54 protein-coding genes and 1 tRNA gene (1 of these 55 running past the window's edge) are annotated in these 57,671 nt (G+C 44.8%); 19 read left to right on the top strand and 36 right to left on the bottom strand.

The features are described 5' to 3' along the window. Positions 1–569: 569 nt before the first annotated feature. Positions 570–1,235: a DNA-binding response regulator gene (locus CVV54_07625; GenBank protein PKL03968.1), complete on the top strand. Its 666-nt coding sequence runs from the start codon at positions 570–572 to the stop codon at positions 1,233–1,235. Continuing rightward, a complete protein-coding gene (locus CVV54_07630; GenBank protein ID PKL03969.1) occupies positions 1,228–2,382 on the top strand; it encodes a hypothetical protein in 1,155 nt (384 codons plus the stop codon). Before CVV54_07625 ends, CVV54_07630 begins: the two co-directional genes overlap by 8 nt. A gap of 396 nt (positions 2,383–2,778) precedes the next feature. Here CVV54_07630 and CVV54_07635 read toward each other — a convergent pair whose 3' ends face one another. The 3 genes from CVV54_07635 to CVV54_07645 form a co-directional block, all read right to left on the bottom strand. Beyond that, a complete protein-coding gene (locus tag CVV54_07635) occupies positions 2,779–3,123 on the bottom strand; it encodes a hypothetical protein (GenBank protein PKL03970.1) in 345 nt (114 codons plus the stop codon). A gap of 137 nt (positions 3,124–3,260) precedes the next feature. Further along, on the bottom strand, positions 3,261–3,560 hold the full coding sequence (locus CVV54_07640; GenBank protein PKL03971.1) for a ferredoxin: 300 nt from the start codon (positions 3,558–3,560) through the stop codon (positions 3,261–3,263). 21 nt (positions 3,561–3,581) lie between these two features. Next, positions 3,582–4,568 carry an acetyl-CoA synthase subunit gamma gene (locus CVV54_07645; GenBank protein ID PKL03972.1) on the bottom strand — a complete coding sequence of 329 codons (987 nt, stop codon included), beginning with the start codon at positions 4,566–4,568 and terminating at the stop codon, positions 3,582–3,584. Between the two features lie 219 nt (positions 4,569–4,787). Here CVV54_07645 and CVV54_07650 point away from each other — a divergent pair, with 219 nt between their 5' ends. Then, a complete protein-coding gene (locus CVV54_07650; GenBank protein PKL04060.1) occupies positions 4,788–5,201 on the top strand; it encodes a low molecular weight phosphatase family protein in 414 nt (137 codons plus the stop codon). Positions 5,202–5,238: 37 nt separating this feature from the next. Here CVV54_07650 and CVV54_07655 read toward each other — a convergent pair whose 3' ends face one another. The 9 genes from CVV54_07655 to CVV54_07695 all read right to left on the bottom strand — a co-directional run bounded on the left by CVV54_07655 (position 5,239) and on the right by CVV54_07695 (position 10,800). Further along, positions 5,239–5,577, bottom strand: a complete 339-nt coding sequence (locus CVV54_07655) for a transcriptional regulator (GenBank protein ID PKL03973.1) — start codon at positions 5,575–5,577, stop codon at positions 5,239–5,241. A 112-nt stretch (positions 5,578–5,689) separates the two neighbouring features. Next, positions 5,690–6,226: a permease gene (locus tag CVV54_07660; protein PKL04061.1), complete on the bottom strand. Its 537-nt coding sequence runs from the start codon at positions 6,224–6,226 to the stop codon at positions 5,690–5,692. 10 nt (positions 6,227–6,236) lie between these two features. Continuing rightward, positions 6,237–6,716 carry a permease gene (locus CVV54_07665; protein ID PKL03974.1) on the bottom strand — a complete coding sequence of 160 codons (480 nt, stop codon included), beginning with the start codon at positions 6,714–6,716 and terminating at the stop codon, positions 6,237–6,239. Between the two features lie 135 nt (positions 6,717–6,851). Continuing rightward, entirely contained in the window at positions 6,852–7,394 is a 543-nt protein-coding gene (locus tag CVV54_07670) for a thioredoxin (GenBank protein ID PKL03975.1), read from the bottom strand. A gap of 180 nt (positions 7,395–7,574) precedes the next feature. Then, a complete protein-coding gene (locus CVV54_07675; protein PKL03976.1) occupies positions 7,575–7,790 on the bottom strand; it encodes a hypothetical protein in 216 nt (71 codons plus the stop codon). A 149-nt stretch (positions 7,791–7,939) separates the two neighbouring features. After that, positions 7,940–8,806: a hypothetical protein gene (locus CVV54_07680; GenBank protein ID PKL03977.1), complete on the bottom strand. Its 867-nt coding sequence runs from the start codon at positions 8,804–8,806 to the stop codon at positions 7,940–7,942. A gap of 42 nt (positions 8,807–8,848) precedes the next feature. Then, positions 8,849–10,015 carry a hypothetical protein gene (locus tag CVV54_07685; GenBank protein ID PKL03978.1) on the bottom strand — a complete coding sequence of 389 codons (1,167 nt, stop codon included), beginning with the start codon at positions 10,013–10,015 and terminating at the stop codon, positions 8,849–8,851. Between the two features lie 148 nt (positions 10,016–10,163). Beyond that, positions 10,164–10,448: a thioredoxin family protein gene (locus tag CVV54_07690; protein PKL03979.1), complete on the bottom strand. Its 285-nt coding sequence runs from the start codon at positions 10,446–10,448 to the stop codon at positions 10,164–10,166. A 22-nt stretch (positions 10,449–10,470) separates the two neighbouring features. Continuing rightward, complete coding sequence (locus CVV54_07695) at positions 10,471–10,800, bottom strand: ArsR family transcriptional regulator (protein ID PKL03980.1); 330 nt, start codon at positions 10,798–10,800, stop codon at positions 10,471–10,473. Between the two features lie 178 nt (positions 10,801–10,978). Between CVV54_07695 and CVV54_07700 the strand changes: the two genes are divergently transcribed. Further along, positions 10,979–11,875, top strand: a complete 897-nt coding sequence (locus CVV54_07700; protein ID PKL03981.1) for a hypothetical protein — start codon at positions 10,979–10,981, stop codon at positions 11,873–11,875. Positions 11,876–12,112: 237 nt separating this feature from the next. Here CVV54_07700 and CVV54_07705 read toward each other — a convergent pair whose 3' ends face one another. Further along, a complete protein-coding gene (locus CVV54_07705; protein ID PKL03982.1) occupies positions 12,113–12,802 on the bottom strand; it encodes a cytochrome C biogenesis protein in 690 nt (229 codons plus the stop codon). A gap of 45 nt (positions 12,803–12,847) precedes the next feature. Then, positions 12,848–13,399, bottom strand: a complete 552-nt coding sequence (locus CVV54_07710) for a ferredoxin (GenBank protein ID PKL03983.1) — start codon at positions 13,397–13,399, stop codon at positions 12,848–12,850. 223 nt (positions 13,400–13,622) lie between these two features. Here CVV54_07710 and CVV54_07715 point away from each other — a divergent pair, with 223 nt between their 5' ends. Then, positions 13,623–14,072, top strand: a complete 450-nt coding sequence (locus CVV54_07715; protein ID PKL03984.1) for a heat-shock protein Hsp20 — start codon at positions 13,623–13,625, stop codon at positions 14,070–14,072. A 74-nt stretch (positions 14,073–14,146) separates the two neighbouring features. Here the strand turns inward: CVV54_07715 and CVV54_07720 are convergent, their stop codons facing one another. From CVV54_07720 to CVV54_07750, 7 genes are all read right to left on the bottom strand, one after another. Next, positions 14,147–16,663, bottom strand: coding sequence for a hypothetical protein (locus tag CVV54_07720; protein ID PKL03985.1), 2,517 nt, complete (start codon positions 16,661–16,663; stop codon positions 14,147–14,149). Positions 16,664–16,691: 28 nt separating this feature from the next. Beyond that, entirely contained in the window at positions 16,692–22,730 is a 6,039-nt protein-coding gene (locus tag CVV54_07725) for a hypothetical protein (GenBank protein ID PKL03986.1), read from the bottom strand. Between the two features lie 448 nt (positions 22,731–23,178). After that, positions 23,179–23,254 (bottom strand) — tRNA-Thr (locus tag CVV54_07730). Between the two features lie 80 nt (positions 23,255–23,334). Then, positions 23,335–24,591 (bottom strand): phenylacetate--CoA ligase, encoded by a 1,257-nt coding sequence (locus CVV54_07735; protein PKL03987.1) that lies wholly within the window; start codon positions 24,589–24,591, stop codon positions 23,335–23,337. 309 nt (positions 24,592–24,900) lie between these two features. Further along, positions 24,901–26,190, bottom strand: coding sequence for a phenylacetate--CoA ligase (locus CVV54_07740; protein ID PKL03988.1), 1,290 nt, complete (start codon positions 26,188–26,190; stop codon positions 24,901–24,903). A 345-nt stretch (positions 26,191–26,535) separates the two neighbouring features. Continuing rightward, positions 26,536–27,633, bottom strand: a complete 1,098-nt coding sequence (hisC, locus tag CVV54_07745; protein ID PKL03989.1) for a histidinol-phosphate transaminase — start codon at positions 27,631–27,633, stop codon at positions 26,536–26,538. Positions 27,634–27,636: 3 nt separating this feature from the next. Continuing rightward, the gene (locus CVV54_07750) at positions 27,637–28,440 is read right to left on the bottom strand and encodes a haloacid dehalogenase (GenBank protein PKL03990.1); all 804 of its coding nucleotides are present in this window, start codon (positions 28,438–28,440) and stop codon (positions 27,637–27,639) included. A gap of 171 nt (positions 28,441–28,611) precedes the next feature. Between CVV54_07750 and CVV54_07755 the strand changes: the two genes are divergently transcribed. From CVV54_07755 to CVV54_07785, 7 genes are read left to right on the top strand one after another with little or no spacing between them, the layout of a single operon-like run. Then, positions 28,612–29,817: a hypothetical protein gene (locus tag CVV54_07755; protein ID PKL03991.1), complete on the top strand. Its 1,206-nt coding sequence runs from the start codon at positions 28,612–28,614 to the stop codon at positions 29,815–29,817. Then, entirely contained in the window at positions 29,811–30,458 is a 648-nt protein-coding gene (locus CVV54_07760) for an ATP phosphoribosyltransferase (protein ID PKL03992.1), read from the top strand. The genes CVV54_07755 and CVV54_07760 overlap by 7 nt, the downstream gene beginning before the upstream one ends. Continuing rightward, complete coding sequence (locus CVV54_07765) at positions 30,455–31,024, top strand: imidazoleglycerol-phosphate dehydratase (protein PKL03993.1); 570 nt, start codon at positions 30,455–30,457, stop codon at positions 31,022–31,024. The genes CVV54_07760 and CVV54_07765 overlap by 4 nt, the downstream gene beginning before the upstream one ends. Beyond that, a complete protein-coding gene (locus CVV54_07770) occupies positions 31,021–31,740 on the top strand; it encodes a 1-(5-phosphoribosyl)-5-[(5-phosphoribosylamino)methylideneamino] imidazole-4-carboxamide isomerase (protein ID PKL03994.1) in 720 nt (239 codons plus the stop codon). Before CVV54_07765 ends, CVV54_07770 begins: the two co-directional genes overlap by 4 nt. A 3-nt stretch (positions 31,741–31,743) precedes the next feature. Next, positions 31,744–32,379 (top strand): bifunctional phosphoribosyl-AMP cyclohydrolase/phosphoribosyl-ATP pyrophosphatase, encoded by a 636-nt coding sequence (locus tag CVV54_07775; protein PKL03995.1) that lies wholly within the window; start codon positions 31,744–31,746, stop codon positions 32,377–32,379. Continuing rightward, complete coding sequence (gene hisH, locus CVV54_07780) at positions 32,379–32,996, top strand: imidazole glycerol phosphate synthase subunit HisH (protein PKL03996.1); 618 nt, start codon at positions 32,379–32,381, stop codon at positions 32,994–32,996. Before CVV54_07775 ends, hisH begins: the two co-directional genes overlap by 1 nt. A 2-nt stretch (positions 32,997–32,998) precedes the next feature. Further along, positions 32,999–33,757 (top strand): imidazole glycerol phosphate synthase subunit HisF, encoded by a 759-nt coding sequence (locus CVV54_07785; protein ID PKL03997.1) that lies wholly within the window; start codon positions 32,999–33,001, stop codon positions 33,755–33,757. 1 nt (position 33,758) lies between these two features. On the opposite strand, the gene hisD is transcribed toward CVV54_07785, so the two are convergent. Continuing rightward, on the bottom strand, positions 33,759–35,030 hold the full coding sequence (gene hisD / locus CVV54_07790) for a histidinol dehydrogenase (protein PKL03998.1): 1,272 nt from the start codon (positions 35,028–35,030) through the stop codon (positions 33,759–33,761). Positions 35,031–35,181: 151 nt separating this feature from the next. On the opposite strand from hisD, the gene CVV54_07795 reads away from it, so the two are divergent. Then, the gene (locus CVV54_07795; GenBank protein ID PKL03999.1) at positions 35,182–35,712 is read left to right on the top strand and encodes a pyridoxamine 5'-phosphate oxidase family protein; all 531 of its coding nucleotides are present in this window, start codon (positions 35,182–35,184) and stop codon (positions 35,710–35,712) included. 74 nt (positions 35,713–35,786) lie between these two features. Here CVV54_07795 and CVV54_07800 read toward each other — a convergent pair whose 3' ends face one another. The 5 genes from CVV54_07800 to CVV54_07820 form a co-directional block, all read right to left on the bottom strand. Next, positions 35,787–37,073 carry an HlyC/CorC family transporter gene (locus CVV54_07800; GenBank protein ID PKL04062.1) on the bottom strand — a complete coding sequence of 429 codons (1,287 nt, stop codon included), beginning with the start codon at positions 37,071–37,073 and terminating at the stop codon, positions 35,787–35,789. A 140-nt stretch (positions 37,074–37,213) separates the two neighbouring features. After that, the gene (locus CVV54_07805; GenBank protein PKL04000.1) at positions 37,214–38,764 is read right to left on the bottom strand and encodes a hypothetical protein; all 1,551 of its coding nucleotides are present in this window, start codon (positions 38,762–38,764) and stop codon (positions 37,214–37,216) included. A gap of 232 nt (positions 38,765–38,996) precedes the next feature. After that, positions 38,997–40,232 carry a [FeFe] hydrogenase H-cluster maturation GTPase HydF gene (gene hydF, locus CVV54_07810; GenBank protein PKL04001.1) on the bottom strand — a complete coding sequence of 412 codons (1,236 nt, stop codon included), beginning with the start codon at positions 40,230–40,232 and terminating at the stop codon, positions 38,997–38,999. Positions 40,233–40,236: 4 nt separating this feature from the next. Next, on the bottom strand, positions 40,237–41,094 hold the full coding sequence (locus tag CVV54_07815; GenBank protein ID PKL04063.1) for an ABC transporter substrate-binding protein: 858 nt from the start codon (positions 41,092–41,094) through the stop codon (positions 40,237–40,239). Positions 41,095–41,260: 166 nt separating this feature from the next. Beyond that, a complete protein-coding gene (locus CVV54_07820) occupies positions 41,261–41,518 on the bottom strand; it encodes a CopG family transcriptional regulator (GenBank protein ID PKL04064.1) in 258 nt (85 codons plus the stop codon). A gap of 467 nt (positions 41,519–41,985) precedes the next feature. Between CVV54_07820 and CVV54_07825 the strand changes: the two genes are divergently transcribed. Then, positions 41,986–42,315, top strand: a complete 330-nt coding sequence (locus CVV54_07825; protein ID PKL04002.1) for a rubredoxin — start codon at positions 41,986–41,988, stop codon at positions 42,313–42,315. A gap of 85 nt (positions 42,316–42,400) precedes the next feature. On the opposite strand, the gene CVV54_07830 is transcribed toward CVV54_07825, so the two are convergent. After that, positions 42,401–42,976, bottom strand: coding sequence for a flavin reductase family protein (locus CVV54_07830; protein PKL04003.1), 576 nt, complete (start codon positions 42,974–42,976; stop codon positions 42,401–42,403). A 192-nt stretch (positions 42,977–43,168) separates the two neighbouring features. Here CVV54_07830 and CVV54_07835 point away from each other — a divergent pair, with 192 nt between their 5' ends. After that, positions 43,169–44,365, top strand: a complete 1,197-nt coding sequence (locus CVV54_07835) for a cation-efflux pump (protein ID PKL04004.1) — start codon at positions 43,169–43,171, stop codon at positions 44,363–44,365. 93 nt (positions 44,366–44,458) lie between these two features. Here the strand turns inward: CVV54_07835 and CVV54_07840 are convergent, their stop codons facing one another. The 6 genes from CVV54_07840 to CVV54_07865 form a co-directional block, all read right to left on the bottom strand. Continuing rightward, positions 44,459–45,640, bottom strand: a complete 1,182-nt coding sequence (locus CVV54_07840) for a cystathionine beta-lyase (protein ID PKL04005.1) — start codon at positions 45,638–45,640, stop codon at positions 44,459–44,461. Positions 45,641–45,675: 35 nt separating this feature from the next. Next, on the bottom strand, positions 45,676–46,446 hold the full coding sequence (gene madM / locus CVV54_07845) for a malonate transporter subunit MadM (GenBank protein ID PKL04006.1): 771 nt from the start codon (positions 46,444–46,446) through the stop codon (positions 45,676–45,678). Then, a complete protein-coding gene (locus CVV54_07850; GenBank protein ID PKL04007.1) occupies positions 46,443–46,835 on the bottom strand; it encodes a malonate transporter in 393 nt (130 codons plus the stop codon). Before CVV54_07850 ends, madM begins: the two co-directional genes overlap by 4 nt. Positions 46,836–47,013: 178 nt before the next feature. Beyond that, entirely contained in the window at positions 47,014–47,967 is a 954-nt protein-coding gene (locus tag CVV54_07855) for a glycyl-radical enzyme activating protein (protein ID PKL04008.1), read from the bottom strand. Between the two features lie 2 nt (positions 47,968–47,969). Beyond that, complete coding sequence (locus tag CVV54_07860; protein PKL04009.1) at positions 47,970–50,378, bottom strand: formate C-acetyltransferase/glycerol dehydratase family glycyl radical enzyme; 2,409 nt, start codon at positions 50,376–50,378, stop codon at positions 47,970–47,972. A gap of 149 nt (positions 50,379–50,527) precedes the next feature. After that, a complete protein-coding gene (locus CVV54_07865) occupies positions 50,528–51,391 on the bottom strand; it encodes an EamA family transporter (GenBank protein ID PKL04010.1) in 864 nt (287 codons plus the stop codon). Between the two features lie 193 nt (positions 51,392–51,584). Here CVV54_07865 and CVV54_07870 point away from each other — a divergent pair, with 193 nt between their 5' ends. The 4 genes from CVV54_07870 (at position 51,585) to CVV54_07885 (ending at position 55,645) form a co-directional block, all read left to right on the top strand. Then, positions 51,585–52,352 carry a hypothetical protein gene (locus tag CVV54_07870; GenBank protein PKL04011.1) on the top strand — a complete coding sequence of 256 codons (768 nt, stop codon included), beginning with the start codon at positions 51,585–51,587 and terminating at the stop codon, positions 52,350–52,352. Between the two features lie 332 nt (positions 52,353–52,684). Then, positions 52,685–53,725, top strand: coding sequence for a hypothetical protein (locus CVV54_07875; GenBank protein ID PKL04012.1), 1,041 nt, complete (start codon positions 52,685–52,687; stop codon positions 53,723–53,725). A gap of 85 nt (positions 53,726–53,810) precedes the next feature. Then, the gene (locus CVV54_07880; GenBank protein PKL04013.1) at positions 53,811–54,344 is read left to right on the top strand and encodes a hypothetical protein; all 534 of its coding nucleotides are present in this window, start codon (positions 53,811–53,813) and stop codon (positions 54,342–54,344) included. Between the two features lie 2 nt (positions 54,345–54,346). After that, positions 54,347–55,645 carry a TRAP transporter large permease gene (locus CVV54_07885; GenBank protein PKL04014.1) on the top strand — a complete coding sequence of 433 codons (1,299 nt, stop codon included), beginning with the start codon at positions 54,347–54,349 and terminating at the stop codon, positions 55,643–55,645. 77 nt (positions 55,646–55,722) lie between these two features. Here CVV54_07885 and CVV54_07890 read toward each other — a convergent pair whose 3' ends face one another. Beyond that, complete coding sequence (locus CVV54_07890; protein ID PKL04065.1) at positions 55,723–56,808, bottom strand: glutaconyl-CoA decarboxylase subunit beta; 1,086 nt, start codon at positions 56,806–56,808, stop codon at positions 55,723–55,725. 91 nt (positions 56,809–56,899) lie between these two features. Next, positions 56,900–57,671, bottom strand: the 3' portion of a protein-coding gene (locus CVV54_07895) for a PLP-dependent aminotransferase family protein (protein PKL04015.1). It continues 470 nt past the right edge of the window; 772 of the gene's 1,242 nt are visible here — the last part of the coding sequence; its start codon lies beyond the right edge, outside the window — the gene reads right to left on this strand; it ends in the stop codon at positions 56,900–56,902.

Raw genomic sequence — 57,671 nt, forward strand, 5'->3', positions numbered from 1 at the left:
CCTGAGCCAGGATCAAACTCTCCGTTTGATTCTGGTGTGCTTTCCATATATCAATTCTGTTAGGTCTTGATATACGTCTCAGTGCTGGCTTACTTCTATATTTCTCTTCTCGGCTTTTATCCGCTGATCCATTATTATTTCACAGCGTTTCCATGCCACGGACATGATCCGTAAACCTTATCCGTACTTTTGCTTTTCCCTCTATTCAACTGTCATGGTGCGCGTTGCTGTCTTCTGTAAACTCAGTCGCGAACGACATCGTCGGAAGCGCAACAGGAGGTAGTATATGACTCCTCTCAAAATTCGTCAAGCACTTTTTTAGGTGTTTTTTGAAGTTTTTTTATTAGGACACACGGGCTCGTGAATCTAACAACTGCCCACGATTTCAGACTCTCACAACTCAATGTAAACAGGCACTTTCACATTTTTACCAGTGAAAGCGCCGAATTATTTTATGAAATTCATTTTTTTCCGCGTATATTTAACGGGTGATTTCATGTTTTTGATTTTGGAATGCGGTTTCCCTGCCATAATTATTTTCAAAACTGCTAGAATATACTAAATGAGAGGTGATAGATTTGAAGCATCGCGTCATTCTTGCAGACGATCATAAGCTCTTTATAGAAGGCATAGCTGGGATGCTATCTTCTGTTGAAGAAATAGAAATCGCGGGGAAGGCACATACCGGAAAAGATGCCCTTCTGATGACTTTAGACAAGAGACCCGACCTTGTTATCTTGGATATAACCATGCCTGACATGTACGGCATTGAGGTAACAAGAAAGATTAAGGCAAAGTTTCCTGATGTGAGAATACTTATACTGTCGATGCACCTTGATCTGAGAATGATAATCGAGGTCCTGCAGGCAGGTGCTGATGCCTATATATTAAAAGATTCAGAACCGTCAGAATTGATAACAGCAGTAAAAAATGTACTGGAGGGAAAGATGTACCTGAGCTCCAAGGTGATCAAACTGCTTGTAAAGGATTACATCAGCAAGCACAGCGTCCCCGTATCTTTAGAACAGTTGAAGGATCTTTCTGCGCGGGAACGTCAGGTCCTCCGACGAATCTCGGAATCGAAAAGCATGAAAGAAATCGCGGAAGAACTGCACATAACCCGCAGCACCGTTGACACCCACAAGGCAAATCTTATGCGCAAACTCAGATGCGACAACACTAACGAGCTTATCCGTTTTGCCATGAGGGAAGGTATCGTGGACCTCGATGAATGAAGAAAACCGAAAACAACAAATACTTGATGCAATATTTTCTAGCATCTTTGACCCTGTAGCAGTTTACAGAGTCGTGAAGGGACGTTCGGACAAACCGATCGATCTTGAGTATGAACGCATAAACGATGCTTACCTCAATTATTATCTTACCCGTAAGGGCTTTATCAAAAGAGACGACGTTATAGGCCGTCTATACACAGAAGTCTGGGCAGGGGAGGAAAACAGCGGTTGGGAGGAGTTGATGCTTCGAGTCGCATCTGCAGACTGTGCATGCTTCAACGAATCGACCAACCGTTATGAAAACTCGGGATATTTTGAAGGACAAAGCAGCATGAGCCCTGGTTATTACCAGATGTTCGCTTTTTCCCCGATCATTGGACATGTTATCTCAATATTCCGAGACATGTCCGACCTTCACATCGCGACAAAAGATCTCAGCATAAAGGAAAAAGAGCTTATCAAGTCACGGGAAGGACTTAGAAAACTCACGACCAGCCTTACTCTTGCCGAAGAAAAGACAAGACGCTACATTGCGACAACACTGCATGATACTCTGGGTTACTCAATGGTATCGCTCTTTCATGCCATAAAAGAACTGAAATCTTCAGACCTTAGCCTTTCTGAAAAAGAAAAAAAGCTTGATCGGATAACATCTGACATGGAAAAACTTATAGATGATACAAGGGCTTTTACTTTTTCAATAAGCCCTCCCCTGTTATATGAACTCGGGCTCGACGCAGCACTTGCCTCGCGATGTGAAAGCATTAGGAATACCACCGGCATAGACTGTCTCTTCTGCACTCACGGAAACAAAAGGAAGATCCCGGAGGACACAAAGGTCCTTCTTTACCAGATGGCTCACGAACTCCTTGTTAACGTAACAAAGCATGCAAATGCAAGTAAAGTGCTCGTTCAGACTAGATGGGGAGCAAAAAAAATCCAGCTACTGGTGGAAGATGACGGCATAGGTTTTACCAACGGCACCTTCGAGCAAAAGATCAAAGAATTTTCAGGGATGGGACTTTTCAGCATCAGAGAAAGACTGAAAACAATGGGCGGCAAGTTCGATATCGTTTCGGTCCAGGGTAAAGGAACGACCGTCAGTATTCTGGTCCCTATAGAACAGCGTGGTCAGAAGTCTGATTGAGGATTAAACTCATCTGCCCCTTTTGCCAGTTAAACATAGCGATATCCTTAGTTATATTTACTGGTTATCCCTGTAAAGAATCATATTCTACTCGATTCCCGTCTCCCTGCTGCTTTCATATAATGGATCATAGAAATAAAGCAGCCATGACGGCATAAGAGGGAGGAGCTCTAATGGAAAAAAATATCATTGTACCTGCTGTAATTGCCTGCATTGCCCTTATCTCGATCCTGATCACGATGTTTAAAAAGGAAAGCTAGAAGAAAATCATCTGTTCGGATAGAGAATGATATACACCCTGTTTGATAGATATATATAGATCAAGGCAATTAAACTGATAACAGCTGTCTGCCATAGACAGCTGTTATTCTTTTGTAAAAGGATGGAGGATCCGGATCAGTTGGGTCTGAAGATAAAGAAGACGGCACCCACCATGCATAGTGATGCCCAAAGATAGTTGATCGTGAGTTTTTCTTTCATCACAAAGAAGGTAAAGGCGGCAAAGACACACATAGTTATTACCTCCTGCATGATCTTCAGCTGAGGGAGAGTATATATTTGATGCCCTAGCCTGTTGGCAGGGACCTGGAAACAGTATTCGAAGAAGGCTATTCCCCAGCTTACAAGTATTACAAATATCAGGGGTTTTGCGTTCATGTGCTTTAGATGACCATACCACGCGTAAGTCATAAAAACATTTGATACGAGGAGAAGCAAAATGGGGACGAGGCTTCGCGCCAAATTAGGACACCATTCCTTTCTGATTTTGTTCCGGTAGATTATATATCCAAATCATTCAGAATGGTGACGACAGGAGGGAGCTGAACCATTAAATGTTGAAAGCTGGGCGGATCCATGCCTGCATTGTTCATTCAATACTATCCGCAGCAGCCTGAACCTCCGCAGGATGGACCTTCTCCGTCTTTATTCCCGTTAAACATCCCCATGAGTACCGCGTAAGCACAGCCAACTCCGCTTTTTACTGTGATTGCGGAGACAGGGCAATTCATCGAACAAGCTCCGCATTCCATGCACATGTCTATGTCGTTGATCGCGGCTTTGTTATTCTTTAAGATGAAGACAGCATGCGGACAGACGATCTCGCACATTCCGCACCCTATGCATTTGTCCGTGTCAAGTTTTAATGTAGCAACGTTCTTTATATACTTAAGCCCCATTTGCCTTCTCCTTTACCATTATTAAATAAAATATGAAACTATCCTTACCATGATCCCCGCAGACAGGGCGGTCACAATAAGGGGAAGTGAGGTCTTCATCTCTTTTTCCACTCCCGACAGCGACGTATAGGTCGACGAGCCGGTAAAGTTCATTGTGAAAAAAGCTGACAGTGACGGCAGGATCAACAGATAAGAAACGAGCTGCAGCCAATTGGCACTCCCTTTGGAAAATAAAAAGAAGACTACGGATATGGCCCATATGAGCCCTGTTATCATTCCTTTAAAGGAAAAAGCCCTTCCCGGTAACCAGGGAAGAAGAAGCGGAGATGCAAAAGTGCCTATGAAGACGGAACCAAGCAGTCCAAGGTAATCTGCCCTTTCAACCGGCAGGATACCTAAAGCAGAAAGAACTGCCATCGCTCCAAATACCTTAAGCATCAATTCCATTGCGATCACGATCTCCATCGGTGTCAGGACAAGCCTGTCAATAAGAGAAAACCGGACTTTCCGCATTGATTGCTTTACCGTCATTGCGTTATCAAGGAAATAGGGAATGTCTTCCGACCTTATAGGTCCGTATGTAACTTTGAAACCGCTCTTTTTTCTTGCTTCGTGGGCAGAAACGCCTGTCGCACCAAGCTGCGGCAGGATAAGTTCCCTGTGGGTCACTTTTTCCCTAAGTCCTGTCTTATCGATGCGGGCGACAAGTTCATCGGTACCGAATGTCCCTTTGCCTGCAGCACACCAGACGTTTATTCCCTCTGTATCCAGGACAAGGAGCCATATATCTCTTCCGGCAAGATTTTCCCTTACCCTGTCAACGGTCATTTTATAATTGGAAGTCACCAGAACAGGAGAATGTCCATCAGGACATCCCATGGCGTATAGTCCGGCTTTCATTGAGTGATCCATCCTTCCGATCCCCCATCTTGCCTTCCATGAGCCCAGTCTGTCCTTAATTGTGAGCGAAGCAGAAAGAGTTTGGTTTTCGCTGCAGCAAGCTGCCATTAGCGGTCACGCTTCTTTGTCTGAAAGTATTGTATAGCTTGTTTAGATCTGCTATTTGGCACTACGGTCGTTAATATATACCTCATATAGATGTTTGTCAATGTATTAAATTTCAGTTTTGTGATGCTACAATTATGAGATTATATAAGTCATTTTTTGAAATAGAAATACTTAGCACAAATGGGAGGGTCTGCAATGCAAAACAACGAAAATAAAGTTATGATCAACTGCACCGGCAAACCAAAGGTCGCTTTCGTATGCGTACATAACTCCTGCAGAAGTCAGATAGCCGAAGCTCTTGGCAAAAAGTTGGCGTCTGAGATATTTGAAAGCTATTCGGGGGGCACAGAATTAAAAGACCGGATCAACCAGGACGCTGTGCGACTCATGAAGAGTATCCACGGCATCGACATGGAAAAAGACCAGTACTCGAAACTGATATTTGATATCCCCGACCCTGATGTCGTGATAAAGATGGGCTGCAATGTGACATGTCCGCCAGTAGAAGGCGCCTATGAAGAAGACTGGGGACTCGATGATCCAACGGGAAAGGAAGACGAAGTCTTCATCGAGGTTATAAACACAATAGAGAGAAAGATATTAGAACTAAAAGAAAAGATCTCCTGCAAATGATAGAGCGAAGGTCGGGAATTGCTTCCCGGTCGCTTTTTTATTTTTGGCAGAAGTCATTCGCGTCGCAGCACTTGGTATCGAAGTGAATACATTCTTTGCCGGCGTCTGTTGAAATATTATTAATAAAGGAAATAAGTTCAGAGAACTTCTCTCTGTTCAATGAATAATGGGTCCATTTTCCGTCCTTTCTCGGCACTACCAAACCTGACCTGCAAAGGATCTTCATATGGTGTGAAAGAGTGGGCTGGGAGAGGCTGAAAGCCTCAAGGATGGTACAGGCACAGAGCTCACCGCATGAAAGCATATCTACTATCATTATTCTGTTCGGGTCGGATAAAGCCTTAAAAAACAAGGAATGTTCATCATGATCATTCATTCTTCCGTCTCCCCCTGTGAGCATATTTGCACTTGTCAATATTATACCGACTAGGGAGAGAAATGGTTACTAATATTTAGTAATCACTTTACAAACAGAGCGGATCTTCGTCTTATGAACCGGAGCTAATCTTCTCGGCATTTTCATACAATTCCTTTATCTCTTCTTTTCTTCCGAGTTTTGTAAGCAACAGTGCGATAATTATTATTCCGGGTATATCGACAAGAAGTCTCGTAAGTGCAAAGGATGCCCCCAGTGACTCAAATTCAAAGAGGACCATAGGTATTTTGGTTGTAGACCATGCACCTATGAAGATCATTACGTTCGAAAAACTGACTCCCTTTTTCATGAATACAGCTGCAACAGGAAACGCCGCATAGAGCGGGCCTGCAGCGGCAGAGCCAATGAATAGGGACAACAGCACTCCCTTGATCCCCGACCCCTCTCCCATGTATCTGACCATGCTTTCCCTTGGGACCCATACATCAAGGAGTCCCAGAAGAACAAAAACCGGCGGGATTATGAAGAGCATTTCGAGAAACGAGCGTGCAGAAATTGAGATCGCCTTAATTCCGATGCCCCTGTTGAAGATCGTCAGCAGGCCGACACATACAAGCACAATAAGGAAACCTCTGTATCTTTTTATCATATTGACCAAGTCAGCCGACCACCTTTCCAATTACATAAGCCACAAAGAAAGAAAAGATGAAGGCCATAAAATTCCTCAGGAGGGTCATCTTTTTCCCAAAATATTTAATTTCCACTGGAATTGTTACAACTCCAACCATCATCAGGGTCGATATAAAAGCACCTATCTGCATATATCCTGCGCCTGCCTGCAGAAGGAGTGCGGCCGTAGGGAAAGCAACAAAACCCGGAATCAGTGTTATCGATCCGACCGTTGCGGCCAGGATCACTCCCACCCAGCCTGAATTTTTTCCTATGAGCTTTGATATCGTTTGCGGGTCAAGCACAGCAAGCATGACACCAACAAACAAGATCACCACTAAAAATTCAGGAAGTATGTTGTCAAAAGCTTTCCATCCCTTTTTTAGAGCCATACTCGTCTTTTTTCTGTCTTTGAAAAAAGATAGCAGAAGCAACACTATCGTTATTCCATAAAGGAGATAAGAGTCCAAAATCACACCTCCGTCATGTATGCTTGTGTGTACATGATAGCTTTAAAAGGAAAATTAACAAGAAAGCCCCCGCGTGCCCGGGGACTTTATAACTCAAAACAGACATAAGCTCAAATTGAAAAGCAACTGTTATTTTTAATCTTGCTGTTTTAATCCCATCTCTTTAAAGGCCGCTTCCAGCTGTTCTTCAGTCAACCCTCCCTGATGAACTGTAAATGCTTGTTCCTGTGTCTCCTGGTTGATATAACCTATGACGTCAAATGGAGGATTTGCTTCCTGGGCCAGCGGACTTCCGTCAGAGTTGAAAAAAAACTGTGTCGGTATCAGCTGAACCGGAAATTTTTCTGCCAGTTTTGGATTTTTCCAAACATCTACAAATTTTACGATCACCTTGCCCTGATACTTTTTATTCAATTTTTCAAGTACAGGAGCCATCTTTTTACATGGTACACAGCTGTCGGCACCAAAATCAATAAGTATCGGCAGACCGTATGATTTAAGTTTCTCCATGTCTAAAGTTTCTGTTTTCAAGGCAAAATCAGAATTTACAGCAGCCACATCATCGTTAATACTTTTTATGTTTTGCTGTTTATAAACATATATCGCAAAGATCGCAACAATAACTATAGAAACTATTATTAATTTCATTGACATTGATTTTCTTTTATCTTTATCCAAAAATATTCCTCATTTCAAGTCGGGATTTGTTGATCTAACGGATCTTAATGGCAGTCAGTCATAGAATTCGATTTGTATATTAGCAGCTGCATAATCAAGATGGTTTATACTTACCTGCATTTTATGATATGCGATTTTGGGGTACCATAAACTGCTCATGACTATCAGCTTCCGCTTATTTTATTTACTGATAGCAAAACCACTGATCCTGCACCTCAAAGTTCCGCTCTGTTCGGTAAAAAAGAGCAGATCTCCCTCCGGGGCAGTCGAAAACCTGCCTAGGCAGCCTTCATGGAGAAGACAGGTAATACCCGGATATATATTCCCTCTTATGTCTGTTACGGAGAGAGTTATGTATTTTTCCGCCTCTTCCTCAGGAAATCCTATCAGGCCCACCGGGCCCTTGAAGGCGCTTCATCAGCCAACTACGTTTACCGAGATCTTGATGAAAAAAGTGCCCCCGCGTTCCTGTACTAAATTTAGCCAGTGATTTGATGTTATTGATATTGATGGCATGTCATTCACTTGTCTCTTATCCGGTAACGTCAGCAGGCAGCATGATCTGTGATCTCAGTGGGGATTATAAGCACTGAGGATGATGCAAACTGAGCAACCCGTAATGCCGTAGCCCCGATTCGGCACATCGCGGGATCTCCTGTGCCCTGAGCTCCAATGACTGTTAATGAGGGCTTAATGGTTTTGACAGTTTTTATGATTTCCTCAGCAGGTCTGCCAATTGGCATGGCCACATTTACTTCTTTGATGCCAAGCTCTGAAAGAGATGAGCATATTTCGTCCAGGCGATCCTTCTCGATAGATATTTCCCTGTCGATCTGCTCTTTTGCGGCATACCTCATTAGAATATCCATCGTTGTCTTTTCATGTACGTGAATCAGTGTTATTTTTTCTATCTCAGTCAATTTATGTTCTACTATACTTTTGACAGCTTTAACCGCATTGTAAGATCCGTTCGAAAAATCGATGCCTATAAGCAAATGACGGAATATATGGCGTCCATGGTCGTTTTCCCGGCACACCATTACCGGCAGGGAAGAGAGTTCTAAGACACGTTCGACAGTCTCACCAAAGAGAAAATCTTTCCATTTGGGGTTATTGCCTGCCCCTGTGACAATAAGAGAGACTTTCCTTTTTTTAGATTCATTGACGATCTCATCAAATGGCACACCTGTAAGTATCAGAGGCTCCACTGAAAATCCAAGCTCTTTAAGACCTTTTTGGGCTTTTTCAAATACTTGTTTTTCGTCTTCAGAAATATTTCGTTTTCCGAACCTCTCATCGATAACATGCAGTAATGTTATTTTTTCAACTTTTTGAGGATCCAAAGTCGATATATTGGCAATTACATCATCTCTTTTTTTTATATCAACTGCAGCGAGGATCGTCCTCAACATCGTGATAACTCCTTTCAGAGTTTAGCTGGACATGTCGATATTTCAGGAAGCTATCATGCCAAAGATCATTCCTGCAACTGTCGAGAGTACTACCACAAGTGTTACGTAAGTCACAGTCTTTTTGGGACCAAGTATGCTGTTGATCACCAGCATGCTTGGGAGAGAGAGAGCCGGGCCTGCAAGAAGCAGTGCCAACGCCGGACCTTTGCCCATTCCTGCACCGATAAGACCCTGAAGGATAGGGACTTCAGTAAGGGTTGCGAAGTACATGAACGCCCCGGAGATCGCGGCGAAGAAGTTCGCCCCGGCAGAATTACCTCCGACCAGCATCGCTACATATCGGCTCGGGATAAGGGCTTCATGACCCGGACGGCCAAGAAGGAATCCGGCTACAAGTACTCCGCCAAAGAGCAGGGGTACTACCTGGAGTGCGTATCCCCATGTCGAACTGAACCATTCCCCTCTCTCTTCTTTGTTGAACCAAGTAAGCGAAGCAAGCACCGTTACAGTCAGACCCGCTCCGGCAAGTATCCACTTCATGCTGTAAACGGTTTCCCAGAAGGAATTTGGTGTCTTCGGAGCAGCCCAGTTGGCAAAAACAAGAAATACCACCATGCCTGCCATATATGTAACTGTCTTCCAAAGAGGCCTTCCGCTCTCCTCTTTCGGGAACTGAGCAAATTCTTCCTGCCTGGCCGCTTCTTCTTTCCCAAATATGGCAGCCATCAGGAGCCCGATAACAACACTGAAGATAACAGCACCGATTGCTCTCGCTATCCCCAGTTCAAGACCCAGTACACGGGCTGTAAGTACTATCGCAAGGACATTTATTGCAGGGCCGGAGTATAAAAAGGCTGTGGCAGGACCAAGTCCGGCACCTCGTTTGTAGATCCCAGCAAAGAGGGGAAGGACTGTGCATGAGCAGACAGCAAGGACTGTGCCTGAAACAGACGCCACGGAGTAGGCTATCCATTTTTCAGCCTTCGCACCAAGATATTTCATGACGGACTGCTGGCTTATGAAGACCGAAATTGCGCCCGCAATGAAGAATGCCGGTATGAGGCACAGAAGCACGTGCTCTCTCGCATAGTCAGACATCATTGCTATTGATTCAGTAAGGCCTGCGGCAACACGTTCATTTCCTTCCGGAAGGAAGTAGAAAACAAGGAAAAACCCTGCTATCCATAAAAATTTTTTGCGATCACTCATAAGCAGTCAGCTCCGTCTCTCTATTTTATGTGGCGTTTATTGCACTTACTAGTTTTAAGAAATTCCCCGCTAGTGCGGGGACTCTCTCTTTTAAATACTTCTTAATACTGAGGTGATCGATGCCGGCAACGCCGGCATTATTTTAACCTCAGAGGCTGCAGCCGCCTGTCTCTTCGGCATCGGGTCCACCAACAGGCCCGGCTTTTACAAGTATCTCTTTTAACTTTTCATATGCAGGAACATGCCCTGCAAGGACCACTTTGCCTTCAATAGCAAGCGCAGGAGTGGTCATTACACCAAAGTCCATTATTTTCGCAACTTCAGTCACCTTTTCGATTTCCAGCTCAAGTCCCAGCTCTTTTGCAGCCTGATCTGTGAGCTCGGCAAGCTTTTTGCATTTCGGGCATCCTGTTCCAAGTATCTGTACCTTCATCATATTTTTCCTCCCCAAAGATCTATTTCCCGCAGCATCCCATTACGAACACTCTTTCGGGATCATTTCCTTCAACTACCTTTTCAATGCAGGAAAGCATCGACGGAAGACAGCGTATCCTCAGGCTGTAATAGACCTTCAGCCCTTCCTTACGATCCTCCAGTATCCCCAGGTTCTTCATAAGGGCAAGGTGTTTGCTTATCGTCGTCCTGTCAAAGTGAAACATTTCGGCAATGTCGCATACGCACATCTCAGAATCAGCAAGAGCTTCTACGACAGCAAGGCGGACAGGGTGGGCAATACCTTTGAGTATTGCAACTTTCTGCTCCAGAATTGTATTATTGTCGACCATATGTTTTTCACCCCCACCTATGTGGTAATTTTACCACATAGGCTTTTTTTGTCAAACAAATAGACATATTTCTATGGAATTTTTCTTGACTGTCTATACGGTAAGATATAGACTGCCATCTATATAAGAAAATGAACAATGGCCCTCAAGCTGTATTTAAAAAAATGGAGATGAAAAAATGAATACTCTTCTGGAAACGGTCAAATACTTTATTTTCATAACCGCAGAACTCACGGTCCTTTTTCTCGGAATAAGCACCCTGGTTGCTTTGATGCTTATGTATGTGCCTCAGGAGAAGATCAAAAAATACATGTCCGGGAAGGGAATATTAGGTAATTTCGTTGGCGCGCTTATAGGATCACTGACACCATTTTGCGCATGTTCCACTATCCCCTTAACACTGGGGTTTCTTGAAATTGGCATACCTTTCGGTGCTGTAATGTCATTTGTTATCTCATCGCCGCTTATGAATCCGATAATATTGACTATGATGGTGGTATTGATGGGTATGAAAGCAGCTCTTGTATATCTTTTTGTAACATTCATCTGTGCAGTTATTTTTGGAGTAATACTGGAGAAGATCGGAGGGGGAAAACTGGTCAAACACGTTCGCATCAAGTCAGGCGGCAATGATTGTAAAGAGGAGATCCCCAGTACTTTCAAGGACAAACTGATCCTGTCGTTTCAAAAAGCGCTAAGTGATTTCAGGGGAGTATTAGTCTATCTGCTTATTGGTGTTGGGATAGGAGCGGTCATCTATGGCTACTTACCGGGAGATTTTGTTTTAAAATTTGCCGGACCGGATAACCCTCTTGCCATTCCGGTCGCTGCTGCTATCGGAGTCCCTCTCTATATCCGTGCCGAAACTGCCATACCAATAGGTCTGGCACTGATGCAAAAGGGCATGAGCGTTGGAGCCGTAATAGCCCTTATCATAGGAGGAGCCGGGATGGCAATACCTGAAATGAGCATGCTTGCAGCAATTTTCAGGAAAAAGCTTGTTGCCGCTATCGTAGCAGTTATCTTCCTCACTGCAGTAACAGGAGGCTATATTTTTAACGCTATCGCAATATAGAAAAACTGAAGCAATAAAAATAAACAAGGAGGTAGGGTTACTATTATGGCAGAGGATAAAAAAACCGGATTGTTTGCACAATTGTTTGGCAAAGACGATCGCAAAAAGAAAAAATCATGCTGTTGCTGCGGAAGTTTTGAAATAGAAGAAATCGAAGGACCTGAAAACAACAATACAGAAGACCAAAAAGAGGATCCTAAGACCAGCTAGAACTTCGACAATAAAAATTGTCAGGCCTTAAAAGCCTAGGTAAAGCATATATAAACCCGCCAGAAGAATAATAGCTCCCAGGGCAAGCTTGATGATAGAGCCTGCCCTGCTCTTTTCAATATTCTCGGACAGCTTCTGAGCAAAAGAGAATGATGTGCCGACAGCAAGCGCAAGCAGACCATGGCCTATAGAGTAAAGTATGAGGAGCGAAGCTCCCCATATGATGCTGCCCTTTCCTGCAACTATTGCAAGAAGCGCTATAAGTACCGGAGTCGAGCAGGGGGAGGAGAATATCCCTCCCAGGATACCGGCTATGAAAGCTCCAAGGTATCCTTTCTTTCTGTTTTTTGACATTAGATAACTTGAAGGGATGATCTCAAATATCCCCCATGTCTGCAGTGCCATGAGCACCATCAATGATCCAAGGATCAGATACCACCAGGATGCCGCCCCCATGAAGAACATGCCCGCAGTTGATGCAGCCGTTCCCAATGCTGTAAAAGTCAGCGCTGATCCAAGCACAAAAACAAGTGAGAGACGAAAAGCTTTGCGAGTGTCGCTTCCGGCAGCTCCTCCGACATACCCTATTACCAGAGGAACGCTCGATACCGAGCATGGCGTAAGGGATGTCAGTGCTCCTGCTGCAAATGCAAGAAAGGGCGCAAGCCATACGTTATTTTCTATCAACAGGGATATACTTTGAAGGATCTCAGTCATATAATCTTTTTTCTAACAAAACAAATCAAAATATTCGAAATCATCTCAGCAGCAGTTTGATCCGCAGGAACAATTTGATTTTTTCTCCTTACCGTCAAAGAAAGTTATTATATTTTCCGGCATTGAGTAGTTCCCGCAGCAGTACTCTTCTTTTGGTGCGAAAACAGCACTGAGGATCGAAGATGCGAGCATCTCTTTCGGAGGAACTTCATAATCCTCTCCCTCGAACTCGAAGACTCTGCATTCGACATCCGTACCGCTGATATCACTGCAGCACCCGCAGCTGTTTTCTGCTACCGAATCGCAGATATCCATTCCGTTGACACGTATGGTAGGAGAAGAGAGAAAGCGGTATTCTGCTGCCGTTTCCTTGGATGATATTTCCTTTTTCTCAAATTCGACCTCATATCCTGCACATAAAAGTGCCGGCCCGATCTCTTTGAGCACCTCTTCAAGCACGGCATCGGTGCCAATGCATCTGTCACAGGTCTTAAGGTCAAGATAAAGATATTCGACCAGAATTTTTTTGCTCCCGCAGGAACAGCACCCTTCGTCCTTTACCGGATCACATCCGATCATGTCGTTTCCCCCTGTCATGTTGGTTGAGATAGTATAAATTCAATATACCTGAGAATCAATATAAACTACATATTGATACATGTCAATTTAAATACCCCTATATATCGTTATAATTACGTATCTGACAATAAGTGACCAAGTATATCTTGACAAAGAAATATACGTGTGATAAATTATATTGGCACTCAACAAGAGAGAGTGCTAACAACAAAAAATAATATAATAAAAGGAGTTGTTGATCATGGTTGGATTGGTACCTTTCAACAGAAGGAGCAGGGATCTCGCTACAAAGACCGGGCTGGAGGACTTTTACAACGTGCTTGATGACTTTTTTTCAAGCGACTGGCCCATGAGGCGCACTCTGGCGTATGACACATTCAAGGTCGATGTTCAGGACAGCGGGAACGAGTATCTTATCGAAGCTGAAATGCCGGGCCTCAGCAAGGAAGACATCAAGCTTGGACTGGATGACGGAAAGCTCACGATCTCGGTGACAAAGAACGAGAGCACAGAGGAGAAGGACAAGAATTACATTCACAGGGAAAGACGATCTGTGTCGATGAGCAGGACCATACACCTGACTGATGCTGATGCATCCGGGATAAAAGCCAAACTGAGCGACGGGCTACTGAAGATAACCGTCCCTAAGGCAGAAAAGACAAGCACCGCGATCGATATCGATGTAGACTAGAAAGAGCGCTCCGGATATCCGGGGCGCTCTTTTCATGTGGGAAAAAACTTTTTAACTTAAATTACTCAGACTGATCAACCTTCCACGCTTTCTTCAGCCTCGTGCAAAAAACTTTTTTCCAATTGCGTCGTTATTGGAATATTGTGGGCTATAACTAAATGAGATGCTCCGTCGTCCACAAGTTTTATCTTATTACCCGCAACTGCTGTGCCATCAATGTTTAACTCTGGTATAAAAACATCTTCCCTTGTTCTTCCCGTTACTCTTATTTCATAGGTTGAAGTACCGAACTTGTACCAGACAGTGTAATCACCGAAATTGGAAGGCGTTGAAGGATCGATCGACAGGCCAAGGCCCTCTTTTTTTATACCCAGAAAATTATTGATCAGGCCCTGGTACATCCAACCTGAAGTACCTGTGTACCAGCTCCATCCGCCTCTTCCGGAATGAGGCGCATCCAGGGATGACATGTCAGCTACCATTACATATGGTTCCTTTTCATATCTGAGTGAGCCCCTCTTTGTCGAACTGATATGGATCGGGTTCAACATAGTGAAAAGATCATAGGAAAGGCTGTGATCTCCGATCATTGCTGCAGCAATAGCAAGCCACACCGATGCATGGGAATATTGCCCTCCGTTTTCCCTTATTCCGGGGTAGTAATTTTTGATATAGCCGGGATTTTTATCAGTCTTGTCAAATGGGGGGGTCAAAAGTAACGAGAGCCCGTCCTTCTCATTGACGAGATATTTTTTAGCAGAATATATGGCTTTTGCAGCTCTGATATTATCAGCGGCTCCGGATATAACACTCCATGACTGACTTATAGAATCGATCTTGCACTCATAGCTTTCTTTTGAGCCAATTTTCTCATTATCATCATAAAAAGCTCTTATATACCACTCGCCGTCCCAGCCATTTTCCTCTATGCTGCGCCGGAGGTTTTCCCTGCTGAGTTCCTGACTGTCTGCAAAATCATGATCTTCCCGGTCAACAGCGATAGCGATAAAATCTCCCAGCAGCGCATAAAGAAACCATCCCAGCCAAACGCTTTCCCCTTTGCCCTCAATTCCCGCCATATTCATTCCGTCATTCCAGTCACCGCCTCCCATCAAAGGAAGTCCATGCTCTCCGAAGCCGGTGCGCAGGATAGTTTTTTTGCAATGTTCATAAACACTTGCTTCCATATCAGATACTTCCGGAATAGACATCGATTCGTGCTGGCCTTTCTCAAGCAATGCACCTTTAATGTAATTGACTCTCTCGTCTAATATTGAGTGATCGCCTGTCGTCCGCACATATGCCCCGGTAACGAAAGGAAGCCAAAGCAGGTCATCCGAGATCTTTGTTCTGACACCCAGACCGCTTGGCGGATGCCACCAATGCTGCACATCTCCCTCTTCAAATTGCCTGCTGCAGGCCAGGATGATCTGTTTTTTTACCGCCTGGGGATCAGCGTGTAGCAGGGAGAGCACATCCTGAAGCTGATCCCTGAAACCATAGGCTCCGCCGCACTGATAAAAGGCAGATTTTGCGTTTATTCTGCAGGAGACGGTCTGATATAAAAGCCAGCCGTTTAGAAGAATATCAATGGCTCTATCGCTTGTCCTGACCTTGATAGTGTCAAGCAATCCATCCCAATAGTTCTTTATTTTTTTCATTTCATCTTCTATTTTCGTTAAATCCTTATACTTATATCTGAGCTTAATTATCTCCTCTGGATCAGCACTCTGTCCCAGTCCAAAGACTATGCTCCTGCTCTCGTGAGGTTTTATTGCAATCGAGATCTGTATTGCTCCGCAGGGATCATACCCAACTCCTGTATTACAGGGCAATTTTTTATAAAGTCCTTCAGGATGGAGGATCGAACCTTTTAGACCCAGAAATTCCTGCCTGTCGCCGGTGTAGGCAATTATCATTTCACTTGAAAACATGAAGCTTTCCTGTTTTCGGAAATTATAGTTATATATATTTTTTGCAGCCAAATATTCATGTTCGTTGTTGTAAGAAGTCACGGTATATGGGCTTGAGTACTCCCTGTCTTCCCCAAGGACCCATTCGACATAATAAGTTATATTCAAATACCTCTCCGTCTCTGAAGTGTTTGTTAACTTCAGGTGCCAGAGTTTTAAGGATTCCTCCAAAGGAGCGAATACCATAAGTTCCTGCCTTATATTATCTTCATCATGATCGAAGACAGAATATCCGAAGCCATGCCTTACACGGTAAATGCCACCGCCTTTTTTTCCAAGAGATACAGGAGTAAAAACCTTGCCTGTAATTTCGTCCTTAATGTATATTGCTTCTCCGGCTTTGTCACTGACCGGATCATTCGACCATGAAGTGATTTTGTTTTCCCTGCTGTTCACTGCCCAGGTCATTCCTGCACCTGTCTCAGAAATGTGAAAGCCAAAATCTTTATTGGCGATTACATTGATCCATGGCGCAGGAGGCCTTATCTCATCATTAAGAATGATCTGATATTCCCTTCCGTCCGCCACAAAACCACCGAATCCATTAAAGAATTCGCTCTTGTGCCCGTCTGTTATGTTATCTACATCGACTGTTTTTTCCTGATCCAACCTTCTCACCGCCTTTCAAACAGACCTTTTGTATCCTTTATAAAACAGTTTCCTTGACAGTTCTGAAGTATATGCCCGTCTTCTCTGTAAAAACGACCCTCGCAACTGTGAGAAGCAGATCTATATCCGCAGGTATCATCTGATACGTGTGCAATATAAATAAACTCTGTTTCTCTTTGTTTTCATCAAATGCTTTCAGAGACGTTGTCAGCTGATTCAGTAGATCATCCAGCTCCTGCATATATCCATATTTTGCTTCGCTTAGGATTATCAGATCAACATTTATCTTGTTGATCCTGAAATATTCATACGCTTTTACTACGTCCTTAATTATTCCGACTTCTTCTATCGTACTTACCCTGAGGAGCATTATTGGGTTATCGCCCGATACACCGAATTTCCAAAGATCTCTTTGGTTTTCCCAATTGCGCCGGATGCTTTCTCTTGGGCCGCGGTAGTATCTTGAGGGGTAGAATATCGGACTTATCAGATCCTGAAATGCATTAAACTGCGCACTCTTAATGTCGACATACTTCAGTTCAAGTTCAGTCTGCATTTTGAAGTTGACATTGAGATCTTCTATTCTCGAAACATCGTTCAACTCGTCACCGATCCCTACCGCTTCTTCTTCTCCGCAGCACACGCCTGTGATAAAGTAGACAGTTGCCGTCTTTTCCGCCTCTAAATCAAAACAGGCCCTCAGGCTCATGATAGGATCAGTGGAGAAACCTGCACTGTTTGAAAGCGGCAGACTTTCAACAACAGCATCCGGATTTTGAATTGTATTATTCCTTCCTGTGAATTTGAGCCTGTCGTTCTCATATTCTATGTTTCTTGATAGTTTTTCTTCTGTTTTGATCATATGCATCATATAGGGATTATCGCCGCAATTGCCTCCCCGTCTCTTAGAAAGGAATATATCGTGCCCCCTGATAAAAGTGCTTTCAATAAAAAGCTTGTTGAATGCAGGATGGCTGACTGCTGCTGAAAAAGTATCCACTACTACTTCCATATAACTTGTCAATTCGATCTGTTTTCGTTCTTTACTGTTATTTCTCAAAATAACTTTTCTGATCTCCAATTTATGACTTGGGGAGAGGCTCACGACCGTGTGGGTCGAGATGTCACCGTCACATCGTTTGAACTCGGCCTGATGCGGGGACAATATCGCCTGATACTCATCAGGCTTTGCCTTTGTAGGATTATATGAGGTGCTCCAGGTTTTACCTGCTGAAACATCCTTTATAAATATGTAGCTCCCCGTAGAGGCATAAAGGTCCGGCTTCCATCTATAAAGCGTCATCTCCCTGTATTTACTGAAACCGTCACCATCAGAAGTTATCATCAGCGAATAGTTATTCACAGAAAGATAATGAACTGCGGGTATTTTAGGTGTTATCTTCTTCACATATCTGTTCGTCTGGACCCTCATCGGAATAGATGTTTTTTTGAATTGGATATTGTACCCCTTCCTGGAAATCGAAATGAAATAGGAGTATCGCTTCTCTTCAAGAAGGAGCTGCGTTGCGTGGATCATCTGCTCGGAATGAAATCTGTTCTGCATTATTCCCTTATGTATAAAATTATTGATCGCAACTAAATTCATCCCTTGATGGTGGGCCATAAATGATTTAATTATTGAATACGGGGTGATGGCTACCGGATCGGGGCTATTAAAATCTACCGCCTCGTAATATCCATAGTCCCCTACACAACCAAGGTCGGACAATTTTTTTAGATTTGAAAAACAATCATCTTTGGCGTAACCCAGGGCAAGTATCGTTGCATAAGGAGCAACAACAAGCGATTCGACAAGCGATGGCTGAAGGCGAAGTTCCGGCACCCCAAAAGCCTTGTACTGATAATTTGACTCCTGATCAAATTGATAGTACTGGGATTCGGATATCCCCCAGGGCGTACCCTTCCGCTTCCCATATTCAATGTGCTGTAAAACAGCCGCCTTTGCGGTTTCAGCAAATACGGAACCTTCATATTCACGCATTACTAAATTAGGCATAAGGTATTCAAACATTGTTCCGCTCCAGGAAACGAAACAAGGTATGCCTTTGACGATAGTAAGAGGCCTTTCGAGTTTGTACCAATGCTTAAGGGGCACATCATCTCTTGCTATAGCCAGAAAACTTGTCAATATTGATTCAGATGCCATAAGATCATAACAGCTGACATCCATTTTTTGCGTCGAGAGAGAGTATCCGATATGGAATAGCTTCCGTTTTTCGTTGTAAAGAAACCGGAAATCCAGATCTTCAAGCATCGTCTCGATCATTTCTACGAGCAGTTCAATTCTTTTCGTCAGAGAAATGGCATAAACGTTATCCTTCATGGTGAGTTCCCTTAATGTAGGCCCTGAAGAAAAGCTTAGTTCGCCTCCGTTGACCTGTGAGGCTTCATCTATTATGAGGTCGATGCCGGAAAGAAGTTCTCCCCGGAAACATTTTCCCACCCTGGGACTGCCCGCATCGGAATTGATCATCCCCCTGATTTTTTTAGTTTCTTCTATGAATTCACCTATCGATTCAAAATTTTCTTTAAACTCTAACCCGTCATTGCAGAGTTTTATTGTATCTTTTAGTCCATAAACCAGTTCCTGTGAAAATAAAGGTTCGTCAACTAAATGCAGCAGACCGTTTTTGAGGGTGATCAAATGGGCATAAAAGTTTCCGCTGTCGACTGTTGAGACATACCTGGGGTTCAATACTTCAAGAGTTCTGGTATCGTACCAGTTGAACAGATGTCCATTCCATTTTGGCAGACTTCTGACCGAATTTAATATATTTTCAAGATATTCCAATGTTTTGCCCAGTGTTTCAAAACCCAGGTCCCTTGCAGAAAGAACAGATATTAACTGGAGCCCGATATTGGTCGGCGAAGTCTTGAAAGCGATCTTTTCTGTCGGCTCTTTCTGGTAATTGTCAGGACAAAACCAGTTGTTTTCTATAGTTGAGAAATCCTTAAAGAACTGCCAGGTCTTTCGTGCGATCCCTCTTATCATCTTCTCATTGTCATCAATTTCATTCTTTTCAATTGTGACTTCCGTCTCGCTGATCTTATAAGCTGCCAGATATGAAAATCCCCACCCTACAGACAGAAGGGCGTAAAGCAATATTCCCCAAAAAGGGATATCTACAAAAAACAACAGTCCAACAATAATCACAGAAGGGACAAGAGAGGACCACATGTGAAGGAAATATCCCTTCGGCGTGTCAATAGCGCATTTTTCCATTTTCTCTGCCGTGTTCCACATCAGAAGATTCTTTTTACTCAAAAGCAATCTGTACAGTGTTCTTGATACGGCATCCAGAGCTATATATGCCCTGTACGGGGTAAATAAAATATCAAGTACAGCTCTTTGGATCAGCAGCCCGATATCTTTAAGCAGATCCTTATGAACAAGGGCCAGCTTCGGTTTGTTTATCTTCTGTGAAAGAGTGCTTTCAAGCATGAGGAATAAATCAACTGCATAGGTGAAAAATACCATAGGCAGCCAAAGGTAATAAATTTCGGGCATCAGGACCAGATTCAGAATTATTAGCAGTACCTTAGATAAAGGGACCATGCTCAATCTTAAATTGTCGAGTATCTTCCATTTGGACAATCCGGCCAAAGTTTTTTTCTTAAACAGCCATGGCAGTAATTGCCAATCGCCTCTTATCCATCTGTGCTCTCTCTGAGTATAGGAAAGAACACATCCAGGGAAGTCATCCATTATTTTCACCGCACCGGAAAAGGCCGTCTTTACATAGCAGCTCTCAAGCAGGTCGTGGCTAAGCACTCTGTTGTCAGGCATGCTCTTTCGAAGGATGGTATGGAATGTTTTTATGTGGTAGATTCCTTTACCTGAAAATATGCCCTCCTCAAATATGTCATGATAAATATCTGAGATAATGGTCGAATAGCGGTCCAATCCCTGCTTGCCTGCAAAAACACTATAAAACAAGTTGCATTTTTTATTTAGTATATGGTTTGTAACCGAAGGCTGAATTATTGCATAACCATCTTTAACTTTGCTGTTCACAAGATCCAATACCGGTTGATTCAGTGGATGTTCAATTATGCCTACAAGCTTTGAAGCATTGTTTGTAAGTAGGATCGAGTCAGCGTCCAGTGTTATTACATATTTGAAGGTGTTAAGCATGCTTTCATCACACAATAATGTTGAAAAGCTTGTCTCTTGTTCTCCGCACAGAAGGGCATTAAACTCCTCGAGTTTCCCCCTTTTCCGCTCCCATCCCATGTAACACATTTCTGATTCATTCCATTTACGAGAGCGTATAAAAACAGAAAACCGCGGGGACATAAAGGGGTATTGATCGTTAAGTCCGTTTATTCCATTGACAAGGACCTCTTCTATTTCCTCATCAACGTCCATGCGCAAGGTTTTTGAATCATTGAAGTCAACCAAGAGAGCAAAGAATAGGTTGGACTGCCTGTTTGCCAGATAGTGTCTTTCTAGTCTTTGTATATATTCGAGGGCCTGTTCGACTGAAGATACAATGACCGGCATTACAACAAATGTCCTGGCTTCTTCAGGGACACCTTCAAGAAAATCGAGTGCAGGAAGCTGTCGGACGTGCACCAGTCTAGTAAATATGTTGTTCGTCAACTCAATGGCAATTCCTATGACCAGGACAAGAGATACAAAGAGAAAAGCCAAAACTCCATAGATCCCGGCTGATATGCCTGATCTGTTTATAAAACAGCCTAAGAAAAGATAGATGATAAAAACGAAAACAAAAACAAGGAGGAAATATGATATCCCCTTAATATTCCATTTTGGTGCCAGTTTTTGCGGCTCGGTTTTTTTTAATAATTTAGCTTTCAGGATAGGGTATCCCTTACCAACAAGATATGTTCCCACATGGTGGCTGAATTTCAAATTCTCTCTTCCATTTTTTGCAACAGCAAGACAATTCTCAGCAACAACTCTCTCATCAATTTTATTTTTTAATGAAAATCTCTCTATTATTGACCTGTATCTGCCTCTGCTTTCAGAATCCATTTTAGGATATACCCCATCAGGATCCTCTGAGAGGATGCGCTCAATAATTGAAAGGTCCTCAAAAAGTTTCTCTCCGTCAAGTTCTACTGTCTCCCTTAAACTTACCAGAAACGTTCTGATATTTGATTCCAGACGTGACTCCAGATTCCCCTCTTCCTGGAATATATCCGTAGGTCTTAAGTATTTAGATTTATTGTGGAATTCTACATACCTTTGTATCGATGCCTCATCAAAAGACATATTTTTTAATAAATATATAACATGCGAATGAAATGAAATATTCTCTGAAAATTCATCCTCCAATTCTGATAAAAGAGGAAAAACGTTCGTCATTTCTTCTTCCTTCAGATTTTTCCTCACAAAAGCATCTGCTTTGGATTTTATTTCTGTTACGTTGATTATTTTCCTTGCCACAACAGTAACGCTTTCTAAAAGACAGAAGCCTATCATTTCAGGAAGCCCCCATAACTCTTTACCTGTTAGAGGGAGTTCTTCCTGGTACGCGCATATCATCATTGAGATTTTGCTCTCGTTTAAATATCCTCCGGATAGCAGGACCATTTCCCTCGCAATTACATATACCCTTGGGTACCCTTTAAATTTTCCCTCGTTAAGGACTGGAAGCCTTCCATTAATATCTCCTGTTGCCTTTACCTTTTTGATCTCCCTGTACAGCATCTGAAAATTGTCAAACAACCATCTCGCTGCAGGTATGAGGACAATGATTTCAGGTGAGACCTCTGACAATGTATCGCGTATTTTATTAAGTTCCCTATATGCAGCCTGATTTCTGTCATTTATGAAAAAATTGTATTTGCCCCATCTAACATTTTTATGAGTATGAGATAAATTGCGCATATGCTGTTCCAGTTCATGGGGAGCCAGCATCTTTTCAGTGTTGGAAATCTCTACGGGTAAAATTATCTGTTTTCTGATGCGGGTATATCTACGGTGATAAAATATAAAAATTACTGCAAAAAGAATCAGCAGCGATCCAAATAAAAACAAATCGTAGGTGACATTTTGTCTAAAAAATTCAATTGCATCTGAAATCATTTTCTTCCCTCATTTAAAAAGCACCCGTCGGCTCAATGCCGCAGGCAACTTTTATACTTATGTAAAATTGAGAACAAATAAGTAACATTTATTTATATTTGTTTCTCAATTATACTATATATTTTTTATTTTCTGATAATTTTTAAGTCTTTTACGCAGTAACGATAAGTCGTAAACCGACAACATAGATTCTGACAGTACGGATCCGTCCGCAGGAAAAGTTAAAACCATGGCTGTATAAAACTCGGATATTTTATTTGAAAAGAGCACAATGGGAATGACCAGATCTATAGCTAAAATTGGTAATAATCCAAAACCGAAAAGGAAATATGACTAGGATAAATCAGCATGATGAATATCTACAAAAGAAGCAACAGGAAGTATCAAGTACACTCCCTGAAATACGCAAAAAGGATCTGTGAAAATTTCCACAGACCCTTGATATTTCTGGAGCCGGCGAGAGGACTTGAACCCCCGACCTGCTGATTACAAGTCAGCTGCTCTACCAACTGAGCTACACCGGCAAACAAACCATAACGTTCCTGTTATAGAGCGCCGAAAAGCATTTTACATTATTTTGAGTTTTCGTCAAGTATCAGAGCTATTATTCTCTCACTATATGTTTTGATTTCCCCTCAAACCTTGGGAGAGTTCCCGGCTCTGCAACTGTAAGCGGAACGTGGATCCCGAGCGCGCTGTGGATCGATTTTTTGCCCTTTTCCAAAAGCACCTCTGCGATCTCCTGTTGGCTGTCCGCGGTTCTTTCACATGATATGCTCATCTGCTGAAAACCATCTACCTCCCAGACCTTTATCTGATAGTTCGCGGTCAATCCGGGGACCCTGCAGAGCGCCCTTTCGATCACCGAAGGAAATACGTTCACTCCATGGATAATTATCATATCGTCTGAACGTCCCTTGACCCTCTCGATCCTGGTGCTTCTGTCCCCGCAGCTGCACACGCCCGGCATTATGCTCGTCAAGTCGCGGGTGCGGTAACGGACTATTGGGAAAGCTTCCTTCTTCAGGGACGTAATGACAAGTTCTCCCTCTTCGCCGGGGGCAAGCGGTTCAAGTGTTTCGGGATCGATTATCTCGAAAATGAAGCCTTCGTCAAAAAGATGTATCCCGTTCCTTTCAAGACATTCCATTCCAACACCCGGTCCCATTGCTTCTGACAGGCCGTAGCTGTCTATGGCAGGGATCCCAAGCGTATCCTGGATCTTAGTTCTGAGTCCTTCCGACCATGCTTCAGCACCGAAGATGCCTAGACGGAGACTGTATCTTGCTTTCTCCTCGTTTGAAAACGTATCCCAGACCTCACAGAGTTTGACAGCGTAGGAGGGCGTACAGGTAAAGACAGTCGTGCCAAGATCACGCATTAGTTTAAACTGACGCTCGGTAAAACCGCCGCTTGCGGGGATGACCGTGACTCCCATATCTTCAGCTGCATCGTGGAAACCCTGACTCCCTGTAAAAAGTCCGTATCCTGTCGATATCTGGAGTATATCTTTCGATGTTATTGTGGCACGTTTAAATGCAGTCTTCATCGCCTTTTTCCACCAAAAGATGTCATTTGCGGTGTATCCTACAACAGTCGGATTCCCAGTAGTTCCCGATGTAGCATGGAAGCGCACCAGATCATCCTTGTCACATCCAAGCCATCCCAGCGGGTAATGAGCCTGGAGATCCTGCTTTGTTGTAAAGGGAAGTTTTTCGATATCCTTTGGTGATCTTATTTCCGATGGTTTGACTCCGGCATCCTTCATTTTGTCTGCATAAGGATGGTTACGCTCCCAAAGCCTGTTCAATGTTGCCTGAAGTTCCGATGTCTTTTCCAACGCTGTCTCACTGTGTACCATAATAATTCCTCCCGGTTCATACTCAAAATTACAAAATAAAAAAAGACGGGATCCGGAAAACCCGGACCCCGTCCTCACTTCTTGATCAGATGTTCAGCGCACAGCACCTGGACACCGATCCCGCGAGTCGGGATCCGTGCATGGATAAGAGTACACTGCGACAGAAAAATCTATATGTCTTGTTATTTCAACAAATTTCTTTTTCATGTCCGGTGCCTCCTTCGTTCGTGCGACATTGCGCGTAAGTTTAAATAATATTTCAAAGATTGTCAAGCCCGAAAAGAGTTACTACTTTACCGCTTTTCGATGCTAAACTTTAGCGTTGTGGGGCTCCTTGTGCCTTTTTATGCGGACTGCCTTGCCTTCCGAACGGGGGACTGTATCCGGTTCAGCAATGTTGACCTCAATATTTACGCCCAGGCTGTCTTTCAGACGTTTCTTTGTCTCATTCCTGATGTGTTCAACTTCCCCCGGATCACTCTCCGGAGCGCGTTCGCATGTAATTTCAATCTCATCCATTCCATCCTTTTTCCAGACATCTATGATGAAATTGGGAGTAAGGTCCTTGACTCTGCACAGAGCTGCCTCGACCTGTGACGGGAAGACATTGACGCCCCTAACTATGAGCATATCGTCGGTCCTTCCTCCTATCCTATCTATGCGGACACTTGGATCACCACAGGGACAGGGTCCGGGAAGGATCCTGGTACGGTCCCTCGTACGGTAGCGGATTATGGGATAGGCTTCCTTCTTTATCGAAGTCAGCACAAGCTCGCCCTCTTCGCCGTCTTCCATGTTTTTCAGCGTGTCAGGATGTATTATCTCGGGCAGGAATGCCTCGTCATTTACATGCAGTCCGCTCTGGTGGATGCACTCCATCGCCACTCCCGGGCCCATTGCTTCGCTCAGGCCGTAAATATCCAGAGCCTTGATGCCCAGTTTCTCTTCAAGACGTTTTCTCAGGCCCTCGGACCACGGTTCCGCTCCCAGTATCCCTATCTTGAGTTTTGTCCCCCCGTTTGAAAAACGGTTCGGATCTATGTCATCCCATACTTCCGATATGCGAAGGGCGTATGAAGGTGTACATGCCAATGCTGTAACGCCCAGCTCCTTGATCATCCTTACCTGCTTTTCCGTGGCTCCCCCCGAAGCAGGGATGACAGCCAGGCCGCGGCGCTCTCCTGCGTAATGCATCCCAAGACCTCCCGTAAAGAGACCATATCCATAAGAGACCTGGAGAGTATCCCATTCATCCAATCCGGCAAGCCCGAGACACCAGGCGCCGCACTCACTCCACATCTTTACATCGTTTTGTGTGTAGCAGACTACCGTCGGGTTTCCTGTAGTCCCTGAAGTCGCATGAAAACGAACCACATGCTTTCTGTCAACGTTCAGCCAGCCAAGGGGATAGTGCTTCTGCAGATCCTGTTTCGTAGTGTAGGGAAGGAGCTGCATGTCCCGTGCGGTCCTTATGTGTTCGGGTTTGACACCATACTCCTTCATCTTTTGGGCGTAGGGATGATCTCTCTCTACCATTTTCTCCAGTGTGTAACGGATCCTCGATATTTTTGTCTCAACATTTCTTATTACAAGTTTCATTTCTCTTCCTCCTCGGGGTCTATGTGAATTTTTAATAATCCCTTTGTTCTTCGCTGCATAAGGGCACGAAAAAAGCAGGGCCCGCATTTATGCGGGCCCTGCTTCAACGGCGATTTACGCAACGATACTGTTATCCGGTTGATCCGTCCGAATCACGCAGCCCGAGCGCAGATCCCGTGAAGGGGACCCGCGCCGATAAAGGAGAACTGCGTAACATTGCCACAAGATGTGATGCTGTAATTGATATGTGTCATGTCCCAGTGCCTCCTCTCGACTTCAGTTCGTTGTTTTAATGATGTTGGGGGTAATTCTATTCACCTTTTGGATAATTGTCAACTCAATTGCCTATTTTTGTCTATTTTTTGCCTCAACATAATTTTTCATGAATTTTTCCCTTAGAAGGCTGTTTTCTTCCGGCAGCCCCACTGTTATCCGAATGATACCTTTGCCCCGGAAACGGAGCAGGCGGACGATTATTCCGTCCTTCAGCAGTCCATCTCTCAGCCCGGAGGATACCTCTCCAAGCGGAAGAAGTATGAAGTTTGTCTGTGAGGCGATAAAGCTGATATCGTTGGCTCGGAAGAAATCATAAAAACTCTTTTTTTCATTTCTTACCATTTCAACGCTTTCCGTTAAAAACTCAATGTCGTCAAGTGCTGCTTCCGCGCCTGCCGCGGCCGGCACCGAGACCACATAAGGTTCCCTGACCTTGTAAAGGTATTTCATCAGTTCTGCGTCCCCTGCTATCCATCCGACCCTGAGGCCTGCCAGTCCATATACTTTTGAAAAAGTCCTGCAGACCATCAGGTTTGGATATTCGTTTAGCAGTGTCAGCCCATCAGCTGTATTTTCATCGGCAAATTCTATATATGCCTCGTCAAGGACGAACAAGACCTTTTCGGGGATGGCATCAAGCATTTTCCTGATATCACGTATACCTGTGCCCGTTCCTGTAGGATTGTTGGGATTGCAGAAGACGACCATCCTGGTCTTTTCTGTCACAGCCGTAATAAATCCGTCTGTGTCCAGCTCCATATTCTCTGTCATCGGGACCTTTACGGCCCTGCCTCCCATTATTTCAGCCATCTCGGCGTAAACAGAGAAGGTCAGCTCACCGCACACCACCTCGTCTCCGGGTTCGATAAAGGCTCGGCCAAGCATCGTAAATACTCCGTCAAGACCGTTGCCTATCACGAACTGATCAGGAGTCATGCCGTGTTTCTGGGCAAGCTTATTCCTCAATCTGTCGCATCTGCTGTCGCCATACCGGTTGCATTCCGAAACGGCATTTTTTATCGCCTCGACAGCCTTTCTTGAAACTCCGAGGTTGTTTTCGTTCGAAGAGATGCGGACAAGTTCCGGTAATACAGGCCCCGGATCATACTCTTCCATGTCTCTTATATTAGGACGTGCAATGCTGTAGAAAAGCTCACTTTTGTTCATCTCTTACTCCTCCTCGATGAGGGAAATTATCTCTTTCACAGCGTTTTCGGTGTGGTCGTAAATATATTCTGCTTCCGGAAGAAGTGCTCCGATAGCCACGAAATGACCTTTTCCGAATGCTGCCTGTGCCTTCATATCGCTGCCGGTATCACCGAAAAAGACGGGGTCAACACACCCAAGCCTCTTTGAAAGCAGTTCCAGCCCCTCCGGCGATGGTTTGTAAATTCCTGTATCGCTGTGTATTATCCTGTCATCAGGAAAATCCTGCCACCCCAGAGCATTTTTGGCAAGATGCCACTCAGCGAGGTTCCTTCCGGTGTAAACACCTACGGGAAGCGGCAATTCTTCCCAATGGGAACCCAGCATCGGTATCTCCAGCCTGTAAAGTCCGGGGGCTTCTTCAGTGCCGAAGTAAAGTTCAGCACACATTTTCCTTACGGCATCTCTGGGAACAGGAGCGCAGTACCTGGCACTTATCCATGATATGACATCTGAGCTGAAAGTTCCGAGTTCCTTGCTGAGCATTTGTGGTGAAGGCAGTGCCGCTGAAAGATCCTTCTTTCCGCTGAAGGCTGCGATAGAAAGCATCGTCCATGCGATGTCGTAGTCGTCATTGAATGACCCGTGTCTTTTAAATACCCTTTCGTGTTCAGAAGTATAACCTACAGAATCGGTCGTTCCTCCGCAGACCGATTCCCATCCCTTCTGTATTCCCTGTCGGATCACCTCGGGAAAGGATCTCTCAACATTGAGCAAAACTCCGTCAACATCAAATATCAATGCGTCGGGGATAAAGTCGATTTTCATAAATTATTCCTCCAATATTTGCAAAAGAGACAAACGCGTGTTATTATATAGCCCGTTTGTAAAACTATCAAGCTATCAGTTTAACTAAGTAAAGTGATAGTAAGAATTATTATCTTGACTGTCATTTTGATTTTACCTTATCACATCTGCAGGAGGAAACGGAGAATTGACATGAACAGAAACCCTAAAGGCTGCAGCAACATCGGAGGACCTGCCGCGGCAAGGCTTGAATACTGCCGCAACAAGGCGCTCAAAATTTTCTCTACGTATGGTTACAGACCATTCAGTCCGTCAGAACTCCAGCTCGTGGAGGATGTCTGGGACAAACTCTCAAAATCAAGAGCCAGGCGCCTGATAGCTCTCAACTCACCATTCGGAGAGCCATGTGTTCTGAGGGGTGATCTTACCCTCTCCGCTGTCGCTTATCTGAGCAGCCATTATGAAGAAAATGAACGGCCTTTGAGGCTTTGCTATGCAGACAGGGTCTTTTCGGTCCCTGCTCCCCCAAAAAGCAATCTTGAGGAAAACCAGGTGGGCATAGAGCTGATCGGATGGGAAGGCTCAGGCACCGATGCCGAGGTCATCTCGCTTCTTCTCAGGACTCTTGATGAGCTTTCCATAGAAAAATCGATCGTTGTCATTGGTGACATGTCAGTTATCGCAAAGCTTTTTGAAGGCCTTCCGGAAAAGAGCGCGGAACAATTGGTGAGCGCACTGCAGGACGGGGCATACACAACATATTCAAAGATCCTCGACGATACCGAGACAGAGGAAGAGAGAAGGAAACTTCTTAAAGCCCTGCCCTTACTGAAAGGTGATTGTTCCGTTATAAGTGAGGCAATGCTGATGATGGAAGATACCTCTGTCCTCATGCCGCTCAAAAAACTGTGTGATTCCCTCTGCAAGCTCGGATATTCAGAGAGGATCCGAATAGACCTTGGTTTCATCCGCGACCTCGGCTACTACAGCGGCCCGATATTCAACGCCTATTCCTCTGTTACAGCCTCTCTTTTGGGTGGCGGGGGCAGATACGACGGACTCCTGGCAAAGGTCGGAATGGAGGGAGAGGCTTCCGGCTTCGCACTGAACATCAAGGAACTTGCTGATCATTGTATCGACGGATCTCCTTCGCCGAAGATCATGCTCTGGTGCGGGTGCAGCGATCCTGCTGACGGACTGCGGTATGCGGACGGATTGTACAAAAAGGGAATATCCTTCGAATTGAGCTGGACTGCGGATAAAAATGAGTCCATTAAAACTGCGGGGCTCCGTAAATATAGATATTGGGCCGATTTCACGTCAAAACAGGTGACAAATCTGCTCACGGGACAAATTTCAGATCTGGCGGATTTTGACAGGGAGGTCCTATCATGCTGACTTTCGCGCTGCCCACAGGGCGTTCGCTTGAAGACTGTATAGAAATTTTGGAAGGGTCCGGACTTCCGGTCGACAAACTCAAAAATCACGGGAGAAACCTTGTAGTCGACGAAGGCAGTTTTCGCTATCTGCTTTCAAAACCCTCAGACGTTCCGGCAATGGTGCACTACGGAGCTGCGGACCTGGCTATCGCAGGGAATGATGTTGTAGAAGAATCAGGCATCTCTCTGGTGGAACTGCTGGATACCGGCAGGGGAAAATGTTTCATGGCTGTCGCCGGCACCAAGAGAGTGGCAGAGAAATTCAACGGCAACACCTGCAGCCTGATGGGACTGAAGGTCGCAACAAAATACACAAGAATAGCCGAAAACACTTTCAACTCATGGGGAGTTCAGATAAAGATCCTCAAACTTAACGGTTCTGTAGAACTTGCCCCCGCTCTCGGCCTGAGCGACTGCATTTTTGACATCGTCCAGACAGGGAGCACCCTGAAAGCCAACGGACTGATGGTTATCAAGGAGACGGCTCCTGTCTCCCTGCGCCTCGTGGCAGGCTCTGGATCAGTGCAGCTTAGATGGCGTTCGATGTTCGGAGTCGTGAATGCCATAGAAAATTATGTAAAAGGGGCGGCTTCAGCATGAAAAAAGAGACTCTAAGAAAGACCAATGAGACTGAGATCGAAGTTTCTCTCGAATTTCCGGGCAAAGTGAGAAAAATAGAGATCGGCTGCGGATTCCTTGCCCACATGGTCGACCTCATGTTCAGCAGGGCAGGTCTCGGGATCTGCCTTAAAGCAAAAGGCGACACTGAGGTCGACTATCACCACCTTTCAGAGGATATCGGGATCGCGTTGGGACAGCTGCTTCGGGAGACAGCAAAAGAGGGCGGCATCGCACGTTACGGATGGTGCATCCTCCCGATGGACGGCTCGCTGGCAAGGGTGGCTCTTGATTTCAGCGGAAGAGGAGCTTCTTACTTCTCCGGCTCGTTCCCCTCAGAAAAATGCGGTGACTTTGACACGGAACTCGTCCCCGAATTTTTCAGGGGTTTTGCCAGAGAGGGCGGCATGACCCTCCACATAGCCCTTCTGGAGACCGACAACTCACACCATGCGGCCGAAGCTGTATTCAAAGGGGTCGGGATAGCGCTCAGGCAGGCTCTTTCACCCTCAGACGGTGCACCAAGCACAAAGGGGCTCTGGCTGTGATACTTTTTCCCGCGATAGACCTCTTCGGTGGCAATGTAGTCCGCCTGACTAAGGGTGATTTTTCGAAAAAGAAGGATTATGGGCTCTCACCGTTCGAAACAGCAAAAAACTTCCTCAACGCAGGATGCACCCACATACACATTGTTGACCTTGAAGGCGCTAAAGAAGGAAGGCCTTGTCACCTGGAAGTGCTTGAACAGATAGCCTCCCTCGGAATGTTCGTGCAGTACGGAGGGGGACTTCGTTCAGAGGACAGTGTAAGGGACGCCCTCTCAGCAGGTGCCGACAGGGTAATGATAGGGAGCCTGCTCTTTAAAGATGACGATATGCCCTGTCATATAGCAAGCGAGTTTGGCCCTGCAGCTATGCCTGCTATTGATGTAAAGGCAGGAAAGGTCGTACATTCCGGTTGGCTCAGTGGAACAGATATGGGGCCCAAAGAAGCCCTCACCTGGCTCAGGAAGACCGGTTTTTCAATTTTTCTCGTTACAAATACAGACCGTGACGGCATGATGTCCGGTACGGATCCCGAACTATACAGGGAGCTGACCGAAGGCAGGAATGACATCGTGGCGGCAGGCGGGATAACTACTGTAAACGACATCATATCCCTGAATGCTCTTGGACTGGCCGGGGGCATAATCGGTAAAAGCCTTTATGAGGGCGGGATAACTATCTCAGATGCACTGCATGCCGCATCAGGAAGGAAACAATAGGTAATGTCCGGTATAGATATGAGCCTTATCAAATTTGACGAAAAGGGACTTGTTCCGGTCGTTGTCCAGGATTCAACGAGCGCCGAGGTGCTTATGACCGCATGGGCAAACGAAGAGGCCCTGAAACTTACGGCTGCCTCCGGAGAACTGACTCTTTGGAGCCGATCCAGAAAAGAGCTATGGAAAAAGGGCGAAACGAGCGGGAATGTGATGGAGGTCCTTGAGCTTCGCATAGACTGCGACGGAGACACACTGCTGGCTATAGTGGAACCTGCCGGGCCAGCATGCCATACCGGAAAGCGGACCTGTTTCCATCGTTCCCTCTGGGGAAAAGAAGACTCAACAGGAGCTACATTCCTTGGACGCCTCTGGCACTACCTAAACATAAGGAAGTCAGAGAGTCCGGAAGAGAGCTACACGGCGAGGCTCCTTGCAAAAGGACCTTCAATGGTCGCACAGAAGGTAGGGGAAGAGGGGGTCGAAACAGCTATCGCTGCCGCTACAGGAGACAGGGATGGTTTCCGCTATGAGGCGGCAGACTTGCTTTACCACCTTCTGGTAGCCTGCATCTCTTCAGGAGTCACTTTCAATGAGGTGCTTGATGAACTTATGTCCCGCCACAAAAAGGACGAAAACTGATGATAGCGATCATAGACTACGGAGCCGGCAATCTCCAAAGCGTGCAGAATGCGCTGGACTTTATCGGGTGTCCCGGAACGGTAACATCTGACCCTGAAGAAATACTTTCTGCAGAGGGAGCAATACTTCCGGGCGTCGGTGCATTTGGAAGCGCAATGGCAGAGATGGAACGCAAGGGACTTGTAGATACAGTAAAAATTGCGGCAAAGAGCGGGAAACCCTTTATTGGGATCTGCGCAGGGATGCAGCTGCTGTTCGAAGAGAGCGAAGAGAGTCCTGGTGTTTCCGGTCTCGGAATACTTCGTGGAAAGACACTTCTCTTTCCATCGGATAAAGGACTTAAAATTCCCCACATGGGGTGGAACTCAATAGAGACAAAAAAGAAAAGCAGACTTCTTGGAAAGCTGTCCGGCCCGACCTACATGTATTTCGTTCACTCATATTATGTAAAAGCGGATGATAAAGAAATAGTATCTGCTTTTTCAGATTACGGAACAACTTTCGATGCGGCCGTTGAGCAGGGGAATCTTTTCGGATGCCAGTTCCACCCGGAAAAGAGCGGGGCTGAAGGCATTTCAATATTGCGACGTTTTGCGGAACTGGCGGGGGGAAACTAAAAATGTACGCACAGAGGATAATTCCATGCCTTGACATTAAAGACGGGCGAGTCGTCAAGGGAATAAATTTCGTTGACCTCAGGGACGCTGGAGATCCGGCAGAATGCGCTGTAGCCTATGAAGCGGCAGGTGCTGATGAGATAGTATTCCTGGATATAACCGCGACAAGCGACGCACGTAAGACCGTTGCGGAACTGGTAAAGGCTGTGGCATCCAAGGTATTCATACCGATCACAGTTGGAGGAGGAATACGCACGGCCGACGACATCCGAACGATCCTCAGGGCCGGGGCGGACAAGGTCTCCCTCAATTCTGCCGCAGTAAAGAGACCGGAACTCATTACCGAAGGCGCAAAGGATTTCGGCAGTCAGTGCATAGTCGCAGCTATAGACGCAAAAAGCAATGGGAACGGCACCTGGGAAGTCTACACTGCCGGAGGACGCACAGCTACCGGGCTCGACGCGGTCAAATGGGCCCTGAAAACCGAACGGCTAGGGGCGGGAGAGATACTGCTCACAAGCATGGACAGGGACGGCACAAAATCAGGCTACGACCTTGAGCTCACCTTTGCGATAAGTTCAAAGGTAAACATCCCCGTCATCGCTTCCGGAGGGGCCGGAGAGTATTCGCACTTCTACGATGCTTTTGCTGAAGGCATGGCAGATGCAGTGCTTGCCGCATCGCTGTTTCACTACAATGAGATCCCCATACCGGAACTGAAAAAATATCTCTCGCGCAGGGGGATCTCCGTAAGGATGTAGCTTAAGATCTCTTTTTCATTCGCACACGGGCTGCAACTGCATGGGCGAAGAGCCCTTCGTTCTCAGCCATTACCTCAGCAATGGGAGCAAGGAGGTCTGCCCCCTCAGGCGTGATCCGCTGGAATGTGCATACTTTGAGAAAGGTCATTACAGAGACTCCTCCCGTGTACTTCGCCGCCCCCATCGTAGGAAGCGTGTGGTTTGTACCTGCCACATAGTCTCCGAAAACTTCTGCCGACCCCTCCCCAATAAAGAGCGAACCGTAGTTCCTAAGCAGCGGGATAAGCCTATCGGGATCTGCCGTATTTATCTCAAGATGCTCGGGTGCGATCTCGTTGGCAGCTTCTGCTGCATCTTCCAGAGAGTCAGCTATCATTATGATCCCATTTTTCTCCCAGGCCTCAGCGGCAATATCTGCTGTATCAAGCCTTTCGAGCTGCCCCTTTACTTCTGCTGAGACTCTCTCCGCGATTTCTTTTGACGTGGTTATCAATATGCCCGCTGCGTCGACGTCATGCTCGGACTGGGCAAGGATGTCGGCCGCTATGACCGCAGGATCTGCGTTTTCGTCTGCTATGACCAGCACCTCGCTTGGACCCGCAACAAAATCTATTCCGACCTTTCCGTATACCTGACGTTTTGCCTCGGTCACATATTTATTTCCCGGACCTACGATCATGGCAACCGGGGCTATGCTGTCCGTACCATATGCAAAAGCAGCCACAGCCTGAGCTCCTCCGACAGCATATACCTCATCTGCACCTGCTATCTTCAGTGCTGCCAAAGTCGCCGGATGCGGCAGGCGGCTTCCGGCCATTGGCGGAACAGCCGCACATACACGTTTCACACCAGCCGTTTTTGCAGGGATCACAAGCATAAGAGCCGTAGAAAAGAGAGGATGGCTTCCGCCGGGAACGTAACAGCAGCAAGAATCGACCGGGATTATGCTGTGGCCAAGGAAAATTCCCCTCGAGGTCTCTGTGGCCAGAAGGGGCTTTATTGTGTCACTTTGAAGCAGTGCGAAATTCTTTATGTTGTATGCAGCCTGCTCGATGGCTCCGCGAAGTTCCTGTGATATACCCGAATAGGCCATGTGGATATCTTCTTCTGATACCCTGAAAGAATCCATGGGAGCGCCTCCAAACTTTTCGCTGTAAAATGAGAGGGCTCTGTCTCCGCTTTCCTTGACCCTGTCGATTATCTCTTTTACAGATGAAAAAAGATCCTGATCATCTTTAATGTTTTTTTCTGCTGCTTTTTTATAACAGAACATTGCTGTCACTCCGTTCGAAAACCTTTATATTCATCATGCTAAAATAGCATCTCAATATCTGGGTGTCAATAAATTACCTTCTTATGCTGTAAGATATATAAACGAGTTCTTGCTCTCAGAGAACATACGGCCAAGGCTCACATTGTTTTTAATGCCCGTTCATCTTATAATCGGGTCAGATATCAGACCGAGGGGGGTATTGCTTTTGAGAAGAAAAGATAAGGAAGTCACATCGCGTGATTGGATCACCGAAGTGCTGGACAGAGGCGTCTGGATTCAGCTCGCAATGTCTGACAAAGAGGGCTGGCCTTATGTCGTACCTCTAAACTACGGTTTCAAGGATGATTTCATTATTGTCCACGGAGCAAGAGAGGGCAAAAAGATAGACCTGCTCAAAGAAAACAATAAGGTCGCCTTTAACGTCGCGATCGATGCTGAGGTAGTACGAAACGAAGAAAACCCCTCAGAGTTCAGCATGAAGTACAGAAGCGTCTCAGGCCTTGGAACAGCTTCTTTTATAGAGGACATTGAGGAAAAAAGAGAAGCGTTGAAGATACTCATGGATCACTATCGCGGACCAAAAGAACCCATGACGGAAGGTATGCTCAAGGCAACAGCTGTAATAAAGATCCAAATAACCGAACTGACCGGAAAGAACAACTTTTATCCCAAACCCGAATAATGAGTGATAAAGACGCGGAGGATCACCCTGCAACTGGTGATCCTCCGCGATATTTTTATCTCGCTTAATGCTGTCTATTCTGAAATGGGTCCTTCTGTCCGTTCCTTTATGTATTTCATGCGGACTTGGAGTATTCTGTGATTCTGGACCTGGAGCACGTGGATGTCCCACGATCCATATGTCACGAGCTGTCCCTGCGTCGGGAAGTCCCCCGAAAGCTCAAGGACCATCCCTGCCAGCGTGTCAACATCTTCAAAAGCTGTGTCGAAAGGATAGGCAAGCGCATCAGAAAGCTCTTCCAGGTTTACCTGTCCCTGAACCAGATATGTGTTCTCATCCTCTACCTGTATCTCGGGAATTTCAGTATCATATTCGTCCTGTATATCTCCGACTATCTCCTCAATTAGGTCTTCAAGAGTTATAAGACCTGCCATGCCTCCGTATTCATCGATGACTATGGCTATGTGCGTCCTTGATTTTTTCATCGTATCAAGAGCTTCATCGGTCTTCATTGTTTCTGGCACAAAAAGCGGTTTTCTCATGAGTTTCAGGATCGATATGTTTTTTTCGCTGCGTGCCAGGGGACCAAGAAGGTCCTTCGCATAAAGTATTCCTATGACTTGATCAAGGTCTTCCCTGTATACGGGGATCCTTGAATGTCCACTTTCAAGAAAAATATTGACTGCCTCTTCAGCAGTTCTGTCCTGCTCTATCGCATAGACATCCGTCCTCGGCTCCATGACCTCGGAGACCCTTGTTTCCTCAAAGGCTATGACACCATGGATCATCTTGCGTTCATCCTCTTCAAGCGCACCTGCCGCGCTGCTCTCAGAAACGATGTGGTCTATCTCCTGGCGGGAGATCAAAGAGCTGTATGAGACAAGATCCATTCCTGCAATCTTTCCAAACAGTTTCAGAACGGCTCTCAGAGACCACGTTACAGGAGTCATTATCGTGCTGAAAAACTTCAGGAAGGGAAGGGAGAAAAGCAGTACGCCCTCTTTTTTTGCTATGGCAAAATTTTTAGGCAGGATCTCACAGAAAACCACGATCAATACTGTCATTGTGGCCACAGCAAGAGCTGGCCCCAATGCGCCAAAAAGTTTGAGCGCCAGGGTAGTTGCAACGGCGCTTGCGGCAATATTTACCAAATTGTTTCCAATGAGAGTAACGTTTATTGCTTTGGCTGTGTTGTCTACAAGCCAGAGAAAATCCTTTCGGCGATGAGGATATTCATCAGATAGAGCGAGTAATTTACCTTTCCCTGCTGCCGTTATTGACGTCTCGGTTGCGCTGAAATAAATCGAGAGTATCAGCAAAACGACTAGCAGGATGATACTGCCCGATATGTCGGAACTCACCAACAATCTACCTCCTTGATAATTAAAGCGCCTTGTTTTAATAGAATATGCGCTCACACATGCATAGCATAGCACAAACACCCGGAAAAAAGGAGTCGTACAAATATTTGATTATTGGGGCAGCATGGATCTGTCAAGATTTATATCTCTCCGGCACGTTCACCGGTATATGAATTTATAACTTCAATTGCCTGTTCCAGCTCAACATCCACGCCCTCAGATATCTTCAGCGCATTGCTGAGTGTCATTGGTATTCGTATGGATGGCGAAACTCCACCTTTTCCGTTACGGCTGTCTATCTGAACTTTCTTGTCCTTATCCAGAGACTGCCCATAAGGCCAATGCACGACAATATCCCCTGAAATCTTAGCCTCGTCACCCGCCAGTCCGAAAGAACCGTTCGTTCCATAAAATCCCACAGTTTCGCCTTGGAGAAGGTTATTTATTCCCTTTGCCAACCCCTCACCCGAACTCACGCATTTCGAATTGATAAGAGCTACGACCGGTCCGTTGAAGTATGGAGCTGCGGGATCGATGTAGAGCCCTTGATCAGATTGGCTGGTTTTTACGGAAGGATCGGGACGTATCTCCATTTTTCCTGTCACTGTATTGTAAGAATTCTGGTATTCGTAAAGCACTTTTTCGGTATAGAACGATGCCAGCATGTCTGCAACCATTGAATCCAGACCCCCGACATTGTTTCTGATGTCTAAGATAAGGCCCCTGACCTTGGCTTTTTTGAATTCGTTCAGGGCATTCCTGAACAAACCAAGCGTAGAGGGAGCTTCCCCTATTACGTTCAGGTCAAGATCAATTTCTCCCCATACCCTGATGTAGCCAATGCTTCCAATTAGAAATCTTTTTTCGACCATCGACAAAGGAGGATCCTGTGGATCTTCCACGTCCAGGATCAGGTCTCTCAGTCCATCGGAGAGCACGCAGGCGGGATAATTTTTGCGTAAGGATAATCCTTTGTCATCGTAAGAACATAAAGATATTTTTCCTATGCTGCTGTCAATGTTTGAGAATGTTATTGTTGCTGAAGTATTTATCGGAGCCCTGGTAAGATATCGGACCTTCTGATTGACAAGATCTTCATTTGTTGCAGGGTTGGAGCCGAAAAAGACAGGTACTTTATTCAACACCTCCCCGACGGGACGGCCATCCCATTCAAGGATCTCCGCTCCCGGGCGCATCCCCTTTGCATAAGCCTCTCCGGATCCATCCACCCAGTTTGCTATCAGCTTTCCGTTTGATAGTTTTACAGCCGAAAATCCAAACCCGCCTCCTATAAATTTATTATCGATCTCATGGATCGATGTCATGTGCACATGTCCATCGGGAATGCTGTACAGGTATTCTTTCAAGGCCAAATAATAGGATGTGAAATCATTTGATTTTTGTGCATTTTCAATTTTGGGTCTGGTTTTTTTATATAGGTATTTCCAGTCAATTTTTTTCCAATCTGTAAAAGCGTATTCGCATGAAATTTTTTTGTGAAGTTTTTCAAATGATCCGCTCCACGAAAGTTCGCTAAAATCTTCAGTTAGAGGAGCGGCATATACATCATTTTGAGATGTGGTGCTGCCATCAGCAGCCATGCCCGGGCAACAGAGATAAAAAACTGTGAAGAGGAGAACCATGATCGCTCCCCTAAAACAGAATAAAGACGATGCCGTTTTTCTGTCCATTGTATATTCTCCCTGTAAACAATAATCGATAAGCCTGCGGGGGAAACCATTTTTTACCTTCAGAATAAATCTACGCTTAGTTTAAATATTAAACCAAAAATTAACAACTTTTTGCAACGGTTGACCAGCAAATCGATCCGGACACCGAATAACTCTAAAAGCAAAATAGAAAAAGCAACCCTTATTATGGATCAAGTGGCTGCTTTATTCAGCCGGATCATTCAGATGTATCTCAGTTCCCTGCTTTTTTAAATTCGGGAAAAACTTCAGTTACCCTTTCCAGGATCCCGTTGATCTCAGCGATCGCTACGCCGTAGTTAGTTATCGGGACATTCTCTGCGTCAGCTTTGATCATCCTCGACATCAGCTGTTTTCTTGTGAACATGCATCCGCCGCAGTGGAGAATAAGCGAATATTCCTTTAGGTTGGCGGGGAAATCGAGCCCTGTGGAAATATCCACAGTCAGTCCATTCCCAACCCTTTCCCTCAGCCACTTCGGTATCTTTTCTCTTCCTATATCCTCTTCCAGCGGCGCATGGGTACAGGCCTCCGCTACAAGTATCCTGTCACTTTCCTTCAGACAGTTGATGGCCCTTGCTCCTCTTACGAAGGTCGCAAGATCCCCTTTGTTCCTGGCCATAACGATAGAGAATGAAGTCAGGGGAACATCACGGGGGAGCAGCGAATTTACCTGCGGGAATACCTGCGAATCCGTTATGACAAGTGCCGGGGGTTCTTTCAGGGAATCCAGCAGCCGCGCGAACTGATCCAGTGTCGCAGTTAGAGCAAGCCCGCCGTTGTCCAGGATGTCCCTTATAACCTGGACCTGGGGAAGTATAAGCCTTCCCTTAGGTGCCTGGATGTCCTGCGGGGCAACAAGCACAACCGCGTCTCCCCTGTTGAATATATCACCGACAAATGTGGGGCTCTCAAAATCTGTAGGTGCATTTTTTACAATGGCTGAAAGAAGCACAGCTCTGCATTCTCTTTTGTTGACTGAGACGCCCGTAAAAGGTATGCCCAGGCCTGCCTCAAGGGCCAACCTTATAGTTTCGGCCTTATCCGGGCCAACTCTGTCGATCTGGCTGAGTACCCCGATGACGGGTATCTTTTTCTTCCTCAGCTCTTCGAGCCAGCCCCCTTCCAGCGATATATCATCCGCATCTGCTGCAGAGACTATTAGAAGGGCAAGGTCCGTCCTGTCCATCATCTCCATTGTTCTTGAGATACGAAGCCTGCCAAGGTCACCTTCATCATCAAGACCGGCTGTGTCGATCACGGCGACGGGTCCCAGAGGCAGCAGTTCCATGCTCTTTATGACTGGATCGGTGGTCGTCCCCGCATGGTCGGAAACCAAAGCTGTCTGCTGATCCGTTACAAGGTTTATGAGGCTTGACTTGCCCGCGTTGCGCCTTCCGTAAAACCCTATGTGCAGCCTGCTGCCCCTTGGAGTCTCCTGAAGATCCATGCTGTCACCTCAATATGATCGAATTTACGTCTATTTTATTGCGCTGAAGTCCATTCTCCAGCATAAAGTTCTGGGTGCGGATAAGTTCCTGGATATCCGTCTTTCTAACGGAACTGTCGAAATCATACCATGGAGTCATCATCTTAACCCCATCCATGGGAAGCCCCGTCTCTTTCTGTGTCATTTCAGCAGCTTTATCAGGGTTCTTTTTTATCCAGCCCAGAGTCTTCTTGTGTGATTCCATGAACTTCGATACTGCCTTCGGGTAGCTTTTCGCAAATTTTTCTGATGTAGCGATGACTATTGTTGCATCTACAAGCCCTTCTCCATTTTTCAGCATGCGCGATCCTGATGTTAGAGCCTTATAGGCAGCCGGGCCTGCAAGAAGAGCTGCGTCAACACTTCCGGTCGCCAGCGCGTTTGCTCCTGAAGAGAGGTCCATCTGGACGAATTCAACGTCTTTTACGGACATGCCATCTTTATCAAGAGCCGCCGCAAGCAGCTGGTGCAGTATCGTTCCCTTGGGACCTGCCACTTTTTTGCCTCTGAGATCCTTAACACTCTTTATTGCCGGATCTTTCACTATGATCATGAATGCCTTTGGCGCCCTCGAATATATGCCTATGATCCTTACATCAAGTCCTTCTGAGGCTGCAAGGATGGCTGATGTCGAACCGAGGCAGCTTGCTATTCCAATTTCTCCGGCAGCAAGAGCTGCAGTCTGTTTCGGACCCTCTGTTATTTCAGGGAAAGATAGATCAACGCCCTCATACGCTTTTTCGAACGTCATATTATATTTTGCTACGATAGACGGAATATTCAAAGGAGCTTTAACATATGTGATGCCCAGTTTTTCGGGCATATCTGAGGCAAAGGCCCCGGTTACCGCGACTGAAAGTAAAAGCAATGCAGCTAAAAATCTTTTTCTCACAAAAATCTCTCCTTTTGATTAAACGTTACTTAGGGTATTTCACTCTATAATAAGTCAGGCCTTTAATGTACGATGCTATTCGTCCTCATGAAAGGACTCAGGAACTCCGTCCCTTTGACATCACAGCTTTTACAGAGACTGCCTTTATCTTCCCCAACTTACCTGTCAGCGCGCTTATTTCGTCCGGCGTAGCGTCAAGGACCAGCGATATCACACTTAACTCCCGTTCCCTGTAAGGAATGCCCATCCTGCCTATTATTATTCCGCTGTGTTCGTGGAGGACATCGTTGACCTCTCTCACTGAATCAGGATCTTCAACTATTACAGCTGCTACTCCTATACGAGTTTCTTCCATCAGATCTTCACCTGCCTCGTAAAAAATTAAAAAAGAAGCCTTTCGCAAAGCGAAAGGCTTCTGACAGCGTCATGATCAATGACTCTCAGCGACCCTTCCCCCTGCACGGTAAATTTCCCTGCAGACAGACAGTCCGGTTATGGGCATTTCATCCGCCCTGTCGGAGGATCCGGCAAAGAAGAACTTATCATTCCCATAAATTGATATCTAAAAAAGTATAGATGCTTTGTGATAAAAGTGTCAATGTCAACATACTGTTTTGTTCATAGTATTCACTTTTGTCCATATAAATCTAAATCAGTGAAAAGAAGAATTATCTGAAACTTAAGATAATTAAAAGCAAAGCTTTTTCGTGGTATAATTATAATCGTCTTAAATATTTGACAGTTTGTCTTTTCATCGTGGCAGACTAAATCAAATGCATCCTGGAAAAAATTCTTTACTAAAATACACGGGAGGTAGATATTATGTTGTGGAAATGTTCAGTATGCGGTTACATCCATGAAGGACCAGAAGCACCCGAAAAATGCCCCAAATGCGGAGCAGAAAAAGATAAGTTCACGGCCCTCACAGAAGACGAGGCAAAGAAAGTCCTTATGTCAGTCAGAACAAACGACATCCACATGGAGATCGTAAAGCTTGCAAACAAACTCAAAGCGCTTGCGGAAGAGGGCATCGAAATCAACCTCGATCCTCCGTGCGTAGCACTCTTCAAGCAGGCAGTAGAAGAAGCAACAATGATCAAGCAGAGAAGCAAAGCCGAGATCGCAGGCCACGTAAGCAGAGGCAAGTGGTAATATACTTCTGACACAGTCATATCCTAAAAGAGACGGGGGGGCTCCCTTTCGGGAGCCCCTGATTTTTATCAGAAAACATGTTCACCTATATCTTTTCGAGTTTTTCTTTGAGTTCCAGGCCGTCATGCCAGGCTTTTCCAATTTCCTCCCCTATCGACCAGTAACGGTTGTCGGGCATGCTGAGGCAGAAGGGGGAGACCTTTGTTATATCCGGGGCTCCGTTAGTCATATATTTATCTTCAGACCAGACGTTCCTGACCTCTCCGATGAAAAGGGTATCCACCTCGAGCCGGACTGATTCTATCAACCTGCACTCCATTGTGACGGGACACTCGCGTATCATCGGTGCGTTTTTCAGCGATCCGTAAAATATGTCAAAAATTTTTGACTTGTCATATTCCCTTCCGCTTATGAGCCCCATCAGATCTGTCTGTGCGATCAGATCCACTGAAGGTATGTTGATGCTGAACTCTTTGTTTTCAAAAATCCCTTCTGCCGTGAATTTATTACCTATCGCAATACACATCGCATTTGGTGAAGCGTTTACACGGCTGACCCACGCCACTGCCATGAAATTGGGTCTGCCCCCCTTGCATGAACCCACTAGGACCATTGGCATGGGAAGTAAAAACGCATTGTTTCCTATCGATTTTTTTTCCATGTCGCACACCTCCAAATTTCATAAAAAGTAAGTACCATACAGGGATAATGTCAAAGCTTGCGCAGCTTCAGTTTAACATCATTCAGTCAATATCTGAATCAGGAAGTAAAAAATTATCAAGCTTCATTTTTCTTCTTTACTGCTATCATATACAGGATACATATCCCGGCAGTTATTTCGAAGGTGGTCGAATTGTTCGATTTTTTGATCAGACGGTTTATAACAGACAGCCAAAACCACGAAGACCCATCAGTGAGAAAAGGCTATGGGGTTTTCTCCGGCATCATAGGGCTTATCCTTAACATTGTGCTCAGCCTGAGCAAGATCATTGCAGGAACGGTCTTCAACAGCATATCGGTGACTGCGGACGGCATAAACAACATGTCTGACGCAGGATCGTCCATAGTGACCCTCATCGGCTTCAAAATGTCAGGCAAACCCGCAGACAGGGACCACCCTTTCGGACACGCCAGGATAGAGTACCTCACCGGATTTATCCTCGGTATCGCCATATTGTTCGTAGGGGTGGAGCTTATAAGGTCCTCGGCAAATAAGATAATGGACCCCCGCCCTGCAACCTACTCAACGATAATGTTTGTCATACTGGCTCTTTCGATCGCCGTTAAGTTATGGCTGAGCAGGTTATATGCAAGGATAGCGGACATCATTTCCTCTTCGACGATAAAAGCTGCTTCAGTAGATTCAGCGAATGACGTCCTGGCCACTTCGGCAGTCCTCATCGGGGCACTGATATCCAAATTTGCCGGGGTTGAAATAGACGGTTGGATGGGCATAGGAGTCGCACTTTTCGTTCTCTGGTCGGGAATTCAGATACTTAAATCTATACTGGGACCGATACTGGGACAAATGCCCGACCCGGAGCTCGTCGACAGTATAGAAAAAAAGATCCTGTCATACGACGGGATATTAAACATTCATGATCTTGTGATACACAATTACGGCCCCGCGGTATATTTTGCCACCGTGCACGCAGAAGTTCACGCGAACGAAAGCTTCTTAAAATCACATGACATCATAGACTGCATTGAAAGAGACTGCGCCAGAGACCTCAATATCAACCTGGTAATACATATGGATCCGATAATTACCGATGACGAAGAGGTCAACAGACTGAAAAAGATGACCGAAGAGATAGTGACAAATATTGACCAACGCTTCACCATACATGATTTCAGGATAGTGAAAGGCGAAACTCATACCAACCTGATCTTTGACGTTGTAGTACCTGCCGAACTTGATGTCTCAGCGACCAAACTTATCCATAGGATAGAAAAAGCGATAAAAACTGAAGACCCTAATTATTACCCTGTGATAACGATCGACAAAAATTATGTCTCAACCTGCATCAACGGATCTATTGACATATAGATAATGATCAGCAGCCGGCGTTTACGCCGGCTGCTGATCCACCAAATTGATTCCAACCATTAAAGTCTGTTCCCTATATTCCCTAAATTTTGTTCAGCTGATTTCTTTCTTGTCCAGCGCGGCTGCGATCCTCTCCAGGCCTTCCGCAAGTTGTTTTCTTGTAGTTCCAACATTGAGGCGGGCAAATCCGTCACCCTCGGATCCGAAGTCAAGCCCCTTGTTCAGTGCCACCTTTGCCTCTTTCGCGAGGAATTCGGGCAGGGTCTTTCCATCAAAACCATACCCGCGGAAATCTATCCAGAATATGTATGTTCCCTCCGGATGATCCATCTTTGCCTTGGGCATACGTTCTTTTACAAATTTCTCAGCATAGTTCCTGTTGCCCTCCAGATATGCCACCATCTCGTCAGCCCAGTTCGCGCACTTTGTGTAGGCAGCTTCCATTGCAACAAGTCCCATCGCATTGAGCCTTGAAAGGTGGAACCTCACAAGCACCGACTTGTACTGCTCCATCAAAGATGGATCTGGTATTATCGCGACGGATGATGCAAGGCCTGCCAGGTTGAATGTTTTGCTGGGGGCTAAAAATGTTACAGTTCGCTTTTCCATCTTCGGCAGTGTCGCAAGGCATGTATGCCTCGCGTCGCTGAATACTATATCCTGATGTATTTCATCAGAAAGAATCAGCATATCTTTCCCTTCAGCCAGATCCGCAAGTTTTTCAAGTTCATCCTTGGTCCATACACGGGAGACTGGGTTATGAGGGCTACAGAATATTAGCGTACGGCATGTCGGGGTGATAAGCTTTTCCAGACCGTCCAGATCCATTACAAATCTGCCGTTCTCCCGTTTCAGGGGGTTTTTCACAACATGCCTGCCTGCCGTCTCGATAATTTCATAAAATGGGGGGTAGACGGGAGTCTGAAGTATTATTCCGTCGCCGGGTTTCGTATAGGCCTCAATAGCAAAGGCAAGTCCTCCGACAACACCGGGAGCCCAGGTCACAGCACTTTTGTCAAAGCTCCATCCATGACGGACCTTTTCCCAGTTCACTATCGATTCGATCAGGCTCTCCTTTACGACAGGATAGCCGAGGACACCATGCTTCAGTTTCTCCTCTATCGCCTCTATTACCTCCGGAGGTGATCTGAAGTCCATGTCCGCGACCCAATAGGGAAGCAGGTCAGGATCCCCGAAACGCTCTCCCACAAGGTCCCATTTCATCGAACTTGTGTTGCGCCGTTCTATATATTCATCAAAATTATACTTACCCATTAAAAGTCCTCCTTATAAAGAATAATATAACTTATTTAGACGATAGCTGCTACAGCAAAATAAAGCACAGACGGGCAGACAAGGCATCCCAGGCCGGTATAAAAAGTAGCTGTCATGGCGGCGTAAGGTACGAGTGCAGGGTCAATTGCAGCCATCGCTGCGGAAGTTCCGCTGGTCGTACCCAGCAGGCCGCCGAAAATTATAGCCTCTCTCGGTTTATCTATCCTTATGATCTTCGAAACAAGCGGCGTTATCACCATTACAGCTATAGACTTGACCACACCGATCCCGATAGAAAGGGCTATGACGGAAGAATCGACTCCAAGTGCAGCTCCTGTCACAGGTCCTACAACGAACGTTACCGCCCCCGCTCCGATCGTTGTTATATCTTCCGCTGTGGTATAACCGCCAAACCAGGCGAAGATCGCTCCTATCGTAAAGGAAAAAAGGACCCCGAGAACAAGCGAGACAAGACCTGCCAGTCCTGATTTCTTCAGTTCGTTGAAGTCAGCGCCGAAAGCTGTGGCCACGATAGTAAAATCCCTCATCATCGAACCGCCCAGCAACCCTATCCCTGCAAAGATCGGAATATTCGATATGCCTTTGCTCCCTCCAGTTATCCTGCCTCCAACATATGCCATCAAAAGGCCGAAGAGTATGGCTATCGATGATCCGTTGAGCTTTCCCTTCGTCAAATATTTTGAAAGGGCGTAGGAAACAAAGGTCACCAGTCCCACCACAGCGAAGGCGGTAACGAGTGGATTTTTTATCAGCATTTTTTCAGCTATCTCAAAATGTCCAATCATTCCATGCCTTCCTCTCCCTGTTTCGCCTTCGAAGAGGAGATCCTGCTGACAAAAGGTATAAGGCAGAGACTGAGGACCGTCAGGGTGATTCCGCAGAGTATTGCAAGCCATCCGCTCCTTACAGCCTTCACTACATCCTGAGATGCCGACATCGCAATAACGACAGGGATATACATGTTCTGCCAGAACTTCAGTCCGGAGCAAAGACGCTCGTTCCTCAGGCTGTTCTTCACGGTTTCCGAATAGCTGCACAGAAGGAGCAGAAAGAGCATGGCAAATCCGACCCCGCCAACGTTGGCATTAAGGCCCACAAACCTTCCCATAACCTCTCCGACAAAGAGACCTGCAAAATAGCATAAGGAAAGCAGAAGGACTCCATAAATGACCAAATTAAAAACACCCCGAAAAATTCGAATTAATACCTCTCAAAACCAAGCTAACAGCCTGTTTAATTTAATCCATTTCCACCCGCCTGTCCAATGGAAAAACGAACAAAAAAGTGTCGGCAGCTTTTCTCTTTGCCGGCACTCCAATAATATTTCAAAAACGTGACTCTTTATACTGATCCTAATTATTTAGCGGTATTCCGTTTATCCTGACCGGAACACCTGCTATTTCTTGAAACTTTATAGCTTTTCCCTTCATGAATTCAAGGCTCGGTGTCTTGATTTCCTGCAGGGGATATTCAAGCCCCATGTTTTTGTACGTTTCCGTGCCAAGCCTGTGATATGCCAGAAATTCCATAAACTTGATCTTTTTAAGCCCTTTTATAAACTCGGCTGACTTTTTGATCGCATCATCAGAATCATTCAGCCCCGGAATAAGTGGAGTCCTTATCACAAGGTCAAAATCATGGGGAGAGGCGTCTGCGCGTTTGATATTTTCCAATATAACCCTATTGTCGACACCTGTTAATTTCTTATGCTCCTCAGGATCGGCGTGCTTCAGGTCAACATAGAGAAGATTCAGAAGAGGAAGGATGCTCTCAATCTTTTCCCATGAGGAGAAAAAGCTTGTTTCAAGGGCTCTGTTTATTCCCCTTTCCCTGCATCCGATCAATATTTCGCGTACGAATTCAGCCTGATCAAAAGGCTCGCCTCCGCTTATAGTTACCCCTCCGCCTGAATGAAAATAAAAGACTTCGTCTTTTGATATCTCATGAATGACCTGTTTGGAGGTCATGCGCGCCCCGTAACCCTTAAGGGCTGAAGAGGGGCATTTTTTCACACACAACATACATCCGTTACATTTATCCCTTTCAATCGACACCATCTCTTTTTCTTCGTCTATAGAAAGTGCTTTTTGGGGGCAGACAGAGACACATATCCCGCAAAGGATGCATTTTCCCCTGATATAGCCTATTTCAGGGGAGGACTTCTGTGATTCGGGCGTGGAACACCAGAGACATTTAAGAGGACAGCCCTTTAAAAATACGACTGTCCTTAAGCCTTCCCCATCGTGGATCGAAGTTTTCTCGATCCGCAGAACATTTCCCTCAATTGAGGCGGAAGATCTTCCCATTTCTAACCGCACGAAATGCAGGAACCAGATTCAGTCTGTACAGTTCTTGATATTATATCGTCCTGAACATCCTTCCCAAGTTCCACAAAGAAAGCAGTGTATCCAGCTACACGCACCAGAAGATTCTTATATTCCTCCGGGTTTTTCTGTGCTGCGATCAGTTTTTTCTGATCGACAACGTTGAACTGGACATGATAGATACCCAATGTACAAAGGCTTTTCAGCATTGCCATAAGCTGCTGTACACCATTTTCATTGGATATCATCTCAGGATCGAGTTTCATATTGAGGAGCGTTCCCTGAACAAAACGGTCATGCGGCATTTTTGCCACAGATTTAAGCACTGCACTGGGACCGTTGACATCCGTTCCGCCATTTGGGCTCACTCCGTCTGCAAGAGGCTTGCCTGCCTTGCGTCCGGAAGGGAGAGCCCCTACTTCAACGCCAAAAGGGGTGTTTCCTGAGACAGGAAGTATACCCGGAGTCATAACTCCAAACTTGCTTCTGTAGCTCTCTATCTCGTTTGCAATATATGTAAAGAGTTCTGCCGCAAAGTCATCTGCACGGGGATCGTCGTTCCCGAATTTCGGAGCTTCCTTACATGCTTTCAGCACATCCCCGCAGCCCTCAAAATCGCATGCAAGAGCATCAAGAAGCCTCGACATGGACACCTGTTTTGTATCGTAAACAACATGCTTAATGGCTGCAACGCTGTTGATAAAATCTGCCACACCTATGCAGATTATTCCGTTTCCTGCGTTGTATTTTGCACCGCCCCAGGCGTAGTCTTTCGCATTGTCAATACACTCTTCAAAGCTCAATGAGAGAGCAGGGACCGGCCTATTCATGCAAATTTCGTCGATAATGTGGCTTGCCTTTACCACGACCCTGATCACAAAATGCAGCTGATCTTTAAGAGCTTTCATAAATTCTTCAAAGGTCTTAAAGTCACGCGGATCACCTGTCTGAGCACCTGCGAGTTTGCCGCTCTTCCTGCACTTACCGTTCAAAAGTGTAAACTCGACTACACTTCCAAGATTAATGTCAGCAAGGGCAGAATATCCACGCAGCTTCCCGGCCAGGTTTGTTTCTACACACCCGCCCGGATTCCAGTCAAGGGCTTCCCTTAGAGGGATCCCTTTGTTCATGAGCATGCGGATGCCGACTTCGTCATTGTGAAATGCGGGGAACCCTGTACCAAGACTGATGAGTTCCACGATCTTCCTAAGGAAGGAGTTTGGATTCTTCGCCATATTGTAACGCACGGAGAGCGAAGGCTGGTATAGCTGGGTGTCCATAGTGGCCTGAATGATCATGTACGAGAGATCATTGACCGCATCCTGTCCGTTTGTGTCTATACCACCGGCACAAAGGTTCTGGAACATCGGATATCCTGAAGCATATTCTGCAGATTTCGCGTCCTGGAAAAGGCAGGGCTCAGAGAACTTCACCCACAGACAGTCAAACAATTCCTGTGCTTCTTCCTGCGTTATCCTGCCCGCTTCCAAATCTGACTTATAGAAGGGATAGAGATACTGATCCATACGTCCCGGGTTATATGCGGCCGCATTCTGCTCCATGAAAATGCATATCTGGTAGAAGTAGAAAGACTGCATAGCCTCCCTGAAGGTCCTTGCCGGTCTGGCAGGTACCCAGCGGCATGTTTCAGCAATAGTTTCAAGTTCCTTTTTGCGTTTGGGGTCCTTTTCAACAGCCGCAAGATGATCGGCCTCTGTTGCATAGCGCTCAGCGAGGATGACAATGCCCTCTGCAGTTATAAGAAGAGCGTCCAGGTATACTTCTTTTTCGTAATCGCCGGGAACAGTAGGGTCAAGTGGGGCCTTGCGTTTCTTTATTTTATCGACGATCTTGTCAACACCGTTGTTTATAAACCATGAGTACCCTGCTGTGACTTCTCCCCAGCCTCTAACAGCCTTTTTATCGATATAAAGGGCTCCGTTATCACGAAGTGCCGCAACATCTGAAGGGATCCTTGCAAGCCATTCCTCATAGTTGGAACGGCCCTTCCAGTAAGGACGTATAAGTTCCTTGAAGGCCTCTTTGTCTTCAGGAAGGAGGTGGAACTTGTCATATTCCCTGGTGTTTATCGTTTCAAGTTCCCTGTCGAGGACAGACCAGCAGACATCTGCAGAGAGTATTCCACCCCTTATTTTGCTGCCTGAATTCCCTATGATCAGTTCATCGTCCCATATTTTTACTGTCTTTTCCCTGCACTGCTTTAGAAAAGCTTTCGCTTTCCTAGTTACAAGAGCTTCTCCCTGAGTCTCGAGAAAACTCTCGGTAAGGAGCTTCGCATCCTCAAGGTCGATCTCAGGATATGTCTCAAATACTTTTTCTTTGAGCCTGTTGACTCTTTCCATGTATTTCGGCTGCTCTTTTAGGTTTTCCATTATTGCCCTCCTGAATAGTCTCAACTAGAAATTTAGCAAACCTCGAATTTAACTTGTTGGCACTACCAGAGGCAGTACCAGTTTACGTAAAAAATTATAGCTCAATAAATCTTTCTGTCAATATATAATTTTTATAATTATTATCAATTTTAGGATTCCTGTCGTGATGACATAAGGGTAGAAGCCAGTGCGGTAGAAAGGATAATTAAACCTCCCAATGCTTCTCTGATTGACGGAATTTCATTCAATATTATTACCGCAAAAATAATACCGTAAAATGATTCAAGACCCGCAATTACTCCGGCAGTTTGTGCTCTGACATCTTTCATTCCCCCAATAAACAAGGAATGAGCCAGTCCGGTAAAAACAACGCCTAACAAGACGATCAAACCCCAATCCAAGGTTGTCATTAAAGGTTTGTAGAATAACAATATAGGTAATAGAACTATGCTTGCCGTTGCCTGTTCGTAAAATGTTATTACACTGCCAGAATAATTTGCAGCTAACTTTCTGTTCAATAGCGACATTATTGAAAAAGTAAGACATGCAAACATCCCCCAAAGAACACCTACCGTAAGATCATTGTTCAGGTCAAACTCGGGAACGATCAAAATTACTCCAATAAACATTACAAAGGCAAAAATTATGTCAATTTTTTTTAACTTTTCGCTAAACATTAGTGGCTCAATAAAAGTGACAAAAATTGGATAGGAAGAAAATGTTAAAAGAGCAATGGCAACTGTCGAAACTTGCACCGACTTGAAAAATGAGGTCCAGTGTACAGCAAGCAAAACGCCCATTGCAATAACAACTATGTAGTCTTGCAGAGAGGCCAATTTAATAGATGTTCCACTTAGCAAGAGGTAAATCCCTATTGAAATACTTGCAAAAAATACTCTTCCAAGAACTATATACTGCGGAGGCATGTTTAAAAATTTGCCGAAAAGTCCAGTAATTCCAAATAACAAAACAGCTATGTGTATTTTTAGCAGACTTTTTATGTGCTTTTCCATTAACGATCTCCAAGTGTCCCCATTCAATATTTCAGATTCTAAAAGGGAAGTGATATAATTTTTTGGTATTGCCATAGGTACTACCAATGCTGACAATTATACGCTCGATTATAATGATGTCAATCAGGTAATTTTTTGTTAAAGTAGGCTGTATAATTTAACAGATATTTCAATACATTAGGAGAGTTCATAAATGGATAATTTACTCTTGCCCAAAGATAGTACAGTTAGCAAAAAACAACTAGTCCAGAATAAGCTAGTACAGTTAATTAAAGAAAACAAATTTTCAGAAGGTGATAAACTACCCTCCGAAAGAGACTTAGCAAGATTACTCAATGTCAGCAGAAATGTATTACGTGAAGCGATCATTACACTTGCTGGATTTGGAGCAATCGAGGTAAGGGAGCGTCAGGGGATTTTTGTAAAAAAACAAGATGATTTCGGTATTACTGATAACCTACAAAACCTGCAGGCATTACCATCAGAGCTGGTTACTTATCAAATGGAGGCAAGGATCATAATATCAGTACCGGCTGCTCGGATGGCAGCTGAAAGACGGACAGAAGAAGATTTGAAAAAACTATGGGAATGTTATGAAAACTTCATTAACTGCCCATACCAAACTAAAGAGGAACAAATGCAAAACAGCAGATGGGAAGCGCTTCTGCATTATCTTGTAGTAGAGGCAGCTCATAATCCAGTCATCTCACGTATTAACGAGAGCATCAACTCTTTTGTTGAAAGAAACAACATACTTGTGCATCCTGATTTGATAAGTAAAACAGGATGGATGGAACATATCCGGGAGCAACACAAAAGAATAATAACTGCGATTGAGGTCAAGGACCCTATTCTCGCTGGTGACATTCTAAAAAAACACATGCTTGAGTCCATTTTCTTAATGGAAAAGAGTTACCCTCATATCACTTCCAGATTTTCCCACCCTTACTGGGCACTTTAAAAATCAATTTTCATTTTGCACTTGATAATAGCGCCGGAACAGGCATTTATCTGTCCCGGCCTGTGTTTTTTATTTCAATGCGGCAATAAAAAACCTCTAGACAAAATCAAACAATGTCTTTATACTAATACCCACTTTATGGTTGGTCCATGGTAGTGCCAATAAATTGCTTGTTTATTATTTTATATTCCAGACTAGTTGGCTTGAATTAAATTTTTATAATATCTGCACAAGCCACTACATTGAAAGGAGTGAATAATTTAATCGGTCACTTTAATCGTTTATTATCACAACCCGTTTAACACCAAATAAAGTGAGGAGAGGATCACATAATGAGAACTGTCAATTCAAAAACCAGAAACTATATTATCGCAGCACTTTTGCTTGTATTCATTGTTTGTGTACCATCAATCGCAAGTGCCAGACCTCTAAGAATGTACGCGCCTGACCCTGAAGACAGCTTTAAGACTCAGGGCTTGATTGACGCAACAAAAGAGATCAAAAAACTTACCAATGGCAAAGTGGATATCAAAGTTTACCCTGGCGGTCAGCTTGGTGGTTACGAAGAATCAGTTGAAGAAGTGAGACAGGGTACCATTGAGTTATCAGCGACATGGCTTACAAAACGTTGGGACCCAAGGCTGGACTTGCTCAACCTTCCCTACTATGCTCCCCTTGGATACAAGCAGCTGGCAAAAGTAGCTTTTTCTGCAAACTCACCTCTGCCTAAAAAAATTGATTCGATTCTCAATGAACTAGGTCTTGTCAGTCTTGGTCCATGGCCGGAATCATACGCAACCCTTATTTTTGCAAAAGGAAAGCGCCCTGAAAAGTTCACAGGATTTGAGAACAAGAAAAGAAGTATAAGAGTACCTGCAATGCCTCTCTACAGAGACACCTATGTAGCAATGGGCTACCAGACAGTAACTATGGATGTATCTGAACTTTGGAGTGCCATGCAGACAGGACAGGTTGACGGAGCATCAGGCCAGCCTCTCGAAAACGTATATCTGCTGGGGAAAGATATTGTTAAGCACGTGGATGCGAATAGAAGTGTTTGCCCTCCCATGTGGCTAATGATCAACAAAGATATTTGGAAATCATTCTCTAAGGAAGAACAGAAAATAGTCCGCGATACATTTAACAAACACTCGCTTAAAACCCTTCAGATAATGGATCAGAAAGATAAGGAATATGCACAGCTGCTCAAAAAAGCGGGGATTGAAGTTGCCGAATACCCCGACCAGCACTTTGTTGAGTTTGGCGCTCATATTAGAAAAGTAGTATGGCCAAAGTATTACAATGTATTTGGTAAAGACTTTCTTAAAAATCTGGACAAGATGGTCGTAGAAACGAGCAAATCAACAAAATAACAACTAATAAAAACACAACCAATCTATCTCTGTCTGCCTGAGCGCTATTTGCTCAGGCAGACACTTAGGCGAGAGGAGCATAACCGTGAATGGACTTTCAAATATGATCACTTCAATAATGAAATCAAAATTATGGTCGTTATTGATATGGATACAACGAGTAATTATGCTTTGGACATCAATTATAATGCTTTCAATATTGGGCACAGTTATTTTTGCTAGATATGTTTTGCATGCAGATGTATTTGGTTACGATGAAATAGTCCTGATAGATTCCTTTTGGATGTATTTCATCGGCGCGTCTTACGCAATGTACGATGGCACACACGTCAAAGCAGACATACTTGCCAGGTTGTTCAGCACACACATTCAGGCGCTTATGAAAGTGGCCGCCGGAATATTCCAGACAGGAATAAACATAATTTTCAATGTATTCGCTCTGAACATGATCCTTAGATCCATAGAAACCCAAGCCGTAACTTCATCATGGAGCATACCTTTCCTCTTCCCTCAAATGTCAATTTTAATAGGTTTCACATTAATGAGTTTCTATCTTCTTGTGTACACTCTAAGAGATATTGATTCATACCTGAGAATTATTGGGAAAGGAAGTAAGTGATTATGACATCTGTCCTTATAGCAGTAGGAATTATAATATTCGGGCTTTTGCTCGGAGTATATATCCAGTACGCTTTCCTCGGCGCAACGCTTTATTTATTGGTATCTTTGGGATACAAGAGCAGTTTTCTTCTGACCTATGGATATGGCATCCTCAACTCTCTTGTGTTGATTTGTGTACCCCTTTTCATTGCAGTTGGGCTCTTGATGAATAAAAGCGGAATAGGAAAGTGTCTCGTTGAGTTTGTTGATATCTTTGTAGGGAAAGTAAAATGCGGGCTTGCAGTTGTTGCTGTAGTCGCATCCGGGGCTTTTGGATCCATAGCAGGAAGCAGTCTTGCAACTCTTTCCTGCATTGGTTCAATAATGAAACCTCGCTTTGATGAAGCCGGATATGACAAGGGTTTCACAGCGGCCCTTATTACATGTGCAGCTCCTCTTGGACTCTTGATACCACCAAGTGCTCACATGATTCTTTATTCATGGTCTGGAAGGCAATCTCTTCTGGCATGCTTCCTTGCGACCGTGGGACCTGGGATCATGCTTATGTTTTTACTTTCATTAACAAGTTATTTTATATTAAGGAATAACCCAAACATAAAGACAAGAGACCCAATGAGTTGGGAAGAATTCATCAAAATGTCACAAAAACGAACTGTATCTGCAGTTCCCGCCCTACTAATGCCAATAATGGTACTTGGAGGAATATACGGTGGGTATTTCACTCCCACGGAAGCTGCAGCTGTTGCAGTTATCTACTCTATCCCTGTAGGTTTTTTTGTTTATAAAAAACTTACTATAAAAGACTTAGTGGAAACACTTATTGAAACTGCGTCGCAAACTGGCGTTATTATGGTCATGATCTTCTGTATTATGATGTTAAGCAGAATATATATAATGGAAGATCTTCCAGGAATGATCACAGATATTATCAAAAATTTCTCTACCAACAAGAATGTTATTCTGTTGGGTACAAACATTATTCTTCTTGTTATTGGCATGATAATGGACGACACAAGTGCCATACTTCTCTGTTCTCCAATATTTATACCAATATTACAAGAGTTCGGTGTTGACCCAATTCATTTTGCTGCAATTATCGGAGTAAACATTGGAATAGGTCTTCTCTCTCCTCCAACGGCACCATGCCTCTATTTCGGTTCAGGAGTTCTGAAAACTGATGTAATTGACATGCTACCAACGACCTTAAAATTTATCCTATTTGCATGGATGCCGACACTTATTGCTGTGACATACTACCCTCCACTCGCTCTATGGCTGCCTAATTTTATATTGGGATAAAGGTATAGCAAGAGCAAATAACACAAACACGAACTGCCGAGTATTACTCGGCAGTTCGTGTTTACTAGGTATATTTTTTATCCTCCCAAATATGCCAAAAGTACCCCGCCTGCTAGAACTGATCCTATCTGACCTGCAACATTCGCTCCTACAGCATGCATGAGGAGAAAATTTGAAGGGTCTGCTTTTTGACCCATTTTCTGTATAGTTCTGGCAGACATTGGAAAAGCTGAAATACCTGCTGCACCAATCATTGGATTTATTTTTTTACCTTCAGGCAAAAAAATATTTACTAACTTTGCCGTAAAAACTCCTCCAACTGTATCAAGAACAAACGCGACCAGTCCCATTACAATAATTGCAAGGGTGCTGACATTAACAAATTTTTCAGCGGTCATCGTTGCCGAGATCGAAAAGCCAAGGAGTATAGTTACAATATTTGCCAACTCGTTTTGAGCTGCCTGAGACAGCCTTTCAGTGACTCCACTCACACGAAGAAGATTCCCGAACATCAAAAAGCCAAGTAAGGAAATTGACGCCGGAGCAATCAGTCCGCCAATTATGGTTACAGCAATGGGAAACAATATTAGACCTCTTTTGGTTACAACTTTAAAAGAGGGAGGCATCTTGGTCATTCGTTCTTTTTTTGTTGTGATGGCCATTATTACAGGAGGCTGTATAAGAGGGACCAATGCCATATATGTATATGCAGCCACAGATATTGGACCAAGAAGATGGGGGGCGAAACGCGATGAAACATAGATCGATGTAGGGCCGTCTGCAGCCCCTATGATACCTATCGATGCAGCTTCGAAAACGTCGAATCCCAGTATCATCGCCAGCCCCATTGTCAGGAATATTCCCATCTGGGCAGTAAGGCCAAACAAAAAGACCTTGGGATTAGAGATAAGAGGAGCAAAATCACACATAGCCCCAACTGCAATAAATATCAACAATGGAAATATCTCCGTAGAGATACCCAGCCTGAACAACATTGAAAGTCCGCCTTCTACTACTTCCGCTCCTACCATCTGGTCGATCGCAGAAGAAAGGGGAAGGTTTGCCAAAATAGTACCGAATCCCATTGGGAGCAACAGACACGGTTCGAAATCTTTTTTTATAGCGAGATACATTAAGAGCATACCTATAAAGATCATTAGCATGCTTTCCCAAGTAACTGCGTTGATTATTTTAACTATCAGATCCAAGAAATTACACCTCCCAACATTTGAGTGAAACTGGTTCTTCTACAAATCACAGACGATTGGAGGAATAACTGTCAAATGCATCCGCAAGACGTAACACACCATCTTTTGCAACATCAGGAGACACTTTTGCAAAAGAGATGCGGAAGCTGTTATTGCCCTTATGTGCTTCATCCTGTGTAAAAAAAGCACTGCCGGGGATTATTCCAATCTTTTTTTCTACAACAGCAAACCTTGCAAAAGACTTAACGTCATCAATAAAGGGAACTTCTGCCCATACAAAAAATCCTCCTGAGGGATAATTAGTTTTTATCCCCAGCGGATCAAGATGATCCGCTATAGCTTTCATCATTCCATTTCTGCGGACCCTGTATGTATCACACAAGAAGTTTACCCTTTCATTAAAATCAATGGATTGAAGATAATTTACCAGCCCTTTTTGTACTATTGCAGCTCTTGTAAGCCCGGCACTCACTCTTAACGCATTCATCTGCTTTATCAGCGAACCTGGAATTACCGCCCAACCGCAGCGCATTCCCGGAGCGACCGTTTTAGAAAAACTGTTGGTATGTATAACTCTTTTGTCTTCTCCTGCAAGTTTAAGGTATGAGTCCGGGGTTACTCTGTCGTAACTAAGGTAGTGGTATGGGTCGTCTTCCAATATAGGGACATCAAATTTTTCTGCGACCTCAAGTATCTTTTTCCTTCTTTCAAGGGAAGCTGTACGGCCGCTTGGATTTTGAAAGTTAGGTATAGTGTATAAAAAACGAACACTGCGCTTGGATAGGATATCTTCAAGGGCTTCAGGAACTATACCTTCA

Source organism: Synergistetes bacterium HGW-Synergistetes-1, from assembly GCA_002839185.1.
GTDB lineage: Bacteria > Synergistota > Synergistia > Synergistales > Synergistaceae > Caenicola.

What these genes read in the sequence shown, in the direction of transcription:
- hisC (PKL03989.1), bottom strand. Translation starts at nt 27,633, where the DNA reads ATGAACAAAAGTGAGCTTTTCTACAGCATTGCACGTCCTAATATAAGA.
- CVV54_07640 (PKL03971.1), bottom strand. Translation starts at nt 3,560, where the DNA reads ATGGGGCTTAAGTATATAAAGAACGTTGCTACATTAAAACTTGACACG.
- hisH (PKL03996.1), top strand. Translation starts at nt 32,379, where the DNA reads ATGATAGCGATCATAGACTACGGAGCCGGCAATCTCCAAAGCGTGCAG.
- CVV54_07695 (PKL03980.1), bottom strand. Translation starts at nt 10,800, where the DNA reads ATGGTCGACAATAATACAATTCTGGAGCAGAAAGTTGCAATACTCAAA.
- CVV54_07760 (PKL03992.1), top strand. Translation starts at nt 29,811, where the DNA reads ATGCTGACTTTCGCGCTGCCCACAGGGCGTTCGCTTGAAGACTGTATA.
- CVV54_07785 (PKL03997.1), top strand. Translation starts at nt 32,999, where the DNA reads ATGTACGCACAGAGGATAATTCCATGCCTTGACATTAAAGACGGGCGA.
- CVV54_07865 (PKL04010.1), bottom strand. Translation starts at nt 51,391, where the DNA reads ATGGAAAAGCACATAAAAAGTCTGCTAAAAATACACATAGCTGTTTTG.
- CVV54_07875 (PKL04012.1), top strand. Translation starts at nt 52,685, where the DNA reads ATGAGAACTGTCAATTCAAAAACCAGAAACTATATTATCGCAGCACTT.
- CVV54_07755 (PKL03991.1), top strand. Translation starts at nt 28,612, where the DNA reads ATGAACAGAAACCCTAAAGGCTGCAGCAACATCGGAGGACCTGCCGCG.
- CVV54_07840 (PKL04005.1), bottom strand. Translation starts at nt 45,640, where the DNA reads ATGGGTAAGTATAATTTTGATGAATATATAGAACGGCGCAACACAAGT.
- CVV54_07685 (PKL03978.1), bottom strand. Translation starts at nt 10,015, where the DNA reads ATGAGTGATCGCAAAAAATTTTTATGGATAGCAGGGTTTTTCCTTGTT.
- hisD (PKL03998.1), bottom strand. Translation starts at nt 35,030, where the DNA reads ATGTTCTGTTATAAAAAAGCAGCAGAAAAAAACATTAAAGATGATCAG.
- CVV54_07825 (PKL04002.1), top strand. Translation starts at nt 41,986, where the DNA reads ATGTTGTGGAAATGTTCAGTATGCGGTTACATCCATGAAGGACCAGAA.
- CVV54_07855 (PKL04008.1), bottom strand. Translation starts at nt 47,967, where the DNA reads ATGGGAAGATCTTCCGCCTCAATTGAGGGAAATGTTCTGCGGATCGAG.
- CVV54_07660 (PKL04061.1), bottom strand. Translation starts at nt 6,226, where the DNA reads ATGATAAAAAGATACAGAGGTTTCCTTATTGTGCTTGTATGTGTCGGC.
- CVV54_07890 (PKL04065.1), bottom strand. Translation starts at nt 56,808, where the DNA reads ATGCTAATGATCTTTATAGGTATGCTCTTAATGTATCTCGCTATAAAA.
- CVV54_07740 (PKL03988.1), bottom strand. Translation starts at nt 26,190, where the DNA reads ATGAAACTTGTAATAAGAAATGTTGAGACAAAAATATCGAGGATCCGT.
- CVV54_07650 (PKL04060.1), top strand. Translation starts at nt 4,788, where the DNA reads ATGATCAACTGCACCGGCAAACCAAAGGTCGCTTTCGTATGCGTACAT.
- CVV54_07750 (PKL03990.1), bottom strand. Translation starts at nt 28,440, where the DNA reads ATGAAAATCGACTTTATCCCCGACGCATTGATATTTGATGTTGACGGA.
- madM (PKL04006.1), bottom strand. Translation starts at nt 46,446, where the DNA reads ATGATTGGACATTTTGAGATAGCTGAAAAAATGCTGATAAAAAATCCA.
- CVV54_07765 (PKL03993.1), top strand. Translation starts at nt 30,455, where the DNA reads ATGAAAAAAGAGACTCTAAGAAAGACCAATGAGACTGAGATCGAAGTT.
- CVV54_07715 (PKL03984.1), top strand. Translation starts at nt 13,623, where the DNA reads ATGGTTGGATTGGTACCTTTCAACAGAAGGAGCAGGGATCTCGCTACA.
- CVV54_07735 (PKL03987.1), bottom strand. Translation starts at nt 24,591, where the DNA reads ATGGTACACAGTGAGACAGCGTTGGAAAAGACATCGGAACTTCAGGCA.
- CVV54_07860 (PKL04009.1), bottom strand. Translation starts at nt 50,378, where the DNA reads ATGGAAAACCTAAAAGAGCAGCCGAAATACATGGAAAGAGTCAACAGG.
- CVV54_07690 (PKL03979.1), bottom strand. Translation starts at nt 10,448, where the DNA reads ATGAAGGTACAGATACTTGGAACAGGATGCCCGAAATGCAAAAAGCTT.
- CVV54_07885 (PKL04014.1), top strand. Translation starts at nt 54,347, where the DNA reads ATGACATCTGTCCTTATAGCAGTAGGAATTATAATATTCGGGCTTTTG.
- CVV54_07645 (PKL03972.1), bottom strand. Translation starts at nt 4,568, where the DNA reads ATGGCAGCTTGCTGCAGCGAAAACCAAACTCTTTCTGCTTCGCTCACA.
- CVV54_07655 (PKL03973.1), bottom strand. Translation starts at nt 5,577, where the DNA reads ATGAATGATCATGATGAACATTCCTTGTTTTTTAAGGCTTTATCCGAC.
- CVV54_07830 (PKL04003.1), bottom strand. Translation starts at nt 42,976, where the DNA reads ATGGAAAAAAAATCGATAGGAAACAATGCGTTTTTACTTCCCATGCCA.
- CVV54_07815 (PKL04063.1), bottom strand. Translation starts at nt 41,094, where the DNA reads ATGCCCGAAAAACTGGGCATCACATATGTTAAAGCTCCTTTGAATATT.
- CVV54_07805 (PKL04000.1), bottom strand. Translation starts at nt 38,764, where the DNA reads ATGGACAGAAAAACGGCATCGTCTTTATTCTGTTTTAGGGGAGCGATC.
- CVV54_07820 (PKL04064.1), bottom strand. Translation starts at nt 41,518, where the DNA reads ATGGAAGAAACTCGTATAGGAGTAGCAGCTGTAATAGTTGAAGATCCT.
- CVV54_07680 (PKL03977.1), bottom strand. Translation starts at nt 8,806, where the DNA reads ATGTTGAGGACGATCCTCGCTGCAGTTGATATAAAAAAAAGAGATGAT.
- CVV54_07710 (PKL03983.1), bottom strand. Translation starts at nt 13,399, where the DNA reads ATGACAGGGGGAAACGACATGATCGGATGTGATCCGGTAAAGGACGAA.
- CVV54_07725 (PKL03986.1), bottom strand. Translation starts at nt 22,730, where the DNA reads ATGATTTCAGATGCAATTGAATTTTTTAGACAAAATGTCACCTACGAT.
- CVV54_07705 (PKL03982.1), bottom strand. Translation starts at nt 12,802, where the DNA reads ATGACTGAGATCCTTCAAAGTATATCCCTGTTGATAGAAAATAACGTA.
- CVV54_07775 (PKL03995.1), top strand. Translation starts at nt 31,744, where the DNA reads ATGTCCGGTATAGATATGAGCCTTATCAAATTTGACGAAAAGGGACTT.
- CVV54_07870 (PKL04011.1), top strand. Translation starts at nt 51,585, where the DNA reads ATGGATAATTTACTCTTGCCCAAAGATAGTACAGTTAGCAAAAAACAA.
- CVV54_07700 (PKL03981.1), top strand. Translation starts at nt 10,979, where the DNA reads ATGAATACTCTTCTGGAAACGGTCAAATACTTTATTTTCATAACCGCA.
- CVV54_07630 (PKL03969.1), top strand. Translation starts at nt 1,228, where the DNA reads ATGAATGAAGAAAACCGAAAACAACAAATACTTGATGCAATATTTTCT.
- CVV54_07795 (PKL03999.1), top strand. Translation starts at nt 35,182, where the DNA reads ATGCCCGTTCATCTTATAATCGGGTCAGATATCAGACCGAGGGGGGTA.
- hydF (PKL04001.1), bottom strand. Translation starts at nt 40,232, where the DNA reads ATGGATCTTCAGGAGACTCCAAGGGGCAGCAGGCTGCACATAGGGTTT.